Origin of the sequence: Collinsella sp. HCP3S3_D1 (assembly GCF_052064015.1) — a bacterium.
Taxonomy (GTDB): Bacteria; Actinomycetota; Coriobacteriia; order Coriobacteriales; family Coriobacteriaceae; genus Collinsella.
This window is the reverse complement of the sequence record NZ_JBQHWK010000001.1, coordinates 56,479-111,952: the sequence shown is the minus strand read 5'-3', so window position 1 is coordinate 111,952 and position 55,474 is coordinate 56,479. Positions and strand designations below refer to the sequence as shown.

Below are 55,474 nucleotides of genomic sequence, written 5' to 3'. Positions count from 1 at the left end.
ATTCAAGTCAAAAAAAAGGTATATTAGGCGAGTGGTTAGTTTGTGGGCCTCAACGGCGGGCGCTGTAGCTTGCGGGGGCCTTACGAAAGGAGACACAATGGCAGTAAAGGTTGCTATTAACGGCTTCGGTCGCATCGGTCGTCTGGCCTTCCGTCAGATGTTCGGTCATGAGGGCTCCGAGATCGTCGCTATCAACGACCTCACCTCTCCCGATATGCTCGCTTACCTGCTGAAGTACGACTCCACGCAGGGCAACTATGCTCGCGATCACGAGGTCGTCGCTGGCGAGGATTCCATCACCGTTGACGGCAAGGAGATCAAGATCTACAAGGAGGCCGACGCCAACAACCTGCCTTGGGGCGACCTCGACGTCGACGTCGTTCTCGAGTGCACTGGCTTCTACACCAGCAAGGCTAAGGCTCAGGCCCACATCAACGCTGGTGCCAAGAAGGTCGTCATCTCCGCTCCGGCCGGCAGCGATCTGCCCACCATCGTGTACAACGTCAACCATGAGACGCTGACCGCTGAGGACAACATCATCTCCGCTGCTTCCTGCACCACCAACTGCCTCGCCCCGATGGCCAAGGGTCTGAACGACTTCGCTCCCATCGTGTCCGGCATCATGACCACCATTCACGCCTGGACTGGCGACCAGATGCCGCTCGACGGCCCGCAGCGCAAGGGCAACAAGCGTCGTAGCCGCGCCTGCGCCGTCAACATCGTCCCCAACACCACCGGTGCTGCCAAGGCTATCGGCCTGGTTCTCCCCGAGCTCAACGGTAAGCTCATCGGTGCCGCCCAGCGCGTCCCGACGCCGACCGGCTCCCTCACCAACCTCTACGCTGTCGTTGACAAGAAGGTTACCGCCGACGAGGTCAACGCCGCTATGAAGGCCTACGCTGCCACCATCTCCGAGACCTTCGCTTACAACGAGGACGACATCGTCTCCACCGATATCATCGGCGAGACCCATGGCTCCATCTTCGACGCCACTCAGACCATGTGCTCTGACCTCGGCAACGGCCAGACCCTCGTTCAGGTTACCTCTTGGTACGACAACGAGAACTCCTACACCTCTCAGATGGTCCGCACCATCAAGTACTTCGAGAAGTTCGTTGCTTAATTTGGCTTTTAGCGAATAGCTCGTTGAGCGTCTAAAAAAGGGCGCGGCCTTATAGGGCTTACACCCTAAGGTCGCGCCCTTTTTATAAGAAATCGTCTGCCGTAATGGGAGGCAGACACGTACGAAAGGTAGAAGCAAACATGGCCTTTACCAAGAAGACCGTCCGCGACATCGATGTCGACGGCAAGCGCGTTCTCGTCCGCGTTGACTTCAACGTGCCTATCAAGGATGGCGTCGTTGGCGACACCACCCGTATCAAGGCTGCCCTGCCCACCATCAACTATCTCGTTGAGCACAATGCTCGCGTTATCCTCATGAGCCACCTCGGCCGTCCCGAGGGCACCGGCTTCCAGCCCGAGCTTTCCCTCGAGCCCGTCGCCAAGAAGCTCGCTGAGCTCTCTGGTCTCGATGTTGCTTTTGTCGCCGACACTTATGGCGAGAAGGCCGCCGAGGCCGTCGCCGCCGTCGAGCCGGGCAAGGTCCTCGTTCTCGAGAACGTCCGTTTTGACAAGCGTGAGAAGAAGAACGATCCCGAGATCGCCAAGACCCTCGCTTCCTATGGCGACGTCTTCGTTCTCGACGCCTTCGGTACCGCTCACCGCGCCCAGGGTTCCGTCGTGGGTCCCGCCGCTTACCTGCCCGCAGTCGCTGGCTTCCTTCTGGAGAAGGAGGTCGACACGCTGACCGGTATCTTCGCCGAGCCCGAGCGTCCCTTCGTCGCCATCGTCGGCGGTTCCAAGGTTTCCTCCAAGATCGGCGTTCTCGATCACCTTATCGACTCCGCCGACACCCTGATTATCGGTGGCGGCATGGCCTATACCTTCTTCCTGGCTCAGGGCATGACCGTCGGTCAGTCCCTCAAGGAAGAGGACTGGGTCGAGCGCGCTGGCGAGATGCTCAAGAAGGCCGAGGAGAAGGGCGTCAAGATCCTGCTCCCCATCGACAACCGTGTTGCCGACCACTTTGGCGAGGACGCTGTCCCCGAGGTTGTCGCTTCCGACGCTATCCCCGACGACCGTGAGGGCATGGACATCGGCCCCAAGACCGAGGAGCTCTACGCCGAGGCCGTCAAGGGCGCCAAGACCGTATTCTGGAATGGCCCCATGGGCGTCTTTGAGTTCGACAACTTCGCTCACGGCACCCAGGCTATCGCCGAGGCTGTCGCCGAGGCTGATTGCACCTCGATCATCGGTGGTGGCGATTCCGTCGCAGCCGTCAACAAGTTTAACCTGGCCGACAAGATGAGCTGGATCTCCACCGGCGGTGGCGCTTCCATGGAGCTCGTCGAGGGTAAGGCCCTTCCCGGAGTGGAGGCGCTTCTCGATGCCTAATCGCACCCTTCTTATCGCTGGTAACTGGAAGATGAACAACGACGTCGCCGAGGCTGCCAAGCTCGCCGACGAGCTGGCCCAGGCTCTGCCCGAGGTGCCGGCTGGCGTCGAGGTGCTCGTCTGCCCTCCGACCATCGACATTACTACGGTTCATGACCGCATTCAGGCTGCCCCCATCGCCCTCGGTGCACAGAACGTGTACTGGGAGGCCAAGGGTGCCTTCACCGGTGAGTCCTCTTGCGACATGCTCAAGTCCGCTGGCTGCACCTACTGCATCATCGGTCACTCCGAGCGTCGTGACTACTTCCACGAGACCGATGAGGACCAGAACAAGAAGGCTAAGGCTCTCGTTGCCGCCGGTCTTGTTCCCGTCTTCTGCTGCGGTGAGTCCCTTGAGGTTCGCGAGGCCGGCACCTATGTCGAGCATGTCGTGAACCAGGTCAAGGCTGGTCTCGAGGGTCTTGAGATCACCTGCCCCAAGCAGGTCGTCGTCGCCTACGAGCCCATCTGGGCCATCGGCACCGGTAAGACCGCTACCGCCGAGGACGCTCAGGAGGTCTGCGGCGCTATCCGTGAGACCCTCAAGGAGATGTTCGGCGAGGAGCTCGCCAACGGCATCCGCGTTCTTTATGGTGGCTCCGCCAAGCCCGCCAACATCGCTGAGCTTGTTGCCAAGCCCGACGTTGACGGCGCCCTCGTGGGCGGCGCTTCGCTCAAGGCTGCCGACTTCGCCTCTATGGTCGTCAAGGCAGGCGAGTAGGGCATATGGCACAGCGTCATCTTCCTGCACTCCTAATTATCATGGATGGCTGCGGCTTGGCTCCGGCCGACGGCGAGAACGCCGTCGCTGCCGCCAAGACGCCCTTCCTCGATAGCCTGTACGAGAAGTATCCTCACACCACGCTCGGTGCTTCGGGCGAGGACGTGGGCCTTCCCGACGGCCAGATGGGCAACTCCGAGGTGGGTCACCTCAACATCGGTGCCGGCCGCATCGTGTTTCAGGAGCTTTCGCGCATCAACAACGCCATCAAGGACGGCTCCATCGCCAAGAACGAGGTTTTCGTCAAGGCTATGGATGACGTCAAGACCGAGGGCAAGACCCTGCACCTCATGGGCCTTATGAGCCCCGGCGGTGTTCATTCTCACATGAACCATGTCGAGGCCCTGGTCAAGATGGCTGCCCAGTATGGCATTAAGACCGTTCGCGTTCACGCCTTTATGGATGGCCGCGACGTCGATCCGCAGTCCGGTGCCGGCTACATGAGCGAGTTCTGCGCCTTCCTGGCCAAGATCTCCGAGGAGACTGGTTGCGACGCTCGCGTTGCTACCGTCTCGGGCCGTTATTGGGCTATGGACCGCGACAACCGTTGGGAGCGCATCGAGCGCGCCTACGACGTCATGGTCAATGCGTCCGATGCCGATACCGACCCCGTTGCCGGTATCAAGGCCTACTACGAGAAGGATCCGCGCGGCGATGAGTTCGTTGAGCCGTTCGCTGCCCACAACGAGGGCATCCACGAGGGCGACGCGGCCATCTTCTTCAACTTCCGTCCCGACCGCGCTCGTCAGATGACCCGCGTGTTCACGGACAAGGAGTTCGACGGCTTTGAGCGCGAGCAGATCAAGCTCTCGCACTTTGTGACGATGACCGAATACGATCCGACGTTTGACGTCGAGGTCGCCTTCCCCAAGACGTTCCCCGAGAACGTTCTGGCTGACGTTATCGCAGCCAATGGCCTGAAGCAGCTGCACACCGCCGAGACCGAGAAGTACGCCCACGTGACGTTCTTCCTTAACGGCGGCATCGAGGAGCCCAAGGAGGGCGAGGAGCGCGTGCTCGTCGCTTCCCCCAAGGTTGCTACCTATGATTTGCAGCCCGAGATGAGCGCTCCCGAGGTTACCGAGAAGCTCGTCGCTGCCATCAACGAGGACCGCGCTGATTTCTACATCGTGAACTTCGCGAACTGCGACATGGTTGGTCACACCGGTGTCTTCGACGCGGCCGTTAAGGCCGTCGAGGCTGTTGACGATGCCCTGTCCAAGGTTGTCCCGGCGATTCTCGCTAAGGGCGGCTTTGCGCTGATTACCGCCGACCACGGCAACGCCGATCACATGTTTGACGTTGCTTCCGACGGTTCCAAGCATCCGTTTACGGCTCACACCACCAACCGCGTGCCGTTCATCATCGTTGATGAGAAGGCACAGCTCACCGGTATCGAGGACGGTCGACTTTCCGATATCGCTCCGACTATGCTCACTATGGCTGGTCTGGAGCCTTCCGCCGAGATGACGGGCCGCGTGCTCGCGACCGAGGCCTAAGAGAAAACGCCAAGCGTTTCTTTGCAAGGGGGTTGACCATATTCGGGCAACCCCCCCCTTTTTTGGTATTTCTGCCATTTCTACCTCGTCCCCAAATGGCAGGTGGGGAGTGTCGGGGGTTGTGGTACAGTACTGGAGTTTGAATGGTTCTATTAAGGAGCTTCTCTATGGGTCCGTTTCAGATTCTGCTGTTTGTAGTTTGGGCTGTCTCTGCCGTGGCGCTGACGATTCTCGTCCTGATGCATTCCGGTAAGGGCACCGGCGTTTCGGATATGATTGCCAGCTCGCTGTATAACTCCAGCTCTGCCACGGGCGTTATGGAGCAGAACCTTGACCGCCTGACCGTCATCATGGCTGTCGTGTTTGCCGTGTGCGTCGTGCTCTGCATGTTCTTCTTCCCGCAGGGCATCGTGGGCTACTAAGCACGAGTCGCATAAAAAAATTAAAAAGGGTCCCGCATGTACGGGGCCCTTTTTGTTTACAGACTTGTAACAGAGCCAGAATATCACCACATACTGCGCCCAACTAAAGAAATTCTCGACCGTTAACCGGAATTAGCCCCAAACCGTGCATAAAATGCGCTACTGTATTGAAAACGTTGGCCTGTTGTGCATAACCAGCCATAGCAACGGGCGGCGTTTCGATAGTTCGGATCGGATTGTCTCGACATATGTCCGACTGAACGTTTCTTTGTCCTATCTCATAAGGAGGATGGCATGGCTGATTCTATGTTCCACCAGCCCGTTATGGGTCGTCGAGCCTTTGTCGGCGGTACCCTTGCTGCGAGCTCCATGGCTTTTCTTGCCGCATGCGGCAAGAAGGGCGGCGACGCTTCCGGTTCTGAGTCCGGTTCGACGCTGAACTTCTACATCAATAACCCGGTCTGCATCGACCCCTACAATGTCCAGGAGGACCAGGGCACTCAGGTCGAGTACCAGCTCTTTGACGCTCTGACCTCTTATGACGCCGAGAAGGGCGAGATCGTTCCGCTGGCTTGCGAGTCCTTCGAGGCCAACGACGACGCCACCGAGTTTACCTTCAAGATCAAGAAGGCCAAGTTCCACAACGGTGATGACGTTACCTCCAAGTCCTTCAAGCTCGGTTGGGAGCGTCTGGTCAGCACCAAGTCCGCTGTCGCTAAAGAGTATGGTCCTTCCGAGGTCTCCTATCACCTTTCCATGGTCGAGGGCTATGACGATCTGCTTGCCGGTAACACTACTGAGCTCAGCGGTGTTACCTGCCCTGACGATGAGACCCTCGTCGTCAAGCTGACTTCCGCTTACGCCGACTTCCCCTTCGTCGCCTCTCATCCGGCTCTGTCCCCGGTTCCCGAGTGCGCCGAGTCCGATGTCAAGAGCTTCTACCTTGCCCCGATCGGTAACGGCCCGTTCATGATGGACGGCAAGTGGGAGGATGGTCAGGAGATCAACCTCAAGAAGTTCGACGATTACTATGGCGACAAGGCCAAAATCGATGGCATCCACTTCCAGGTCATCAAGGACGTGGAGACCGCTTACAAGGAGTTCCAGGCCGGTAACCTTGACATCTGCGACGTTCCCGTTGCCCAGATCGACGCCGCCAAGAAGGATCGCGGCGAGTCCAAGGACGGCTACACCATGGGCGACGGCGAGCGCATGCTGCTCGGTGCCGAGCCTTCCACCTACTACCTGACCTGCAACACCACGGCCGAGCCGTTCAACAACGCCGATCTGCGTAAGGGTATCTCCCTGGCCATCAACCGTGAGGCCATCTGCAAGACCATCTTCAAGGGTACCCGCACCCCCGCTGACGGCATTGTTCCTCCGGGCATCGATGGCTACAAGGAGGGCGCATGGGAGTTCTGCGCCTACGACGTCGACAAGGCTAACGAGTACCTCGACAAGGTTGCTCCCGCTGACGCCAACGGCGATCGTGGCATTAACGTGACTCTGTCCTACAACCAGGACGGTGGCCACAAGGAGATCATGGAGTCCATCATCGGTGACCTTGCCAAGGTTGGCGTTACCGCCGTCTCCGATACCCCCGAGTGGTCTGCCCTGCTCGAGCAGTACCAGAACCTCAACTATCAGTTCGGTCGTCTGGGCTGGATTGCCGACTACCCGATCATGGATAACTTCCTGTATCCGCTGTTCCACTCCGACTCCCTCGGTGGCGACAACCGTTCTGGTTACAACAACCCCGAGTTCGACGCCAAGGTCGACGAGGCCCGTACCACGATTGACGACGAAGAGCGCGTCGCTAAGATGCAGGAGGCCGACGCAATGGTCGCTGCTGACTGCCCGGTCATCCCGCTGATGTTCTACACGCACACCATCGCCGGCTCCGATCGCATCAAGTACCTCTATGTCGATCCGCAGAAGCACGCCGATCTGGGTACCGCTGAGCTCGCCTAAGAGTTTTGCAGCTTCCGTGAGGGTCAAGTATTTACGTAGACCTCATGGGAAACATACAGTTCTCCCTAACCTGGGGTAAACTGGCTGATGGTAATTTTGGGATGCCGGTCTGGCGATCGGCATCCCATTTAAGTTAATCCCTAGATAGGGGAGTGGTATGGGTAAGTACATCGTTAAACGTGTGCTTCAGTTCATCCCGGTATTTTTGGGCGTTACGCTGATTCTGTTCGCCCTCCAGAATATCGTGCCGGGAGATCCGATCAAGCTGATCGGTGGAGACAAGGCTCTGTCCCCCGAGGTGGAGCTTCAGCTTCGCGTCCGCTATCACCTGGTCCAATCGGACGAGGACGGCAACGCGATCCTTGACGAGAACGGCGACCCCGTTCAAACGTCGCTCGTGGACCGTTACTTGTATTACATGAACGGCCTGCTTCATGGCGATCTGGGTAATTCCTATCAGCGCAAGCTGCCGGTTACGGAAATCTTTGCCCAGAAGTATCCGTATACGGTCAAACTTGCCGCGTGCGCCATCGTACTCGAGGCAATCATGGGTATCGGTGCGGGTATCATTTCGGCGGTAAAGCGTTATTCCTTCTGGGATATTTTGGTAACGCTCACCACGTCGATCCTCGTTGCCGTCCCGGCCTTCTGGCTCGGTATGTTGCTGCAGCTGTTCTTTGGCGTCATTCTCAAGGACGCCACGGGCGGTGCATTCTCCATGCCGATCTCGGGTGCCGGTGGTTCCAGTTCTCAGTATCAGGATTGGATGCACTATGTGCTTCCGACCATTACGCTGGCTTCGGTTTCGACCGCTTATGCCGCCCGCATTATGCGCTCGCAGCTGCTTGACGTCATGAGCCAGGATTACATCCGTACGGCAAAGGCCAAGGGTCTCTCCAATCGCGCGATCATCATCAAGCATGCGCTTAAGAATGCACTCATCCCCGTCGTTACCTATATTGGTGTCGACTTCGGTGCCATGCTTTCGGGCGCCATCCTGACCGAGACGGTTTTTAACTGGCCCGGTATCGGCTATGAGGTCTATCGCGCCATTAGCATGCGTGACTGGCCCATCGTTATGGGCGGCGTTACGCTCATCGTCGTCGTCGTCATGGTGATCAACCTGCTCGTCGACATTAGCTATGCATTCCTCGACCCGCGCATCCGCCTTGGCGGTCCGTCGGATAAGGCCTAAGGGAGGTACGTCTCATGCAGGAAACTGATTCTCAGTCTCAGGAGCAGGCTACCGCCACCATGGCCGCATCTGCTCCCGCCAAGTCTCGCACGCTGTGGGGCGACGCTTTTAAGCGTCTTCGTAAGAACAAGCTCGCCGTTATCGGTGTCTGCTGGATCATTATCGTCGTTGTGGTTGCCTTGACCGCAGATCTGTGGGCTAAGCCCTGGCTCGGTTCGCCGACGGCTTCCGATTCGACCACCATGGCCGAGACGTCGCTGCTGGCTCCGTGTGCAGAGCACCCGTTTGGCACCGACTCCCTTGGCCGTGACATTCTCGTCCGCGTTATCTACGGTGCACGCGTTTCGCTGTCCGTCGGCATTATGGCCACTGCGATTTCCACGGTGATTGGTCTGGTCATGGGCGCTCTGGCCGGTTTCTACGGCGGCATCTGGGATACGATCATCATGCGCTGTGCGGACATCTTCCTTGCGTTCCCGTACGTGCTGTTCGTTGTCGCCATGATCGCCGTTATCGGCCGTGGTCTTCAGAACGTCTTTTTCGCCATCGGTATTCTTGGCTGGCCTTCGATTGCGCGCGTCTTCCGATCCGCGATCTTGACGGTCAAGGAAAACGACTATGTTGACGCTGCGCGCGCGATGGGTGCATCTGATGTTCGTATCATCGTGCGTCACATCTTCCCGAACTCCGTTGCCTCCATCGTGGTCTACGCGACTATGAACATTGGTGGCGCCATTCTGACCGAGTCCGCTCTGTCCTTCCTCGGCATGGGCGTTATTCCGCCTACGCCTTCGTGGGGCTCCATGATTCAGGACGGCCAGCAGTATCTTCTGACTGCTCCCTGGATGATGATCATGCCCGGTCTGGCAATTCTCTCGACGGTGCTCGCCTTCACCCTGCTGGGTGACGGTCTGCGCGACGCCCTCGACGTCAAGATGAAGGACGCATAAGGATGAAGAAGAACAAGAACTATGTGGACCTGAAGGACCAGCCGGTTCCCGAGGGCCAGCATCTGCTCGAGGTTGATGACCTTAAGATGTATTTCCACACCGAGGATGGCGTCGTTCGCGCTGTCGATGGTGTGTCCTACACGCTCGATCGTGGCGAGACCCTGGGTGTCGTCGGTGAGTCCGGCTCCGGTAAGTCCGTGACCGCCATGACCATCATGGGTCTTATCTCGATGCCTCCGGGAAAGATTGAGGGCGGTGACGTTCGCTATCGCGGTCGTTCTATCCTCGAGATGACCGAGGAAGAGATGCAGCACATTCGTGGCAACGATATCGCGATGATCTTCCAGGACCCTATGACCTCCTTGAACCCGGTCTATAAGATCGGCAAGCAGGTGGGTGAGGGCCTTCGTCTGCACCGTGGCTACTCCAAGCAGGAGGCGCTCAAGCGCGCCACCGAGCTTTTGGACCTCGTTGGCATTCCCGAGCCCGAGAAACGCGTCAATGAGTATCCGCACCAGTTTTCTGGTGGTATGCGCCAGCGCGTCATGATTGCCATGGCCCTTGCCTGCGATCCCGATATTCTGATTGCCGACGAGCCCACGACTGCCCTGGACGTTACCATTCAGGCTCAGATTATTGAGCTTATGCAGGAAATGCAGGAGAAGAACGGCAACGCCATCATCATGATTACCCATGACCTGGGTGTTGTCGCCGATATGGCCGACAAGATCATGGTTATGTACGCCGGCCGTCCCGTCGAGTTCGGTACTGCTGAGGAAATCTTCTACGAGAGCCGTCACCCCTATACCTGGGGCCTGATTCGCTCCATACCGGAGCAGGCCATCGATGAGAAGAAGCCGCTTACGCCGATTCACGGCAACCCGCCTTCGCTCATGAACCTGCCCGAGGGTTGTGTGTTCTCGCCTCGTTGCCCCTATGCGACCGATAAGTGCCGCAAGCAGCGCCCCGAGCGTTTTGTTACCGAGTCCGGCCACTATTCTGCGTGCCATTATTCCGGTGACCCCGAGTTCCTCAAGAACGCTCCTGAGACGTCCCGCACGCGTAAGGATTCCAAGAAGGGAGGCGAGGCGTAAATGGCAGACAATAACGAGCGCACTCCGCTACTGAAGGTCGAGCACCTCTCTAAGGAGTTCCCCGCAGAGTCCGGCATGTTCGCCAAGCGTTTTTCCAAGCGCGTCGTCTCTGCTGTAAACGACATCTCTTTTGAGATTTATCCTGGTGAGACCTTTGGTCTGGTTGGTGAGTCTGGTTGCGGTAAGTCCACTACGGGTCGCACCATCATGCGCCTGACCAAGCCGACCGCCGGTAAGGTGTTCTTCCAGGGTAAAGATGTTGCCGAAATGAGCAAGCATGAGATCAAGGATATGCGTCGCGAGATGCAGTTTATCTTCCAGGATCCTTATGCCTCGCTGAATCCTCGCATGACCATCGGCGAGATCGTCTCCGAACCCATGACCATTCACGGCGTGGGAACCAAGGAGGAGCGCATTGAGCGCGTCCGCGAGCTTCTCGACGTTGTCGGACTGAACCCCGAGCACATCAACCGCTATCCTCATGAGTTCTCGGGTGGCCAGCGTCAGCGTGTCGGCATTGCCCGAGCTTTTGCGCTGAAGCCCAAGCTGATTATCTGTGACGAACCGGTATCCGCTCTGGATGTGTCCATTCAGGCCCAGGTTCTGAACCTGCTTAAGGAGCTGCAGGACAAGTTTGGTACGGCGTATCTGTTTATCGCCCACGACCTGTCCGTCGTTCAGCACATCTCCGATCGCGTTGCCGTTATGTATCTGGGTAAGGTGGTCGAGGTTTCTGACTGGAAGACGCTCTATAGCGAGCCTCACCACCCGTATACGCAGTCGCTGCTGTCTGCCGTGCCGGTTCCCGATCCGGATATCCAAAAGTCCCGTAAGCGCATCATCCTCGCCGGCGATCCGCCGTCACCGCTGGATCCGCCGACTGGCTGCCGTTTCCACACGCGCTGCCCGATCGCGCAGGGCATCTGCTCCGAGAAGCTTCCCGAGTTTAGGGAAGTTGCTCCGGGCCACTGCTGCGCCTGCCACTTCGCCGAGCCGTTCCCGATTAAGGAATCGCATATCGACCTGTAGTCGGTTGTTTTCGTCCGGGCCCGTGCTGGACTTAGTTTTCAGAACGTCCTCGACCATGGAAACCCCCTTATCCTGCTCCTTCGGAGCTGCGGATAAGGGGGTTTCCTGGTCTGCGGAATGTTCTGAAAACTAAGTCCAGTACGGGCCCTGTGTTACCACTGCAGGGGGGGGGCGATTCCTTGATCGCTCACTTAACCTAATAAGAAATTGAGCGAGGCCGGAGCTTTAGCTCCGGCCTCCCCATAAAAGGGCTCGGCAAAGCCGAGCTACTAAATTTATATCAGCCCCAGAACATGTTTGAGAACTGTGCCTGAAGTATGTATTTGCAGGCCCCGAATCGGTGTTGCCTCCCGGCGCATTCCGCAGGGGGAGCGATATTTTGCAGCACGAAGTGCGTAGCAAAATATCGCTCGTGCCCGAGGACGCGCCGGGAGGCAACACCGATTCGGGGCCGGACATATAGATTTACCTGCGCATTTTCAAATTCGTAAACTTTTTTGAAAAAAGTGCTTGCACAGTTCTCGAATCATAGGTTATTATCTTCCTCGTTGAAAGCGCGGGTCCAACAAAACGAACTGCGAATCAACAATATAGCATGTCGGAGTGGCGGAATTGGCAGACGCGCTAGCTTGAGGTGCTAGTGACCGCTTTTTGGTCATGCGGGTTCAAGTCCCGCCTCCGACACCATCGCATTTGAGAAGCCTCTTCGGAGGCTTTTTTGTTACCGATAGACGGTGAGGTTCACGATGGAAACGCTTGAGCGCAATGAGTGGGTTGACGTTGCCCAATTGGTCGATATTACGAGCGATGCTGTCATTATCTGCGAGCTCGACGGAACCATTTTGCATGTAAACAATCGCTTGCTCGACTTGATCTGCGAGGAACGTTCCGATGTGATTAACGGGGACGTTAAAGATCTCTTGTACTCGTCAGCATTTGAACGCGCGACAGAACATCGTCTTCCTTTTGAGACCAATGGTACCGAGAGCGAGTTGATGCTTAAGCTAAGTGACGGCTCCTTTATTCCCGTCCTAGTTTGTGCCGGCTCGGTTACGCCGCCTCGTATCTTTGGCCGCCGTGCGCCGCGTGTTCTCGTGGCGCTCCATAGTATCGAAGAGCAGTATTCGCATGACCGTCAGCTCAAGCGTGCGCTTTCGGAGCTCAGAGTGGCGAATAAGCGCCTCTCGGGCACGTTGTCGGTCATTATGAGCACGGTGGGCTCCGATGAGCTGCCTGGTTTGTTGGATACCGTTTTGAACCAGCTTGTAGGAACCCTGGATGCCTCGGGTGCTGCCATCTATTTTTCTGAGAGCGGCGGTTTTAAACTTCGCGGTGTTTCCAAGGAGCTGTATGACAGCTACCTGCCCGAGTTTATGCCGTATGGTGCAGGTATCCCGACGTATGTGCTCCGTGAGTCTCGTGCCTGCCGCCTGTCGATTCAGCAGGACCTCGAGGGCGATAGGGTTGCCTCGGGTATGTTTATGGACCTGGACAATCGTTCTAAGCACCTGCTACGCGTGCAAGATATGCCTCCATACCGCAGCGAGATATGTCTTCCCGTGTTTTATGGCACTCAGGTGCTCGGTGTGTTGGAGGTCGGTTGGAAACGTCCGCAGGCGCCGCTTGCCTATGATGTCAACGTGCTCGAGGTCATTTGCGATTATCTCTCAATCCAACTAGTCGGCATGGCATCGAGTCTGCGTTCACGTCGCACGGCAGAGCTTGGCCGTTCTCTCAACGTGCTGCGCGATGAGTTGTTTGCCTATCTCGATGATCCTATTGCCGCCTCGCGTGCGGTGTCGACCGAAATCTGCGCTGTGCTCAGTTGCCATTTCTGCCCCGTGGAGTATGATGCGGGCCTCGGAACCTATGTCATCGATTTTGAAGGCGGCAGTCGTGTGGCATTGCCGGGCGATCCGGAGTCACTCTTCTTTTCTGTCACGACGCCGGCGGCGCGCCTGGGGGCAATTTCCGATGGATTTGAGACATCGGTGCTGGGTGGGACGAGCGCCGACGACCTCAAGCACGTGCGCCTTACGCGCGTGGACGAATCCACGACTATGGGCGCATGGTTGAGAGCCCACGGCCTGCCGTGTCAGGGACTTTATGTCGACTCCGGTATCGAGGCGGGGCGCTGCCACTCGGAGGCGGATGGTACGCGAAGCAACGATGCAATCGTGCCCGCTGATATCGCCAAGGGACCGACGAGGCGCGTTTTGCTGCTCCGTGATGGCAGCCAGGAGCCAATCGACGACCTTGAATACGACTACATGGTGCATTTGGCACACGACTTTGAGCTGATCTATGAGGGCGAATCTCAAAAGCGTGAAGAGCGTCATATCGCTCAGACGCTTCAGATTGGCATGAGAAATTCGCTCAGCGACGTTCCGGGCATCGCAACCGATTCGGTATACCTGTCGGCAACGAATTCGGCGTTGGTCGGTGGTGACTTCTATACGCTAGTCCGTCTTCCCGACGATTGCGCCGTTATGATATTGGGCGATGTCTCCGGCAAAGGAATTGAGGCGGCGTCGATGTCGGCGCTCGTTAAGACGGCGTTGACGGCTTATGCCTGGGAGGGTGCGGGACCCGCTCGCATGGCCCGCTCGCTCAATAGCATGCTCATGGGCTTTTCGAGGGTCGAGACGTTTGTGACGGCGTTTATCGCCAAGATTGATCTTAAAGCGGGCCGCGCTACCTATTGCTCTGCGGGACATCCTCCCACTATGGTCATTAGGCCGTCGTCGACGCCGCATGGCGGAGGAGAGACCTGCGGGGGAGAAGTGGAGCTCCTTGGGTGCCAATCGGGCGTGATCGGTGCCTTTGAGAGCATGGTGTACGAGACGGGCGTGTTTACGTTCGATCCTGGTGACATGCTGTTTATGTATACCGACGGAACGATCGAAGCACGCGACCGCTCGGGTGCTTTCTTTGGCGAGCAACGCCTGCGCGACCTTCTACTCTCTGTTTCGGGTGAGGGCGTATCGGGCATTTGCGGTAAGGTCTTGGGCGAGCTTGACCGCTTTACCGACTCGGCGCTGGACGATGACATTGCATTGGTGTCCCTTGAGTTTTTACGGGGTCGATCGTAGGTCGCGACGTTGGGCATACAGAATCCTAACGGTTGCAGAAAAGTGTGCATCGAGCGAGCTCTTTTGGGGAACCATGGTCGCATGAATGAGTGGAATGACATAGCGGTTTTGACGCCACCGGGCGATATCGATATCGCCTCGGTGCCCGAGCTGCGCCGACGGTTGGATAATTTAATCGACCGGGGCGTGCGCCGTGTTGTCATCAATTGCCAGACCGTGGCTTTTATCGACTCGACGGGTTTGGCGTTTTTGCTTACGCGTGCCAGAGAGCTTATGAGACGAGAAGGGCTGCTTTCGCTTGTTAACGCCTCCGATGAGGTCGTTCGCTTTTTGGAGATTGCCCGACTTGTCGACATCCTTCATGTTGCGGGTCCGGTGCGGGAGTCGATTCCCGCCATTCCGGTGGGGGAGTTGCCGCGATGGAGCAAGAGCGTCAAGGTGCAGCGAGGCATCGAGAATCTCCCGTATTATCGGCACCGTGTGGCCGAGATTCTCGAATCGCTTCCCCTGAGGTGTGATGAGCGCTATGACGTCGCATTAGCGTTGGGGGAGGCATTGGGTAACGCATATGACCATGCGGGCGGTGTTGGCTGCATCCTGACGATTCAGGCCTATGGGGACCGTGTTGTGCTTGAGGTGCTTGATCGAGGTTCTGGCTATTCTATCGATGGGGCGAGCGAACCGATGGCATCCGAGGAACGCGGACGCGGTATCAAGCTTATGCGCATGCTCGTCGATAATGTGGAGGTTGCCCGTCGCACGGATGGTGTCGGCACACGCGTTCGGATGGTGAAGCTGTTTAGCTCGGCATTGGAATCGTGCGCTTAGCGCCTTGGGTCGACATGATTTCCCTGCGTGAACTTGCTTTGGGCAACTTTTTTGAAAAAAGTACTTGCGTCTTTTGGATAACTCGCGTAAATTAATAATCCGCAAGCGGACATGGCTCAGTTGGTAGAGCACAACCTTGCCAAGGTTGGGGTCGCGGGTTCGAGCCCCGTTGTCCGCTCCATTGCATTTCCGGACCGTTCTTAACGGTCCTTTTTCGGCGAAGTGGCCAAGTGGTAAGGCAGAGGCCTGCAAAGCCTTTACCCCCGGTTCGAATCCGGGCTTCGCCTCCAGGCAACATCCGGGCGCTCCGGCGCCCGTTTTGTTTTACATATGCGGACATGGCTCAGTTGGTAGAGCACAACCTTGCCAAGGTTGGGGTCGCGGGTTCGAGCCCCGTTGTCCGCTCCAACTATCTTACGCGGTTCTAACGAACCGCGTTTTTTGTTGACGCTGCGCGAGCCCCGGGCACCCCATCTTGCCCCTCAATCGTCGGTCGCGTACATAAAGTACGCTTCCCTCCTCTTTCGCGGCAACCTGGGGCACCCGGAGCCCGCTCGCTGTCGTGGCCGGGGGAGTGGGTTTTCCGTTCTTTTCACTAATCGGTCGATTCGTCCCGGGAGGCTCGAACCCGAGAGGGGGCGAGCGTCTTGGGGCGTGGCCGTGGCGTTGTTTGCCGCGAATAACAGCTTTGGGCGTATCATCGTGGGCATTACCCAGCAGATGGACTATCTTGAGCGGCTGGGCATCGAGGCCATCTGGCTGAGCCCGTTTTACCCATCGCCTCTTGTCGATGGTGGCTATGATGTGGCGGACTACTGCGATGTCGACCCACGTCTCGGCTCGCTTGACGACTTCGATGACATGGTCGCTGCGGCTCACGCGTGCGGCATCAAGGTCATCGTCGACATCGTGCCCAATCATTCATCCAACCAGCACCCCTGGTTCAAAGCCGCTCTTGCCGCCGGCCCTGGATCGCCCGAGCGCGCCCGTTATATCTTCCGCGATGGTCGCGGCGAACATGGCGAGCTGCCTCCCACCAATTGGAATGCCAACTTTGGCGGCCCCGCCTGGACGCGTGTTGCGGACGGTCAGTGGTAGCTGCATATGTTTATGCCCGAGCGGCCGGACTTTGTCTGGTCATGCCCCGAGGTTCATGCGTTCTTTTGCGACGTCCTGACGTTTTGGAGCGATCGAGGCGTTGATGGCTTTCGCATTGATGTGGCGCACGGTCTCGCCAAGGACCTCGACCGCGATGACCTTGACCGGTGGCATCTCGCCGAGGGCGATGACATGGTTGACGACGGCACCCATCCGCTGTGGGACCGCAACGAGGTCCACGAGATCTATCGCGCGTGGCGACGCGCTATGCCCTGCCGCAAATCAAGGCGACGCGCTACCACCAGATTGCGCTCGACTGGCTCTTACGCGACGGGTCGTCTTATGACGAGGACCGTGAACTCGGCGAGCGCCGCGCGCGGGCGGCCCTTTTGCTTGAGCTGGCGCTTCCGGGCTCGGCATACGTGTATCAGGGTGAGGAGCTCGGCCTTTTTGAGGTGACTGATGTCTTCGTGAGGTTCGCGAGGGCGTCGCAAAACTTTTCAAAAAAAGTTCTTGCATAGGATGCGGGCATCACGTAAGATTAATCCCCGTAAGCGGACATGGCTCAGTTGGTAGAGCACAACCTTGCCAAGGTTGGGGTCGCGGGTTCGAGCCCCGTTGTCCGCTCCATTTGGGCGTTTAGCTCAGGGGGAGAGCGCTTCCCTGACACGGAAGAGGTCACAAGTTCAAATCTTGTAACGCCCACCAAATGTTCGCAGTCCAGAGGCTTTGCTTCTGGACTGTTTTGTTATAAACACACATAATATGCCGTCAAATTATCGACCTCGGTCGCTTTTCACGTTGCATTTGCTGCCCAGCATAATTTGTCGTTATTGGCCTCTTGGTCTCGTGGGAGATGATTATTTTGATCATAACCGTGCACGTCGCCCGCGTTTCCATGGTTGACCCCCATGCAATCTTTTATGGTGATCGGTTTTGGCGAGATTGCCTTCCAGGGAGGATTCGGAACGATTGAAGGCCGTACGTTCTTCGCGCGCTGGGCGGGCCTTGTCACAAAGGGGTGGGCTTTTGTGGTTATCGCCGGCGTGCTGCTCGATCCCTTTACAGCGGCTCTCGGCCGCATGATAGCTCGCGAAGAGAGGTAATAGCTCCTCGCCTATCGAATGCCGGCGGACGGGGTGCCGGGGCTGTAGTCTTCCGAGCGTTTGCAGCCCCGTCGCTCCGTCCGCCGGCATTCGACCGCAACATGTTGGTCAAGCATAATCTTTTGGATTCTTTTCGCGTGAGCGGCTTGGTTTTGGTAGGATTTGTCGGCGGCTTGACTAGGGGGTTTTATAACTGCCTTGCAGGTAGCCGCGTTGGTAACGTTTTACCGACTTGCCGAGAAACCCTCATAATTAATGTGTCTGTAAAATGACCAATTGCTTTGACCTGCTGAAACACTATATGTTGTGTTTGACCTAAAAAAAGAATACAGGATATAGAGGCGTCTTTGTCGTATGATAGATGGCGGACAGAGAACGAAGACCTTGTTCGTCCCATTTGGACACGCCTTTGAGCCGCTTGATCGGCCGCGAGGATTGTCCGCATGAGGACCTATGGTTTATCGAGAGCACAGATTGCGCGACGGCGCCGCAAGACAGGGACAAGCCCTGCCAGGCATCGTTTGGCTCTGAAGCGCAATGGGATTACGACGCGAAAGAGGCAAGAGGATGAAGATCATCAAGCGCAGCGGCACCGAGGTTGCCTTTGACATCGATAAGATCGTCAATGCGATTCGCGCCGCCAACTTGGAGGTCGAGGAGGGCTCTCGTCTTACCGACCGCCAGGTGATCTACGCGGCGCAAAACGTCGCCGAGGCATGTGAGAAGGCCGGCCATACCGTATCGGTCGAGGAGATCCAGGATCTGGTCGAGGACGAGATCATGCGTCTCGACTGCTACGAGGTCGCTCGCCGCTACATCATCTATCGTTATGTTCAGAGCCTGAAGCGCCAAAAGAACACGACCGACGACAAGATCCTGTCGCTGATCGAGTGCAATAACGAAGAGGTTAAGCAGGAGAACTCCAATAAGAATCCGACCGTCAATTCCGTTCAGCGCGACTATATGGCCGGCGAGATTTCCAAGGACCTGACCCAACGCGTGCTGCTGCCCCAGGAGATCGTGGATGCCCATAATGAGGGCCTGATCCATTTCCACGATTCGGATTACTTTGCCCAGCACATGCACAACTGCGATCTGGTGAACCTGGAGGACATGCTCCAGAACGGCACCGTTATCTCGGGCACGCTGATCGAGAAGCCGCACAGCTTCTCGACCGCCTGCAACATCGCGACGCAGATTATCGCCCAGGTTGCTTCCTCCCAGTACGGCGGTCAGTCTATTTCGCTGACCCATCTCGCCCCGTTCGTTGAGGTGAGCCGTCAAAAGATTCGCGGCGAGGTCACTCGCGAGCTTGAGGAGCTCGGTGTTTCGGCATCTGCCGAGAAGGTTCGCGAGGTCGTTGAGGAACGCCTGCGCGATGAGATTCGTCGCGGCGTCCAGACGATTCAGTATCAGGTCGTGACCCTTATGACCACGAATGGCCAGGCGCCGTTCGTGACGGTCTTTATGTATCTCAATGAGGCCCGTACGCCCCAGGAGAAGCACGACCTTGCCATGATTGTGGAGGAGACGCTTCGTCAACGCTATGAGGGCGTTAAGAACGAAGCCGGCGTGTGGATCACCCCGGCGTTCCCCAAGCTCATCTACGTGCTCGAGGACGATAACATCCGCGAGGATTCGCCGTACTTCTATCTGACCAAGCTCGCCGCCAAGTGCACCGCCAAGCGCATGGTGCCCGACTACATCTCCGAGAAGAAGATGCGCGAGCTCAAGCTGTCTAAGGGCGAGACCGCCGGCAACGGCGATTGCTATACCTGCATGGGTTGCCGCAGTTTCCTGACGCCCGACCGTTCGGGCAACGGCTTTAACAATGTCGCCAACGCTCTGAACTATGACCCGACCAAGCCTAAGTACTATGGTCGCTTTAACCAGGGTGTTGTGACCATCAACCTGCCCGATGTTGCGCTGAGCTCGCATCAGGACATGGACAAGTTCTGGAAGATCTTCGATGAGCGCCTTGAGCTGTGCCACCGCGCCCTGCTGTGCCGTCATGAGCGCCTGATGGGCACGCTTTCGGATGCTGCGCCGATTCTTTGGCAGTACGGTGCCTTGGCGCGCCTTAAGAAGGGTGAGACGATCGACAAGCTGCTCGTGGGCGGCTATTCCACCATTAGCCTGGGTTACGCCGGTCTGTATGAGTGCGTCAAGTACATGACGGGCCACAGCCACACCGAGAAGGAGGGCACGCCGTTTGCCATGGCCGTCATGCAGCACATGAACGACAAGTGCGCCGAGTGGAAGGCCGAAAGCGATATCGACTTCTCGCTGTACGGCACTCCGCTTGAGTCGACGACCTACAAGTTCGCCAAGTGCCTGCAGCGCCGTTTCGGCATTATCCCGGGCGTGACGGACAAGGGCTACATTACTAACAGCTATCACGTCCACGTGTCCGAGGAGATCGATGCCTTCGACAAGCTTAAGTTTGAGGGCATGTTCCAGCAGCTTTCGCCGGGCGGTGCTATCTCCTACGTTGAGGTTCCCAACATGCAGGACAACCTCAAGGCGGTCATTCGCGTAATGCAGTACATCTACGACAACATCATGTACGCCGAGCTCAACACCAAGAGCGATTACTGCCAGGTGTGCGGCTATGACGGCGAGATTCGCATTGTCGAGGACGATGGCAAACTGGTGTGGGAGTGCCCCAATTGCGGCAATCGTGACCAGGAGAAGATGAATGTCGCCCGTCGCACGTGCGGCTACATCGGTACCCAGTTCTGGAACCAGGGTCGAACCGAGGAGATCCGCGACCGCGTGCTGCATCTCTAATAACCATCCCAGGCTGCCCCGTAGCGAGGCCCCGGACCTTTACTCGCCATTTCGGACAGTCCTGGCTCACGACGGAGGCGCCACTGGCGCCTCCTGTTCGTGCGGAACTCATATCGAGCAAAGGTCCGGGGCCTCGCTACGGGGCAGCCAAGTTGATGTAGCTGAGATGCAGCATGCGGTCTGCTCACTCCTCGAAGTTCTTAGCGGAAATAATTCGAGCTGCAGCTGCGATTTACTTGAGATGGCGGTTGAGCCGCAACCCAGTTTTTATTGGACCTCGAACCCTATGCTCGATGTTCGCTTTGTTCACCGAGTGTCGCTCGCGAGGGATCTGGAGCATATCGTCCCGCCCGCAGTTTCGCAGGCCGAAGGCCGAGAATGTTTGAGGACGGGATGATATGCTCCAGACCCCCAGGAAGGTTACCTATGAACTACGCGAACATTAAGTATTTCGACATTGCTGATGGAGAAGGCGTTCGTACATCTCTGTTTGTGAGTGGGTGCCGTCGTGGGTGCAAGAATTGTTTTAACTCCGTCGCGTGGGACTTTGCCGCGGGTGAACCGTTCGATCGTGCCGTCGAGGACAAAATCATCGAGAGTCTTGATCATCCCTTTATTGATGGCCTGACGATTCTGGGCGGGGAGCCTATGGAACCCGAGAACCAGGCGGGGCTCGTTGATTTTATCGAACGCGTGCGTGCGACCTATCCTGTGGAGTCTGGGAAGACCATTTGGTGCTTTACCGGTGACGTGCTCGAGGAACTAATGCCGGGCGGCCGTCACCATACCGACGTGACGGACCGTATCCTTGCTTGCCTCGACATGCTGGTAGACGGTCCGTTCGTTCAAGATCTGTACGATATCTCGTTGCGCTTTAGGGGCTCGAGCAATCAGCGCGTGATCGACATGAACGCCTCGCGCGCTCGTGCTGCGCGCGAGGGCGTTGCGCTTTGCGACGCTGTGGAGCTTTGGCGGGACGATCCGGTCTATTCGACCCATACTATGTAGCTGGAAGAGGTTGCGTGCCGGCGTGGTACCATAGCGCGAACGCGAAATCGAAAAAAGTGAGGCCCAGATGGTCGATCAGGAAAAAGTCGAGACTGCTATTAAGCTGCTGCTTGAAGGTATAGGCGAGGACCCAACTCGTGAGGGCCTGCTGGAGACCCCGGCACGCGTCGCCCGTATGTATGGCGAGATTGCCGGCGGTATGGGCCAGAGTGCCGAGGAGCACCTGTCCAAAACCTTTGCCGTCGCTTCGAACGATTTGGTTATCGAGCGCGACATTACGTTTTACTCGCTGTGCGAGCACCATCTGCTGCCGTTTTATGGCAAGGCTGCGATCGGCTATATCCCTAACGGTCGCGTGGCGGGTCTGTCTAAGCTTGCTCGCACGGTTGAGGTTTATGCCCGTCGTCTGCAGCTGCAGGAGCAGCTGTGCGCGCAGGTTGCCGATGCCCTCATGGAATATCTTGCTCCCCAAGGGGCGATCGTGCTGATGGAAGCCGAGCATATGTGCATGACCATGCGCGGCGTGCAAAAGCCCGGTACCAAGACCGTAACGCTTGCTCGTCGCGGTGTCTTTGAGACCGATCCCGCGCTCGAGGAGCGATTCTTTAGGATGCTGGACCGCTAACCATGAGAGTCGTCAACGACTTTACATCGAAGACCGATGAGGGGACGCCGCGTCGCGGTTTTATGGCTTCGGGCCTGACTCCCTTTGGCGCCATGCCTCGCATTGATTACATTTGTGCCAACGGGCTGTTCCGGCGGCACCTGGGCAACATTGCACAGTTGGAATCGGGGCGCATCTTTTGCCGCCACGGTATTGACCATCTGCTGGATGTCGCGCGCATTATGTGGATTAAGAATCTTGAGGAACAGCTCGAATTTGACCGCGAGGTCATATACGCCACGGCACTTCTTCACGATATCGGCAAAGATGAACAGTATGAATCGGGTATATCCCATGATGTTGCAAGCGAGCGCGTCGCTGATGCGATTCTTGGCGGCATGCCCGATGACGTGGCATTTGATCCGGCCGATGCCGCGGCCATTAAGACGGCCATTTTAGGCCATAGAAAGCTGCGCGTGAACAGCCAACCGCTTGAGCGTCTGCTCTATGCAGCCGACAAAGCATCGCGCGCCTGCTTTGCATGCCCCGCGCGCAATGCCTGCAACTGGAGCGATGATAAAAAGAACCTGTCGATTCGCGTGTAGTTGGTTTGCGCGGTCGGGGTTCTAAACGAAGGAGACGAACGCGATGACCAACAAGAAACTGCCCGAGAATGCAACCAAGACTGAAGGCGCCGAGCTCGCCCGCCGTGGAAGGGGCGAAATATCCACCGCAACGGCGGTGCCCCACGTGAGCTATGACGATCTGCGCCATGCCGATCGCATCACCGTTGAAGGTCTTGAGGTCTTTGCCAACCACGGCGTGTATCCCGAGGAGAACGCCCTGGGCCAGAAGTTCATCGTGTCCTTGGTGCTCTATGCCGACCTGCGTGCAGCAGGGGAGCACGATAACCTGGATGCCTCGATTGACTACGGCTCGGTGTGCCACGATGTCGATGGCTATCTGCGCGAGCATACGTTTAAGCTCATCGAGGCCGCAGCCGAGGGCGTGGCCCAGATGCTGCTACGTCGTTACCCTCTGCTGCTCGGCGTGCGTGTTAAGCTCGATAAGCCTTGGGCGCCCGTCGGTCTTCCCCTGGCAAGCTGCGGTGTCGAGATCGAGCGCGTGCGCTAACCGGTTCTAATACGTCTCTATGGGTGGCTGCTTGAGCCGCTGCGACAGAGCTCTATTGTTGGGGCAGTACGTGTCGAGCAGGGCGTGAAACCGCTGATTGTGGCTTGGCTCGAGCAAGTGGACGAGCTCGTGGGCGACAACCATGTCAAGGCACTCGACGGGGTAGGCGGCAAGCTCGCGTGCGATGCGAATGGCACCGGTTTTGGGCGTACACGAGCCCCAGCGCGTCTTCATGCTGCGCACGGAAACGCGGGAAGCGGCGATACCCATTGCGATTTCGTATGTGCGCACCATATCGCGCAGCGCCGTGGTGACCTCGGATGTATAGAGCTGGTCGATGCGGGCTTGGAGCTCATCGGGCGTTAGGCCGTCGAGGATTGCGTGCCGCTTGGCCTGTGGGTGTTCGTCTGGCTCGTCGGTACCCATAAAACTTGCGAAGGTGGCCTGTTTGGGTCGCGGTGCGGGTGATGCAAAGTTGTGATCGAGCGCATCTTGTACCGTGATGGGCTTGCCCCAAAGCGCAATGATGGACGAGGGGCTGAGCGGCTCTCGCTCCGTCGCCTGACGTTGCTCGCGCTGGGCAAGTCGGCTGATAATCCAGGCGCTGTTGCGCTTCACAAATGCTTCGATACGCTCGCGGGTGGCACCGAGCGGTGCGCTTGCGTGGACCTCACCGCTCGATGTGACGCGTAGGTTGAAGTTCTTGACACGCTTTTTGGTAACGACGACGGGGATGGGCATCCCATCCGGTCGGGATACGGAAATCGTAAACTGCTGCGTCAAAAGCGGTCCTTCAGATTGGGGACGGGCCGGCATGTCGACCGTTCGGCATGCCGGCCCGCTCAAGGGATGTGAAATTAATAACGCTCAAAGAAGGCAAGCGCGTTGTCGCTGCAGAGCTTTTGCATCACGGTCTTGCCAAAATGCTTGGAGAGCATGTTCTGGAACTCGGGCATCTTGCTGGCATCGGAGAGGAAAGCGGGCACCGTGGCGCCGTCCCAGTCGCCGCCGAGCGCGATGACGTCCTCGCCGCCCAGGTCGAGCCAGTGCTCGATATGTGCCGCCAGCTGATCGAAGGTGACGTCTGCGGCGGTCTTGTCGGTTGCATCGTTGGAAAGGAATTCGCTGCAGTAGTTGAGGCCGACGATGCCACCCATGTCGCGAATGGTGCGGAACTGGTCGTCGGTAAGGTTGCGTTTGGCGCCGCAAACCGCACGGGAGTTGGAGTGGCTGGCGACGAAGGGACGCGTGGCGCGGGCGGCGACCTCGTCAAAGCACTCATCGTTGAGATGGGAGACGTCAAGCACCATGCCGGCGTGCTCCATCTGCGTAAGTGCCTCGATGCCGGAGGCGGTGAGGCCGGCGTGGGTATCGTGTCCGCTCGCGAGCGGCCCCTGCGCGTTCCAGCTGAGTGACGACATGAGTACGCCCAAGCTCTTGAGCACCTCGATCAGCGCGGGGTCCTCGGCAAAGAACGTGGCGTTTTCGATGGTGTGGATGCAGGCGACCTTGCCGTCCTTGAGCGCAGGGCGAATGTCAGCGGCGCTGCGCACGTTGACCATGCGATCGTGGTTGAGCATGGCCTGGCCGCTCATATGCGCCATGATCTGCGCCTGGAAGCGCGCGGCGTGGGCGGAGGGAATCTCGTCGGGGACAAACGTGGCGAAGCACTGTGCCCACGGTGTGTTGCCGATCTTTGTGAGCGAGATGGCGCAGGCGTTGCCCTCGATGAGGTCGAAATCTTGCGGATGCGTCTCGTCGCCGGGGAAATAACCGTCGGTTCCGGCGGTAAAGCGCAGGTCGAGATCGAGCGTGGCCCAGCCGATGCGGTCGGCGGTGTCGCAGTGCAAGTCAAATACGGGATATGCCATGGTTCCTCCGGTTGCAGCGTTTCTTTGCAAACTGTCTTCGAATTGTATGACTAGGGTATAGTTAGCGCCATACGTTCATGGCGGCCCGCGTTGTGTGCCGCCCTTATCACGGAGGTTTCCATGTCCAACCAGGGCAAGAAGGTCAAGACTCATTATCGCGGCACGCTCGACGACGGCACGCAGTTCGATAGCTCCTACGATCGCGGCGAGCCGCTGGAGTTCACCTGCGGTGCCGGTCAGATGATCAAGGGCTTCGATGCCGCCGTTGTCGACATGCAGGTGGGCGAGAAGAAGACCGTGCACATTCCTGCTGCCGATGCCTACGGCGAGCACAATCCCGAGATGGTTATCACCTTCCCGGCCGAGCAGGTTCCCAACATCGAGCAGATCGAGAAGGGCATGAAGCTCTTCCTGTCCACGCCGAGCGGCATGCCTGTCCCTGCCGTTGTCATCGATGTGACGCCCGAGGCCGTGACGCTCGATGCTAACCACGAGCTGGCCGGCAAGGATCTCAACTTTGATATCGAGCTCGTCGAGGTCGAGGATTAGAGTATGCCTGAACGCTTGGTTTCGACGACATGCTTGGGAAATCTCAACGATCCGTCCTATGAACTCCTGCTTCGTCGGGAGCTGGGTGGCATCTTTGAAGTTGACGAGCTGCTGCTCGATTGGGACCAGGCTGACGTATGCGCGTTTGCGGGCGTGACGGAGCTGGGGCGCACGGTCGATGTTCGGCTAGATGCTGCCGACGGCAGTCGTCTTGCCGACGGCGACGTGCTCGCCATCGACCGTTCGGGCATGGTGCCCGTGGCGGTTGTCGTGCGCCTGCGCAGCGCCGAGGTCTATTTGGTCGAAGTCGACCGCATGGATCCGATTGCGCTCGCGCATGCGTGCTGGGAGATCGGCAACATGCATGCGCCGCTTTTCCGAGGCGATTCGGACGAGCATACCGTGCGCATGTATACGCCGGTGCAGCCTGTTTTGGGCCGCATGCTCCGGGGCGTCGAGGGCGTTATGCTCTCGGTGGTTAGCCGTGAACTCGATACGGACCGGCGTTTTGCGTCGAGTGCGGCGTATGCCGTTGTGAGCATGGCTCCCGACTTTACGATCGTAAAAAAGGCGCGCGGTTAACGTGCGTATGAGCAAGACGGACTTTGAGAGGCAGCTATTCAAAGTCCGTCTTGCTGTTGATGAGGTGCTGTGGGGGAAAGCATATGGGTCTTGAGGGAATCAAGCTGATTGCATGCGATTTGGACGGCACGTTGCTGCATCCGGGGGAGTGCGAGCCGCGTTCCGAGGCCTTTGAGCTCATCGATGAGCTGCATCGTCGTGGCATCGTGTTTATGCCGGCGAGCGGCCGTCAATATGCGAGCTTGCGCTATCTGTTTGCCCCGGTGGCCGATGAGCTCGCCTATGTATGCGAAAACGGAGCCCTCGTGATGAGCGAGGGGCGTGCCGTTGTCAAACGTTCCATGGAGCGTAACCTTGCTATGGATATCGCGAATGCCGTGGTTGCGTATCCCCATGCCGACGTGACCCTTTCCTGCGAGGGACACCTCTACACCATAAGCGGCAACGATGCATTCGTCGACCATTTGCGCTACGAGGTCCATTGCGATGTTGCGGTGGTCGACCGCCCCGAGGACATCGACGAGGACGTCATTAAGATCGCGTTTCAAACGCCCGAGACAGAGCAGCCGGCGGCGCTGGAGTATTTCGTCCGTCGCTTTGGCGACCGGGTCGATGTGATGACGTCGGGAACCGAATGGACCGACTTTATCGGCTTTGATTCGGGCAAGGGGTCCGCGCTTGCCGATTATGGTCGTGCGCTGGGGATCTCACCTAACGAAATGATGGCGTTTGGCGATAATGAAAACGACCGCGACATGCTCAACGTGGTGGGCCATCCCTATCTGATGGAGAGCTGCAATCCCAGCATGCGCGGTATCAACGACCGCGTCCGTTACGTGCGCACGGTCGAAGAAGAGCTGCGTCGCCTACTTGCTGAGTAGACATTTGGGACATGCCTGGAAATCTTCCTTTTGCCGCAATCGGTGAAAAGTTGCTTTTAAGGCATGTCCCAAAATCTACCTACAGTTGGGGCAGAGGCCTTCGAAGATGGTGTAGTGCGAGCTGACGCTCCATCCGATTTGTTCGGATGCCCTGGCGTCGAGCTGGGTATTGAAGGGGAGCGGCACATCGATGACGCGGCCACACGAGGTGCAGATGATATGCGCATGCGGCTCGATGGCACGATCGAAGCGGCTGCCGCCCGGCGTTTTAATCGAGAGAATCTCCCCGGCATCGGCCAAGAGATTGAGGTTGCGGTAGACCGTACCGCGGCTGATTTTGTCATCCTGCGCGCGCACAGCGTTGTAGATCTCTTCGGCGGTGGGATGGTTGTAGCTTTGGCGCACGGCATCAAGAACTAGCTTTCGCTGCCTGGTATTCCTTCTTTGCACCGCCATGCGCCTCGCCTCTTTTCTATTAACGGTCGTAGGTAAATGATACCGTATTTAGCACACAATACTAATAATGAGGAGTGAAACCGCCTTCATTGGCAAGTGGGGCTCGGACCTGGGCGTCTACGAGGCGAAAACGCGTTCCCATGCGCTCGTAGGAGGCATGAAGCGCCTCGAGATGAGATAGGATGTTTGCTGGAGCTCCCTGTATCTCCATCTCGACTGAGCCGTCTTCCATGTTACGCACCCAGCCGGTGAGTGCGCGTGCCTGCGCGAGGTTGGTGTTGGTAAAGCGAAAACCAACGCCTTGGACCTGTCCCTCCCAGCGCAGGAAATAGCGCAGGGGAGTGTCTTGAGTGGCCTCGTCGTTTGCGAGCACAGTAAGCCTGCGGCGCAGCTCGAGCTCGACGCCAGAGGGCTTTTGGGGCTCGCGGCTGCCGCCGGCGACGCCCGAGAAAAGCTTGTCGAAAATACCCATCGCTAGGCCTGCTTGACAGAATCGGCGGGGAAGGTAATGCCGGTCTGTTGGCGCACGGCATCCATGATGCGCAGCGAGACAAGCGTGACATCGCGATAGTGGCCAAGCTCGTGACGTCCCGCCGGGGTCTCCCAAATCTCTTCCTTGACGTTATCGATGCCGCCGATGGCGGTGATAAAGTCTGCGAGTTCGTATTCCATGGTGTTGCTCGATTTGGGAAGGTCGAGCACGCGGCCGTTGTCGCTCTGTTCGCGCGGCGCCTCGGTCGCCGAGCCGCGTACGACATCGCCGCGATAGTCGATGCGGACGTTGCGGGGCGTGGACAGATGGTCAATCTGGATAGTGCCACGCTCGCCTTCGATCTGCGAGGGCAGTAGGTCATTCGTAATTTTGGAGTGCGCGAGCTCGACGGAGATACGGCCACCGCCGTAGCTGGCGAGGATGGAACCGCAGCCATCGATGGGGCCATGGGTGAGCTCTTGCGTGGTGGGGTCGAGCAGAGTAGCCATGCTCGTAAGGCCGGAGGGCATGCCGAAGATCTCGACCATGGGCTCGACGGTGTAGACGCCAATATCCATGAGGGAGCCCGAGGCCATGTGGCAGTCGAAGATGTTGGTGGCGCGTCCCGCGAGAACCTCGTTGTAGCGTGAAGAATACTTGCCAAAGCGCAGTGAGGCGCGACGAATGGGCGCAATCTCGCCCAGGGCGTCCTCGATGGCGTGGAAAGCGGGGTCATGGAGCGGGCGCATGGCCTCGAGGGCTACGACGCCCGCCGCCTCGGCGGCGCGGAAGACTTCCAGCGCCTGCGCCTCGGTGGCGCAGAAGGGCTTCTCGACGATGACGTGCTTGCCGCTGGCGATGCAGGCAAGGGCCTGCTCGTAGTGAAGTGCGTTTGGGCTGCCGATATAGACGGCGTCGACGTCGGCGGCTGCTGCAAGCTCATCAAGTGAAGTAAAGTTTCGCTCGCCGCCGTGCTCGGCAGTAAAGGCGGCGCCGCGCTCGGCGTTGCGCGAGAGCGTGCCTACGAATACAGCCTGGTCGTTGGCATTGACGACCTGGATAAAGTCGTCGGTGATCATGGATGTGCCGATGGTCGCGATGCGCAGCATACGTCCCCCTTGCGTTGTTTTGGTCTACAGGATGAGTGTAGCGCGTGGGGATATAAAGCTGCGCGAAAACGCTATTACAGGTCGCTCTCGTTAAAGCCGGTGTCGATATCGAGGTTGACTCCATCGGCCGCAGTGGTGGCGAGCTCGTCGCAGCGCTCGTTGAGCTCGTGGCCGGCATGCCCCTTAACCCAGATGAACTCCACCTTATGCTTGCTCTTTGCGGCAAGCAGGCGCTCCCACAGGTCGCGGTTCTTAACGGGCTGCTTGTTGGCAGTTTTCCACCCGCGCTTTTTCCAACCGTCGATCCAGTGCTTGTTAAAGGCGTTGACGACGTACTGCGAGTCGGAGTGGACCTCGACCTCGCAGGGACGGTTGAGTGCCTCGAGCGCCACGATGACCGCCATGAGCTCCATGCGGTTGTTGGTGGTCTTGGCGTAGCCACGCGAAAGCTCGGAGGTGAAGGTCTTGCCGGCGGGGTTGGTGTATTTGAGCACGGCGCCGTAGCCACCGCGTCCCGGATTGGATCGAGCCGAGCCGTCGGTATAGATGATGACCTTCACAGACTTCCTTTCGTCGAGTTCCTCTCTTGCGGCTGTCTATTGTATCGCCGGTCCATCCTGTTTTATGCGAGGCGCGCCGCTCCACAAGGATGGTGGAGACGTTGTCGCCAAGAAAGATGGGCGACCTGAATTGTCAAGAGCTAGAGGGCTTTTAAATCTGCCATTTCTATCCCGTCCCCAAATGGTTGGTTTTCGTGGATGATGCGATCGAGTTCGTCGAGGTATTGCCGCAGCAGGGGAGAGGGCTTGCGCTCATCGTGCATGATGTAGCCCACGCGCATCGTTGGAGCGTCTGCCAACGGGATCGATGCCATGCCCCATTGCATTTCATTGGAGAGGACACCGGTCGACAACGTGTAACCGTTCGACGTGATGAGCAGATTGGTGAGCGTGCCACGGTCGGAAACGCGGATGTTGCGGTCGCAGGGGATATAGCTAAACGGCTCCTCGGCGTAATAGAAGGAGTTTGAGGTCCCCTGCTCAAAGCTGTAGCGCGTATAGGGCGTAAGGTCGGCAAGCGATAGCTGGGGGCGGCGTGCGAGCGGATGGCGCTCGCTAACGAAGACGTGGACCGTTGCATCGAAGAGGGGATGGAAGCTTGCGCGGGCGTCGGCGAAGGCCTTCTGCAGGACGCGGGCGTTAAAGTCATCCAGATACAGAATGCCGATATCGCTGCGAAATGCGCGGACGTCGTCGATGATCTGTGACGTGGTGGTCTCGCGCATGATGAACTCAAACTTACTGTCGCGGCAGCGCTCGACGACGTTGACAAAGGCTTCGACCGAAAAAGCGTAGTGCTGGGCCGAGACGGCAAGGCGTGCCTGGGGTGTGCCGCCGTCCTCGTAGCGGGCCTCGAGCATATCGGCCTGCTCTACGACCTGGCGCGCATAGCCTAAAAGCTCGGTGCCGTCGTTGGTGAGTGTGACGCCGCGGCTGGAGCGCGTAAAGATTTCCAGACGGAGCTCCTGCTCTAGGCTTTTGACGGCGTTGGAGATATTGGATTGCGCGGTATAGAGGCGCTGAGCTGCGGCGTTAATTGAGCCGGATTCTGCCACGGCGATAAGAAAACGAAGCTGCTGGAGGGTCATCGGCACCCGTCCTTTCGATAGCTATCTAAAAAACCGATAACAGGTTAGCGCTTTTAAGTGATTGACCGCGCGAAACAATGCTCGTACTATTCAAAACACACAAAGGCGGTAGGTAATTAAGCCGACCACGAGAACGGGATGTCAAAAGGAGGACCGCATATGAACTGCTTACTAAGACGAATGCCGGGCTCCTGCTTGCGCCCGTCGGCGTGATCAGGAGACGGCGACTTACTTCTCTTACTCATATTACTTTTGTTCGATCAAGGAGATCATCATGAGCCAGTTTATCAACAACCCCGAGCACACCTTTGGTTTCGACACCCTGCAGCTGCACGTTGGCCAGGAGAGCGCCGACCCCGCATCCGATTCCCGCGCCGTGCCTATCTACCAGACCACGAGCTATGTGTTCCGCAACTCCCAGCACGCCGCTGACCGCTTTGGCCTTGCCGACGCCGGTAATATCTACGGTCGTCTGACCAACTCCACCCAGGGCGTCTTTGAGGACCGCATTGCCGCGCTCGAGGGCGGCGTTGCAGGTCTTGCCGTCGCCTCTGGCGCCGCCGCCATCACCTATACCCTGCAGGCCCTCGCTCAGGCCGGCGACCATGTGGTGGCCCAAAAGACCATCTACGGTGGTTCCTACAACCTGCTGGAGCACACGCTCTCCCAGTTTGGTGTCGAGACCACCTTCGTCGATGCCCACAACCTGGACGAGGTCGAGGGCGCCATCAGGGACAACACCACGGTCATTTACCTCGAGACGCTCGGCAACCCCAACTCCGATATCCCCAACATCGACGCTATCTCCGAGGTCGCTAAGAAGCATGGTCTTCCGGTTGTTGTCGATAACACCTTCGGCACCCCGTATCTGTTCCGTCCGCTGGAGCACGGCGCCAACATCGTCGTTCACTCTGCAACTAAGTTTATTGGCGGCCACGGCACCTCGTTGGGCGGCGTGATTATCGATGGCGGCAACTTTGACTGGAAGGCGAGCGGCAAGTATGCGCAGATCGCCGAGCCCAATCCCTCCTACCATGGCGTCTCGTTTACCGAGGCCGCCGGCCCCGCTGCCTTCGCGACCTATGTCCGTGCTATCTTGCTGCGTGACGAGGGCGCCTGCATTAGCCCGTTTAACGCCTGGGTCCTGCTCCAGGGCACCGAGACCCTGTCGCTGCGCGTTGACCGCCATGTCGAGAACACCAAGAAGGTCGTTGAGTTCCTGATCGGTGACGGCCATGTTGCCAAGGTGAACCACCCGAGCCTGCCCGAGCACCCCGACCATGAGCTGTACCAGAAGTATTTCCCCCGTGGCGGCGCCTCGATCTTCACCTTCGAGATCAAGGGCGGCCAGGAGGCTGCTTGGAAGTTCATCGACCACCTGCAGGTGTTCTCGCTGCTCGCCAACGTAGCCGACGTCAAGTCGCTCGTCGTGCACCCGGCTACCACCACGCACTCCCAGCTCTCTTCCGAGGAGCTTGCCGAGCAGAACATTACGCCCTCTACAATCCGTCTTTCCATTGGTACCGAGAACGCCGAGGACATCATTTGGGATCTGAAGCAGGCCTTTGCTGCGCTGGACGAGTAAGGCGACTTGTGCAAGGGCCCCTTGCGACTCGATAGGTATAACTGCATAAAACCCCTGCTCAAGGCGCCTGCGCGAACAATGGTTGCGCAGGCGCCTTTTTTGCATAGGAAGGGCGATATTACAGGGTTTTTGGCATGCTTTATGCATGCGAGTTGTGGAAAACTCCTGTTGAGAGGATGTGAGTTTTACGCAAATGACGTGCACCTTTTGAGAAAAACCGCAGGTCGCGATTTACTCGGGGTACTATGCAGCGCGATCGAATCACACGCAGCTTAAACGCAGCAAAAACTCACTACGGAGGTTTCCAGCTACATGAGGATCGATTCACGAAAACCGAAGGCCGCCGCCCTTTCTGCCACGCTTGCCGTGGCGCTTTTAGTGGGTGCCGGCGTAACCGATGCCCACGCGGCAACACTGTCCGACGCGGTCGGATCAACGCCGTCCGAGGCGACCCTGATGCAGCCCGTCGACTATCGTGGCGACGGCTTTGGCTCCATGCAGGAGTGGAACGCCTCGATGGGGGCCAAGCGCGATTCCCTAGAGGTCCGCGCGCAGATCATCATGAACATGTACGGTGACTATGCCACCGATGACGAGCGCGCTGTACTGCAGGGTTGTATCGACGGTGCGGGCAGTCTTTTGACGATGGAGGAGGTCGACGCGAAGTCGGCCGAGCTCGACGAGCTTCGCTCCACGCTCGAGGATGCTAAGCGCGAGGCGCTCGAGGCTGCGGCCGTCGAGGCAGAAGCTGCCGAGGCCGTTCAGGCTTCGTATTACAACGCCGGCTCCGGCTCGTCTTACGCGTCTGCTGCGTATTACGCGAACGGCTCGGGCCTGACGCGCTCGAGCGGCGTCAATAACTACAACGGTCGTCGCGAGACCTATTACAGCAGCAACGTGCTGTATCACCACCGCACGGGTGAGTGGACGCTGGATTCCGAGGGCTTTTGGCGTGATTCCGACGGCTACTACGTGGTGGCTGCGAGCGATAAGTCCCAGGGCTCGACCTTTACGGGCTCTAAGGGCGAGTGCAAGGTTTACGATTCGGGTTGCGCAGCCGGAACTACCGATTACTACACCGGTTGGTAATCTGTCGGCACCGATTGCACATGATGGACGGGCGTCTTTACTGAGCTTTCGGGCAATGTAGGGGCGCCTGTTTTTATATGCATTTGGGTTAACAGAGCCCTTACCGTGGCACTACGTTGGGCATATGGGCGCGGGGCACACTAAGTCATGAGAAACAAGGTCTTTCTCGTGGAGGAAGTGATCCCATGAACGCTCGAGATGTCGCTATTGCCGTCGTTGCCCTTTTGATCGGATGTCTTGGTCCGACGGCGGCGTTAGTTGCCGGCTTGCAGTCCACTACGGGTGCTGCTCCTGTGGTTGTGAGCGCCTTGATTGCAGCGGCGCTGTTGGGAAGCGCCGGCGTGGTGCTTTGCCGCGATGACGAGGACGAGGTCCCGGAGTCGCAAAACGAGCCTCAGTTTTAGCCTCGGCCTAAATGCGACAGGCCTTCGCGAGCGATGGGATCCTCGCGAAGGCCTGTCTGCTTACATTGCGCGCGTCGCCGTGCGGGCGAGGCTACCAGCTGCTTTCTATTTCGCGAATCCTCTGGTAGAGCCAATCGTTTTGCGGCACTTGGATATCGTGTTTGGCGGCCAGGCGGCAGATGGTGCCCGCGAACTCCTCGACTTCGGTTTTACGTTGTGCGATGCGGTCCTGCGCCATCGAGGGCATGCCGGCGGGATCGATTCCCTCGATGAGGTGCACCATCTGCGTCAGGTCTGCCTCGGTCAGCTCAACGCCCTCGGCGTTGGCGACCGCAAGTGTCTCGCGCATGGCGGAAACAAAGCAGCGACGCTGCTCGGAGTCCTGTTCCGTGGCGCTCCCGTACGTGCCGCCGTAGGCCATGCAGGTCTGGTTGATGCCATCGTTGAGCATGAGTTTGGCCCACATGCGGTGCGCAATGTCGCTCTCGACGGTATGGGCGATGCCGCAGCGCGTGTAGAGCTCATCGATGGCGGTGACGGTTGCGGGCTCGGTGCCTGCTGCCGCGCCAAAGCGAATCTCGCCCGCATTGGTAAAGGTGAGCGCGCCGTTAAGGAATACGGCGTCCATGCCCTGGCAGATGCCCAGGACGGTGTGCTTCCAGCCAAAGCGCTCGGCTATTTTTTGCTCGCTCGTAATGCCGTTGCACAGCGAGGCGATGAGCGTGTTGGGTCCCACGACGCGCTCCATAGTCTTGAGTGCTTGGTCGAGCCCTGTCGTCTTGACCGTGAGAATGACCAGATCGGCGGGCGTTGCCTCGCTGGCGCGGACGGACTTGAGCGCGCAGGGCTTTCCGTTGACGGTGAGCGCATCGCCCACGTGGCGCTCGAAACGCGCGTCATCCATGACGTATTCGACGGCATCGTTGCCGAGGGTCTTGGCAATCATGCTGCCGTAGAGCAGGCCGACGCCACCCTTGCCGATAAAGGCGACCTTGTTGATCTGCATGTGAATCATCTCCCCATATAAAAGGCGCCCGCATATGGGGCGCCTGATGGATTGTATGCCGCTGGGGCATGTGGCGTACACCGGAGGCTGAATTTAGAAGAACAAATGCATGGGAACTTATGCCGCGGGGCAGATGGCAAAAACGCGTGCGGGATATCCAACGCCATCGCGCACCTTGGGGAAGGTGCAGAAGATGACGGCGCCTGTGGCGGGAAGCTCGTCCAGATGGTCCATGACCTCAATCTGATAGCGGTCAACCGAGAGGATGTACTGCTCGCCGGGGTAGGGGTAGGCGTCCTCGCGTGTGGTCACGGATGCGGGGTCGGTGTCTGCCGGCTCGTGGCCGATGGCGCCGATGTTGCGCTCTTCTACAAGCCATTTGATGGCGTCGAGGTCCCAGCCGGGGTAGTGGGGCTGGCCGTCCTCGTCCTTGTTTTCGAGGTCGGCGAGCTTGGACCAGTCGGAGCGGAAGGCGACGAAAGCGTCCTCGGGAATGCGACCGTGCTCGTCCTCCCAAGCTTTGAGGTCATCGATAGTCAGGATAAAGTCGGGGTTTGCGGCGCACTCCTCGTGCTTATCGATCACGCAGAGCGGATGCATAAACTCGACGGGCTCGATCTCGCCGAGGGAGCGGCCGTCAACATGAAAGTGGCGCGGCGCATCGACGTGGGTGCCGTACTGCGAGGCGACCGAATACTGGAAGCAACGCATGGGCGCGAGCATATCCTCGGGCGTGCCGGGCAGGTAGTCGAAGAGCTTGGTGGACTCAAATGGCTTAAAGCCAAACCAGTGCGGGGTGTCGCACGAGAGCGTGTGGGTGAGGTCGATCCAGCGATAATCGGTGCTTTTGAGCTGGGATGCGAGGTTCCAAAGGTCGAGCGCGGGCATAGGCGACTCCTTTCATCGGGCTTTTTGCTGATGTTAAAGCGGTGCCGTGACAGCTCGATTTCTGCTGCGTTACGATACGTTCTCGATTGCGATTCCAATGTGTTTCGATGGCGTGGCCGTTGTGTTTCGCCTCATTAGGGCTTCGAGGGGAGAGGAGGGGCAGTGCAATATCGCGTTGACCCCAAAAGCGGTAACCGTATCTCGGCGTTGGGGCTGGGGTGCATGAGGTTTCCCGGTGCGCCGGGACGCCCCGATGCGAAGACAGCCGATGCTATCGTTTCCCGCGCCGTGGAGCAGGGGATAAATTACCTGGATACGGCTTATCTTTATCCCGGCAACGAGGCTTGCGTAGGCGCTTCGCTTGAGCGCTTGGGCCTGCGCGACCAGGTTTTGCTCGCGACCAAGCTGCCGCACGCCTCGTGCAAGTGCGCGGAGGATTTCGACCGTTTCTTTGATGAGCAGCTGCGCCGCCTGCGGACTGACCATATCGACTACTACCTCATGCACAACATCACCTCGCCCGCCCAGTGGGAACGCGTGGTGGCGTTGGGTATCGAGGATTGGATTGTGCGCCAAAAGGCTGCGGGGCGTATTCGCCAGATCGGTTTTTCGTACCACGGCAGTGCGGCGGACTTCCTCACGATGCTCGATGCTTATGAGTGGGACTTTTGCCAGATCCAGTACAACTACGCTGGAGAGCACTATCAGGCGGGGACGGCGGGGCTCATGGCCGCCGCCGAGCGAGGCCTCGCGGTGTTTGTGATGGAACCGCTTTTGGGCGGACGTCTAGCAGGCAAGCTGCCCCCGCGGGCCCGCGCTGTGCTCGATAGCGCCTGTGACCCGCATTTGCGCACCCCTGCCGCTTGGGGGCTTTCGTGGGTGTGGAATCATCCTCAGGTGACGATGCTGCTTTCGGGTATGACCGATACCGCGCAGGTGGATGAGAACGCGGCGTTGGCCGATCGGGCCCTGCCGGATTCGATGACAGCTACTCAGCTCGATGCCATCGCGCACGTGCTGACGGAGTTTGAAAAATCGAATCGCGTGCCCTGCACGGGATGCGGCTATTGCATGCCGTGTCCTAAAGGCATCAATATTCCTGGGTGTTTTGCCGCCTACAACGCAAGCTATGCGCACAGCTGGTTTACGGGTCTATCGCAGTATTTTACGGCGAGCGCGGTGCGCACAAGCGAGCCCAAGTTGGTGAGCAATTGCGTCAAATGCGGCAAATGCGCGCGGCACTGCCCGCAGCATATCGATATTCCCGAGCGTCTCGACGACGTACGCCGCCGTTTTCAGCCTGGACCCGTGACGGCGGTGCTTAAGGCCTTCGGCAAAACGCGCTCCTCATGACCCTTTTATAACTTGCGGTGGAATAGTTCCTGTTTGCGGCAGAATAAGGCATCAACAGGAACTATTCCACCGCAACTGATGGGGGTTATCTTGGTCGATCGAGGTTTACGTGATGATTCGCGTGATGTTCGCTGGGGCGTTTTGGGCGCGGGGCGCATTTCGCATCGATTTGCATCGTCGCTCAAGGAGGTTGATGGGGCACGGCTGGTGGCTGCGGCCGGCCGCACTCCTGCGCATGTCGAGGAATTTTGCCGAGCGTTTTCGATCGATGCCGCCCATGGCTATGCCCTGGCTGACGATAACGGCGATACGGCTTATGACGCGTTGATCGCCGATCCCGATGTCGACGCAATCTACTTGGCTCTTCCGCATGGTATGCATGCGCACTGGGCCTGTCGCGCCCTGCGTGCCGGAAAGGCCGTGCTGTGCGAAAAGCCGGCCGTTCTGAGTGAGGAAGAGGCCCTCTCGATTGCCTCCACCTCTCGCGAGTGCGGCGTACTGTTTATGGAGGCGATGAAGAATCGGTTTTGTCCGATACGCACTCGCGTGAAGGGCCTGCTTGCGTCGGGAGAGCTTGGCCGCATTGTCTCGATTGAGAGTGTGCAAAAGCTCGATTACGGCGAGACTCCTTCGGGTTATCTGCTCGACCCTTTGCAAGGCGGCTGCCTATATGACATGGGCTGCTATGCAGTCGGTTGGTTTGAGGCTTTGCTCGCGGGCGCGTGCGATGTTTTGTCTCGTGAAGTTCGCTGGCGTGACGTATCGGGCGGCCGCGTGGATTGGGCCGATGAGATCCATATGAGCGTCGGCGGCGTACCCATTCATATGGCGTGCGACGGCAAAGCAGCATATGAAAGCCGCTTAACGATTGCCTGCGAGCGGGGCTCGTTGGAAATCGAGCGCCTCCATCGCCCCGAGCTCGCCCATGTGAAGTACTCCGACGGACGAATGCTCGAAATAAATGCCCCGTTTGAGGTCGATGATTTCTACGGCGAAATCCAGCATGCGACCCAGCTCATCCGGGCGGGAAAACTCGAGAGTCCCGTCATGCCCCTTGCCGCCACGCAGCGTTGTGCGCGTATTATCGATGCAATCCGTCTGACCTTCTAGAACTTGACGCTGGCGCGTAGGGGATCATGACGCCGGCGCCCGCAGTGCTTGGCGTCACGCATCTCTGATGACCCTTTTATAACTTGCGGTGGAATAGTTCCTGTTTGCGGCAGAATAAGGCATCAACAGGAACTATTTCACCGTAACTGATGAGGGGGAGCTGGGGATGCTGACGATTGGGTGTCACCTATCCACGACGAAGGGCTATCGGGCGATGGGGGAGACGGCGCTATCCATTGGCGCCAATACCTTTGCATTCTTTACGCGCAATCCGCGCGGCGGCAAGGCGAAAGACCTTGACATGGATGACGTGGCGGCCCTGCGCGAGCTTATGGAACAAAACGATTTTGGTCCCCTCGTGGCCCATGCTCCGTATACCTATAACCCCTGCTCGGCCAAAGAGCGGGCGCGCGAGTTTGCCCTGGAGGCCATGGCTGAGGATCTGCAGCGTCTGGAAGCGCTGCCCGGTAACTACTACAATTTCCATCCCGGTGCGCATGTGGGACAGGGCTCCGACGCCGGCATTCAGATGATCGTCGACACCCTGTGCCAGGTGATGTTTGAGGGCCAGCAGACGACGGTGCTGCTCGAGACCATGGCTGGCAAGGGCACCGAGGTGGGCCGCAGCTTTGAGGAACTGGCGATCATCATCGAGGGCGTTGCTGACAGGCGCCCCGAGCTGTCGGCCAAGCTGGGCGTTTGCCTGGACACCTGCCATGTAAATGACGCCGGCTATGATATCGTCCAAGATCTTGACGGTGTGCTCGACGAGTTCGATCGTGTGGTGGGTATCGAGCGCCTGCGCGCTGTGCATATCAATGATTCCAAGAATCCCCGCGGTGCCCATAAGGACCGGCATGAGTGCATCGGCAAGGGTTACCTCAGCAGCGAGGAACTTGGCGGTGGAATGCAAGTTATGCAGAATATTGTATCGAATAGCCGCCTGCGATCACTGCCATTCATTTTGGAAACGCCGAACGAACTTGCAGGTTATGCGGCTGAAATTAAACTATTAAGGTCATTGCAGCAGTAATGACTGTCATAAAGTGGAGTGTTCCATTCACGTTATGGGTTTGTTTCAATCAGTTTTCTAATTGCAGATTCTCTCACGCGGGTGCATAATAGCCCTCAGTTTTTGCAGGCCCCTGAATCACATGGGGCCATTGGAAGGAGACTGATTATGAAGCTGAAGAAGCTTGGCGCATTTGCCGCCACGGGCGCCATGGCGCTCGCCCTCGCACTGACGGGCTGCGGCTCGTCCAACGCCACCTCTGGTTCTGATGCCGGTTCCAGCAGCTCTGACGACGCTAAGGTCGAGAAGGTCGACGGCTCCAAGGAGTACGCGCTCGTCAAGGATGGTACGCTGACCGTCGGCACCTCTGCCGAGTACGCTCCGTTTGAGTACAAGGATGACAACGGCGATTATCAGGGCTTTGACCTTGAGCTCATCAAGGCTATCGGCGACAAGCTGGGCCTGGATGTCGAGTACGTCAACAACGACTTCGACACGCTGGTTCCGGGCGTCGCTTCGGGCGCCAAGTATGACGTCTCCATTGCGGCTATCACCGACACGCCCGAGCGTGAGAAGGAAGTCGCTTTCTCCGATTCCTACTACATGGACGATCAGGCTATCGTGACCAAGGTCGATAACACCGACATCACGGCCGACAATTACAGCGAGAAGCTCAACAATGCCGACGCTACCATTATCGTCCAATCTGGCTCGACCGCCGAGGCCTTTGCCCAGGAGAACTTCCCCAAGGCCAAGATCGTCCCCTACAAGGACGCTACCGAGTGCTTCAGCGCCCTGCAGTCCGACAAGGGTGACGCCGTGGTCACCAACCGCTCCGTTGCCAGCCAGCTGACCGCCGAGCAGTTCAACACCTGCCATACGGTTAAGCAGATCAGCACCGGCGAGGAGTATGCCATCGCCATCAACCAGGGCAATACCAAGCTCAAGGACGACATCAACCAGGCCATCAAGGACCTGACCGACGACGGTACCGTTGACGCCCTCATGGCTAAGTACAACATCAAGTAAACAGATACTTGATTGCGTGTGGGCCCTTTCCGTTTAGCGGAGAGGGCCTTTGCGCCTCTCTCGACGGAGAGTGTTTCCGTCTCTTTTTGCCGGCAACTTCTACGATAGGAGCCACCTTGTCTCGACTGAACAAAGGGGCCGCGGAGCAGCGTTCTTCACTACCCGCCTTGCTCCAAAAGCTAGCCTGTGTCATGGCCGTGGCGCTCGCGCTGGTGTGTGTGGGGGCATCTGCGCCCTCGACTGCCCAAGCGCTTGAGACCGCAAAGATTACCGCCCGACCCAACACCGGTTCGGGCAGCGATGTGGTCGGCGGCACCGAGACACGCATTACCTGGGAAGTTCAGGCCGATGCCGACGAGGAGCTGAGCGGTCTTTCGCTGACGTTTGTCGACGGCACGACGTTTGGTACCGATGACACGCGATTGACGATGCTCTCGGGCGAGGACCTCATGGATCGCACACCCATGAAGCCCACGTGCACGGCTGATGGCCAGACGCTCAAGATCGACTTTGGCGAGACGGCGCCTGCCGGCGGCTTTTTCCGTGTCGAGGTGTACGGCGTGACCTTCCCCGTCGAAGGCGGCGACGAGGCCTTTAGCGGCACCTATACGCTCGCCGACGGTTCGACCAAGAAGATTTCCAAGATTCCTTCCGTCGAGATTAAGGGCGTGACGGCCTTCGATAACTTCCAGGCCGATCTTAAGGAACAGCCGTGGGTCGAGGCTTGGAATTCCAATATGTTCCTGCGCCTGTTCTTGAACCCGGTCATTTTGGTCCAGAGCCTGCCGGTCGTATTTAAGGGCTTCCTTATGTCGCTCTCGATCGTGCTTGTGGCGTTTCCGCTGGCAATCCCCTTTGGCTTTGCCTTGTCGCTCATGCGCATCTCCAAGTCGCGCATCCTGCGCTGTCTTGCCGGCATTTACGTGAATATCATCCGTGGTACGCCGGCGTTCCTGCAGATCTATATCGCGTTCTTTGGCCTGCCACTTGCCGGCGTCAAGGTGGACGACTACGTCTTGGGCGTTATCGTCATGGCCATGAACTCGTCTGCGTACCTGTGCGAGATCTTCCGTGCCGGTATTCAGTCGATTCCCAAGGGCCAAAACGAGGCTGCCCGCTCGCTGGGCATGAATGCTTTCCAGACGTTGCTCTACGTTATGATTCCGCAGACGTTCCGCAATGTCCTGCCTACGCTGACCAGCGAGTTTATCCTGCTTTACAAGGATACGTCGCTGCTCGCCGCCGTGGGCGTGGTCGAGATCGTCATGAACGCCCGCACCATCGTGGCGACGACGGGCTCCATCACGCCGTATGTGGTTGCCGCTCTGTTCTATCTGGTCATTACCCTGCCGCTTGCGCGCTTGGTGAGCGGTCTTGAGGCGAGGCTTCTGGGGACGGCCGAAACCAAAAAGAAGCGTCCCACCAAGAGCGCCGGACAGGTTGTCGCGACACCCGCCGATCATATTGCAGGCCTGTAAGGAGGTTCTATTATGAGCGAAACCAATAACTCGAACGAGGTCGTCGTCAGCATCAAGAATCTCCAGAAGGCCTTTGGCGATAACGTGGTCCTGCGCGACATCGATCTGGATGTGCACAAGGGTGAGGTCGTCGTGGTCCTGGGCCCCTCGGGCTCGGGCAAGTCGACGATGCTTCGCTGCATTAACCGTCTTGAGGAGCCCACGAGCGGCTCGATTGTCGTTGAGGGCGTGGATGTGTGCGCCAAGGGCGTCGACCTCAATAAGGTGCGTACGCACTTGGGCATGGTGTTTCAGCAGTTCAATCTGTTTCCGCACCTGTCGGTCAAAAAGAACGTCATGCTTGCGCAACAAAAGGTGCTCAAGCGCAGCAAGGAAGAGGCCGAGAAGATTGCCGTCGAGGAGCTGACCAAGGTCGGTCTGGCCGAGCGCATCGATTTTATGCCGAGCCAGCTTTCGGGCGGCCAGCAGCAGCGCGTGGCCATCGCCCGCGCCCTGTCGATGAATCCGCACGTGATGCTCTTTGACGAGGCTACGTCGGCGCTTGATCCCGAGCTCGTCCGCGACGTCCTTGGCGTCATGCGCGATCTTGCGCGTGACGGCATGACGATGATCGTGGTGACGCACGAGATGGGCTTTGCCCGCGACGTCGCTGACCGCGTCGTCTTTATGGACGGCGGCGTTATCGTGGAGGAGGGCACGCCGAGCGAGGTCTTCGACCATCCCAAGAGCGAGCGCACCAAGGCGTTTTTGGGCAACATCTCGTAGCTGCTTTATGTGGCTGACATAGCAGAAAACTGCAAACATCATTGTGCTTGCCGTAATTGCCGCCGGCTTATTTTTTGGATTCCGGCGTATTGTCGCATCGACGCATGGCACATGCTGTTGCGGCGATGGGGCGGGCAGAAAGAAGATCAAGAGGGTCGCGGTCGCGGACACCGATGTGTCTCACTATCCCTATAGCGATGAACTGCTTATTGGCGGTATGAGCTGCCGCGGCTGCGCGCAAAATGTGACGAACGCCCTCAACGCTCTCGATGACATTTGGGCCACGGTGACGTATACAGACCACACGGCGTGCATCCGTTCTAAAAACCCGATCGATCGTGAGGTGCTTGAGGCTGCCGTGAGGGATGCGGGCTATTACGTCATAAAGCCGTAGGGCCGGGCGTACGCTTGCGCTTAGGCTCGGCCGCGAAGCTCGATGTCTTGGATATCGTCGAAGCCGATGGCGATGTCTCGGAGTTTGAGCAGCTTGAACGCGGGGAGCACTTCGTCGAGAATGCCGGTGCGGCTGCGATAGCCGTATGTATCGTAATAAGTGACGCGCACCAAGTCGCCGCGTTTGAGGCCCTCGAGCTTTTTTGAAAGTTCGAGGGCTTTTTCTTCCGTGAGTTCGCATTTGGGCTCAACAGAGATCTCTTGTTTGCGCACGAGCTCATAGTATCCTGTGAGGGCGGCAAAGGGCATAAACTGCGCGGCGCGGTTGGCGCGAACGGCACCGTTGGCGGTGAGCCTGGGGTCGGCGGCGCGACGCCTTCCATCGGGGTCCGCCAGGCGTTCAAAAGGTGTCGGCGGCCGCATCGGCTGTTGTTGGGCCTTAGGCACGGTGTCCTCCTACCTGATCGTTGCGTTCGCGTGCGGTGGCGCCGGCGGTAAAGCTTAATCCCTTGACTAGGGCGTTCTTGCCGTACTTGCCCTTCACGGCCAGAACGGCGCGGGCCAGGTCGCGCTCGCGTTCATCGGCCTTAACATCGCTAAACAGATCGATGGTGGCAAATTCCTCGGGCATGAGGTTGCCAAAGCCCAAATTGATGCGCTTGACCGGCCGTTTGGGATCGACGGTCTGCGCCCAGAGCTCATCGAAATAGCCCATGATCTTCTTAAACGAATTGGTGCGCTCGGGCAGCTTGCGCGAAGCGTTAGAGTGCGCAAAGAGCGCGGCATAGCCGCCACGCGGTTTGCCGCCATGCTCTCCCACAAAGATGCCGTCGATTGCCTGTGCCTCGCGCACCAGACGGCGTCGTTCGTCATCGCGCTGGACGGGCTTGGGTGCACGGGGTGCGAGCTCGGGGCCGGCGGTTGCGGCGGGTTCGATGCTCGACGTGCTCGAACGCAAATGTCCGCATCCGTCTACATATTGCGCTGTGCCGCTGGCGTCGAGGCGGCGTATGTCGGCGCGCTCGCTCGCGTAGCCCACAAAGAGCGAGATGCTGTCGCAGACCACGTGCTTATCGACCAAGTCCAGTACGGCGGCATCGACCATCTCGCGCAAGACGGTGTAGGCCTGCTCGTAGGCATAACCCTTCGAGAGCACTTGTCCTGTGGTGGTTGAAGTTGCCTGCGGGCGATAGGCCTGAATATCGGCGATAGTTGTCGGCTCGCGCCCAAAGGCGTGGTCGATGAGATACTCGGCATTGACGCCGAGTTCGTCGTAAAGCAGGTTTTCGTCGAGCGCGGCGACACCCATCAGATCGTATACCCCGTACTTTTCGAGGCGGGCTGCCACGCCGGGGCCGATACCCCAGATATCGGTGATGGGGCGATGGGGCCAGATCTCCTTGCGAAAGGTCTCGTCGTCGAGTATGCCGATGCGGCTGGGTACGTGCTTAGCGGTAATGTCGAGCGCGACCTTGGCCTGGAATAGGTTGGGGCCGATACCGACTGTCGCCGTGATGCCGGTGCGCGCGAGGACCTCATCGCGCAGCATGCAGGCAAAGCTTTTGGCATTGGTATGGTAGAGCTCTAGATAGGGTGTCACGTCGATAAAGCACTCGTCAATTGAGTAGACGTGAACGTCTTGCGGACTCACGTATTCAAGGTAGATACCGTAGATCTGCGCCGACACCTCCATGTAGTGCTGCATGCGCGGTACGGCCTTGATGTAGTCGATGCCGTCGGGAATCTCAAACAGACGGCAGCGGTTGTGTATCCCGAGGTCTTTCATGGCCTGGGTAATGGCGAGGCAGATGGTCGTACGCCCGCGTGATTCGTCGGCAACGACCAGGTGGGTGGTGAGCGGATCGAGCCCGCGGTCGACGCACTCGACGCTGGCGTAAAACGTCTTGAGGTCGATGCAGATATAGGTGTGACGCCCGTGCCCCACGCGTTCTCCCATCAAACACATGTTCTTATCGAATACATGTTCGATAATACCCGCTCGTCCGGACATCGTCAAAACCTGCCAAAAAGGGACAGGTTTATTTTGGTAGGTAAAACGCTTGACCGACCAAAACAAACCTGTCCCTTTTTGGCAGGTATGGTCGGGCGGTTGCATCGGGTTTTAACGCAGCGCTAAAGAGCGCGAAACAGCCCGGAAAACCTCGCTTCGTAGCATGAGCCTAACGATCGATACCACCATAAAGCACGGAAGGGTTGTGGGGATAATGGTCAACTATGGGTTTGGTATGCCGACGCGCCTTGTTGCGGATGGAGACGTGGCTCGCTGGTGTGGACGATTGGTCGCTCACTACGGCGGCACCAAGGCGCTGGTGGTGCTGGGTGGCGACAAACATACGCGCGATGAGCTTGTCTCGGCGGCGCTCGGCTCGCTTGACCGAGCTCTGCTCGAGCGCGTGCTTTTTCGTTGCGGCTCGGTTGAGGGCGACGGGGGAGACGAGCTGATCGACGAGGCCGTGGCCCTGGCGACCGACGAAGGCGCGGACTTTGTCCTGGCGATCGGCGATGCCGATACTGCTGGCTTTGCGCGCGAACTCGCGCGTCGCATGGCGGCGCTCGATGCCGGCGAAGACGGTTTTGTCCCTTATGGATGCATTGTCTCGGAGGGCAAAGTGCCTGCTGTCGTGGGGGCCGGTGAGGTTCCCGTTTTTGCCATTATCGCTCCCGAACTGCTTGAGGGCATTGGGTCTCCTCTGCGCGAGTTGCTCGGCAGCGTGTGCGCCGCGGCCTAATGTCTGCCATAAAGAGATGGGCTATTTTTGGTAGGTAAAGCGTTTGACCTGCCAAAATAAACCTGTCCCTTTTTGGTCGGTCGCCGTTTGGGGGCGGATTGGCAACGCTCGCTGATTACGGTCTTGACCTGCGCTAGAATAGGGGCATCTGATTATCCGGGCGCATGGAGGTTTGCGCCCGTATGTTGAGGAGGACTTTATGGCAACTGTTGCCGCACCTATCGACGCTACGTCGACCGCCGCTTGGAAGGCGCTCGAGGCTCATCAGGAGAAGCTCGAGGCCGAAGGTATCGACCTCAAGGCCTGGTTCGCTGCCGATGCAGAGCGCGTGAACAAGCTGAGCTTTGACGCCGGTGACCTGCACTTCGACCTGTCCAAGAACCTGGTGACCGATGAGACCGTCAAGCTGCTGTGCGATCTTGCCCGCGAGGTGAAGCTCGAGGAGCGCCGCGACGCCATGTTCTCCGGCGAGCACATCAACACCACCGAGGACCGTGCCGTCCTGCACACCGCGCTGCGCCGCCCGGCAACCGAGAAGGGCCAGCTCATCGTCGACGGCCAGGACGTCGTCGCCGACGTGCACGAGGTCCTCGACCGCATGTACGCCTTTGCCGAGCGCGTGCGCTCCGGTGAGTGGAAGGGCGTTACCGGCAAGAAGATCGAGCATCTGGTGTCCATCGGCATCGGCGGCTCCGACCTGGGCCCGGTCATGGCTTACGAGGCCCTGCGTCCCTACGCCGACGCCGGTATCGACTGCCGCTATATCTCCAACATCGACCCCAACGACCAAGCCGAGAAGCTCAAGGGCCTGGATCCCGAGACCACGCTCGTGATTATCGTCTCCAAGACCTTCACCACGCTCGAGACCCTCACCAACGCTCGCGAGGTCAAGACCTGGATGCTCGAGCAGCTCAAGGCTCAGGGTGCCATCGACGGCTCCGATGAGCAGAACGCCGAGGCCGTGGCCAAGCACTTCGTTGCCGTTTCCACCGCACTCGACAAGGTCGAGGCCTTCGGCATCGACCCCGCTAACGCCTTTGGTTTCTGGAACTGGGTCGGTGGCCGCTATTCCGTTGACTCCGCCGTGGGTCTGTCGCTGATCGTCGTGCTCGGCCCCGAGCGCTTCCAGCAGTTCCTCGAGGGTTTCCACGCCATCGACGAGTACTTCTGCAATACCCCGCTCGAGAACAACGCCGTCGCGCTGATGGGCCTGCTCAACGTCTGGTACGTCAACTTCTTCGGTTCCAAGAGCCACGCCGTGCTGCCGTACTGCCAGTACTTGCACCGCTTCCCGGCCTATCTGCAGCAGCTCACCATGGAGTCCAACGGCAAGCACGTCCGCTGGGACGGCAGCGCCGTGACCTCCGACACCGGTGAGATCTTCTGGGGCGAGCCCGGCACCAACGGTCAGCACGCCTTCTACCAGCTGCTGCACCAGGGCACCGTGGTGGTCCCGGCCGATTTCATCGCCTTCGCCAATACCGCCAACCCTGCGACCGATAGCGGCCAGGACGTGCATGAGCTGTTCCTGGGCAACTTCCTGGCCCAGACCAAGGCACTCGCCTTTGGTAAGACGGCCGACGAGGTCCGTGCCGAGGGCACGCCCGAGCAGATCGTCCCGGCCCGCTGCTTTGAGGGCAACCGTCCGACGACCTCGATCTTCGGCGACACGCTGACCCCGTTCGCACTCGGCGAGCTCATCGCCCTGTACGAGCACATCACGTTTGTCGAGGGCACGGTCTGGGGCATCGACTCCTACGACCAGTGGGGCGTCGAGCTGGGCAAGCAGCTTGCCAAGCAGATTACCCCGGCCTTCCACGACGACGCCGCCAAGGCCGAGCAGGACGCTTCGACCCAGGCGCTCATCGAGTTCTATCGCGCGCATCGTAAGTAGTCGCTGCTGTTAACGCATCGCGCCTTATAGTCAGGGGCCCGTATCCTATCGGATGCGGGCCCCTTTGCTTTGCCGTAGTCCCGGGGCGCACGGCCTTTGTGGAACATCGCCGGGGCGCCGCGCGCCGCGAGAACCCTGCGCCTAGATCTCGGCCTCCGCATGGTCTCGCTGCGCCTCGGGCAGCTCCCCGTAGAGCGGATGGTCTTCGAGCCTAAAGCGCTCGACCTGTTCGGGAGTGTGGCCGCGCACAAAGAGCCACGAGCGATCGATCGGCGTCGCCATGAGCGTGCTGGGCAGCGCGTCGGCGCGTTCGGAAAACACCCGGGCACTCTCGGGATCCTGGAACGCCAGCACCAGATGCGTGTCGCAGTTGCCCATGATGGAGTGTGCGCGTGCCTCGCCATAGAGCGCATCGAGCTGGTTGGTCGACTGCAGCAGCAGCGTTGCCCAGATGTTGCGGCTTCGGATAATCGAGAGCACGTTGTCGATCTGGGGGATCTGCAGATTTGCGAAGTCATCGAGCATAAAGCGCACGGGCACGGGCAGGCTGCCGTCGGGCTGCCTATCGGCCTCACGAATGAGGCCCATAAACGCCTGCGAAATAAAGAGGCCGGTCAGCGGATCGAGATTGCGGTCAATATCGCTCACGGTTACAAATAGGGCGCAGGGGGTGTGTCCCATGGAAGCGAAGTCCACCTGATGGCACTCACGATAGAGCTGTGCCGCACCGTCGAATCCCAGACACATGACCTTTTCGGCAAGGATGCCGACGATGCTCGCGTGCATGCGCTCGGCATTTTGCGTAATGGCGTAGCGCCGCCATATCGAGAGGGCATAGCTTTGGGGGTCGATCGTGATCAGGTCGTCAAACAATCGACCCGTGGCACCGTCCTGCAGGTGCTCGATCAGCTTGATGACCGAGCTGATCGTCTGCTCGTCGGCGGGTAGCTGTTCGGTGACGTAGGCGATAAGACACGACAGCAGGTTTGCCGCCGCATGATCCCAAAAAGGCTGGTTGTTGTCCTCGATGGGGCAGATGGCCTTTGCCACCGAGAGGATGTCCTGCTGGTTGGGCCTGCCGTCCGCCTTGCGGCGAATGTGCCTCAGGGGGTTGTAGCCGCAGCGCTCGATGCCGGGCGCAAGGGCCGGGACGGTGTTGAGGTCGGCGAAGTTGAGACATTGCACGCGGTAGCCGTGGGCTGCCAGCACGGGTCCCACTTCGCGACAGAGCGTGCCTTTGGTGTCGAGCACGATGTAGCTTGCGTTCATTTGCAGCAGGTTGGGCTTGAGGACGTTTCGGGTCTTGCCGGCTCCCGAGGGGCCGATCACAAGTGCGTTGTTGTTGAGTCCCGTTTGGCGGGTGTCGCAGGAAAGCATTCGATCCTTGGCGAGGATGGTGGACGATGCGGACTCAGATGCGGCGAGGCGGCTGGTGAGGTTAGACATGGGCGACCTCCTTGGTGGTCGAGAGGATTTCGTGGGCAAAGCCGAGCTCGACGGCGCGCTCGGCCGAAAGGTAGGTGTCTTTTGCGGTGAGGGACTGGATGCGCTTGGGCGTGAGGCCGCTGCGGTCCGAGAGGATTTGCGTGAGGGTCTTGCGGGTCTGCATGAGACGCCGGCTGGTTTCCTGCAGCGCAAGTGCCGAGCCGCCTGCCCCCTGGGGGATCAGCGGGTCGTGAATCATGAGCTCTGCATGGGGCGCCATACGGCGATCGTCGCCGCCCATAAAGATCACGGCGCCCATGGACGCGGCGAATTCCAGGCAGACGGTGCGGATGGGGCACGATGCGAGGCGCATGGCGTCATAGATCGCAAGACCCGATCGCACGCTTCCGCCGGCGCTGGCGACAAATATGGTGATGGGGCGGCTGGGGTCGGCGGCATCGAGCAGGCGGATCTGCTGGCATAGGTCGTGGGCCATCGGGGTTTCGATGTTTCCCATGACGGAGAGCTCGCGACGGGCGAGCATCTCATCGTAAATGCTGGTGAGCGTGATACCTCGGGCGGATTCACGCATGGTGAGGGGGCTGATGATGGGGGAATGATTGGTGTCCATGAGGACTCCTTTCTGTTGGTTGTGTTGTGGAATAGGATTGTTGCCCGCGGAGGGGCTGGCGGGCTACAGGGTTCGTCCGAGCCTGAGATCGAGCTCGGTTGTGGGGCAGGCTGCCTGTTCGTACGGCTCGCAAGCGCCAAGGGCTCCAAAGCGATGGAGCGTTGCGACGGGCGTGGTGTAGGCGAGCCGCAGCTGATGCTCGACAGGGGCACATCCGTCATTTTTGTAATGAGCCGCGTAGTACTGCGCGATGCTGGCGTTCATCTCGCTGCCATTGCGATGGCGCTCAAACTGGCGTCTGCAGGTCTCGATGATCTTTGCTACCGACTTGGGTGCCGTCGCGGGAACAAGGGCGAGATAGCCCTCAAATAGCTCGTTGATGCTCAGGAGGCACAGCAGGTCGATCAGCGTCCTTATGGCTGCTCCCTCGGCGGAAAAGTGCGCGGTCATGCGGTTATATCGGTTGCGGTCGACGATGGCCGCATGGGGTCTTGGAGTTTTCTGCCCCGTGGTCCCGGGCTTTTGCCGCGCCTGTGTATTGAGCTCGACGTTGCAGCGCTTGAGGCCGTCCAACGGAAGGAACAGTGCGGTGCGCAGGGTGTTCCGCTTGCTTTCGAGTTCATGACGCTCGTCGGGTTCCCATTCGAGCTTGAGTTTCGTGTCGAGCGCCGTAAGCATATGGGCTAGGCAGCCTACGGCAAGAACGTACGAATCGTTGCCGCGTTTTGGGGCATAGGGGTCTGTCAGCTTGCGAATGTCGGGGTCGCCCATGATCTTTGTGCAGCGCTTCAGCAGTTGAGGGTGGTCGGCCAAGATCGTCGCGAGCGGTAGCGACGCGTAGTTCTTGATGGTCGCGGCGGCAAAGGCGGCGTCATATTCGTTTGCATATGCTCGCTCAATGCGGGCATCCAGAATGCTTTTCTTATCGCCGTCTTCAGCGTGGTGGTTTGTCATAGCTTCTCCAATCGGTTGATGTTCGTGCTGTTTGTTGATGTGTTGGTTGTCGTGAGTGATGTGCTTGCCGTGGGTGATGTGCTGACGTTGGGGTGCTATGCGGTTTTCAATGAGCCCGTGAGACAGTTGCTGCAGGGGCGGGATGGAACGGCCCATGCAAGGCGGAAGGCATCGTGCTCAAAATCGAGACAGCAATGCCCTAGGTGCCTCACATGTGGCAGTTACCTCATTAAGTTGTCATTACGTTTGGGGTTGTACTTTGCCGATCTTCCTTCTCTTACACGCTAAAACTCAAACTTCATATGCTCGATCTACTTAAAACCGCAACGGCGGTCTTTTATCAACTTATATGTCGGAACGCGTCTTTGCAAGTACTTTTTTGCCTTTGTTTCAAATGGGGTGGTTTTGCAACCGTCATACGTGCGCTGTGCGAACGTGCCCCGGCTCGGATAAGATAGTGCGCGATAAAAACGATGCAAGGAGGCGCATATGGCAATCAAAGCCATCGCAATGGATATCGACGGTACGCTCACCAACGACCAAAAGGTCATCAGCCCGCGTACGCGCGAGAAGCTGCTCGCGGCGCAGGAGTCGGGCATTAAGCTCATTTTGGCTTCGGGCCGTCCCGCATGGGGGCTGCACGCCTTGGCGCAGGAGCTCGACCTTCAAAACCATGACGGTCTGCTGGTGGCCTTTAATGGCGCTCACGTCGTCGATGCCCAGACCGACGAGGTGCTGTTCGATCAGGCTATGCCTACCGATGAATTGCATCGCCTGATTGATCATCTGCGCAATTTCGACGTGATCCCTATGATTTCACTCGGTCGCGATCTGCATGTCGAGGATTCGTACCGCTGCATGATTACGCTGCCGGATGGCTCGCAGAAGAATATCGTCAAGTATGAACGCGACGCGTGCGATCTTAAGATTCGCGAGGTGGAGAGCCTGCATGAGGTCGTGGACACTTATCCCGTGGACAAGCTGCTCACTGCGGGCGACCCGGCCTATCTGCAAGCGCATCACGAGGAGATGTATGCGCCCTTTACTCAGACGCTTTCGGGTATGTTTACGGCCGACTGGTACTTTGAGTTTACGGCGCCCGGTATCGACAAGGCCCGCGCGCTCGAGGGTGCCCTGCCCAAGCTCGGCATCGATGCCAGCGAGGTCGTCTCTTTTGGCGACGGCCAGAACGACAAGTCCATGATTGAGTGGGCCGGCACCGGTGTTGCCATGGGCAACGCGGTTGACGAGGTTAAGGCCGTGGCCCAGATGGTGACTGCCAATAACAACGAAGACGGCATTGCGGTGGCGCTGGATAAGCTGCTGGGTTAGAATCGCCGATTAATGCATGGTTCGGGCGCCTGCTTACAGGCGCCCTTTTGTTAGGGAGGGTGCCGTGTCCGCATTTCCGTTCGACGCCGTTATCTTTGACATGGACGGCGTCATTGTCGATACCGAGTATTACTACCTGGGCGAGACTGCCGCGTTTGCCAAGGAGCTTGGGCTTAACCTGACTCAAGAGGAGTTGAACGGGCAGGTCGGTACCTCACATCAGTTCTTCCTGCATATGCTGGTCGATTGGTTTGAGCGCGCCGGTAAGGGGCATTTATCTGGCGAGGAAGCGTTGGCCCGTTGGGACGAGTGGGCGCATAAGCGTCCGCGCGACTATCAGGCTTTGATTAACCCAGGCGCCGTGGATACGATTCGAGAGCTGCCGCGCCGCGGCGTTCGCGTGGCGCTTGCCAGCTCGTCTCCCATGGATAGCATCGAGGAAGTGCTCAATGCGTGCGGGCTGTCGGATGCCTTTGAGTATGTGGTGAGCGGCGAGCAGTTTAAGGAGAGCAAGCCCGAGCCCGACATCTACCTGCATGCGCTGGACCTGCTGGGACTGCCCGCGAATCGCTGCTGCTGCGTTGAGGATTCGGTGCCTGGTATCACTGCCGGCAAGCGAGCCGGCCTGACGGTCATTGCCAAGCGCGAGGAACGCTTCGGCTTTAGCCAAGATGCCGCGGACAAGATTATCGACCAGCTGCCGGAGTTGCTGGAGCTTGCGTAGGACTTGGACGGCACGTCTACCGTCATAATGGTATCGTTGTCGTCTTTTTGCATACAGGGGCTAGCGAAGGCCAAAAATAGAGTGCGCATTTGCTAAAACTGCCGATTCGATGCGCTTTGCGTCACAGTTTTTGAGTGAGGCAATGCGCATCGAGGTCCTTGTGAGCGATTTGATGAGCGACTGCGCGCTTGTTTCTGTGTTTGCCTCCGCTGGTGCATCGGTCTCGAGCAGTAAGCGGTCGAGCGGAATCTGTCGTGCGTATTCGCGACCGCGCTTGGTGGCGAGCATACGATCGTTCACGGAAAAATAGCAGCCCACATTACGCGCGCGGACGAGTTCGTCCGAAGTGCCGCTAAACCAGTGGAAGATGATAGCGGGGGAGTCGGGGCTTGGGATGAGTAGACCATGCGATTCGAGGACGTCCAGTACGGCTCCTGCCGAACGAACGGCGTGAATCGATATTACGCGCCCGGCAAGAGGACACTGCACGAGCGCATCGCAGAGCCGGTCAAGTGCCTGTATTTGCAGCGGTTCGCTTCCGGCAAAGCGCGCGGAAAAGTCGAGTCCGACTTCGCCGATGTAGCGCTCTTGGGCAGCAACTTTGCAAAGCAGATTGACTTCGGCAGGACCGCAGCGGCCGTCGGCGAGCCACCAGGGATGGAGGCCAACGCCCGCGATAATGTTTGGGTAACGGCTGGCCCGCTTTTTTGCTGCCGCGAAGTCGCGCGGGTCGACCCCGCAATCAAAGACCCCCAGCCCTATAGCCGCAGTTTCGTCGGCAACAGCATTCGGGTAAGCCATCAAATCAAGATGGCAGTGTGCATCAATTAACCGGGGCTCCATCTCGGCGCGCTCCGCTAGTCCAGGCGCTGGCCATCGGCGCGCACGTGCTCGGTGCCGCGCCCACTGATCTGGCGGATAACCTCGCCGGCAATCATCTGACCCATGATGGGCGGCATAAAGCTGGCGGTTCCTAGCTCGGTACGCTCGTGGATGTTGGAAGGGTCGCGGGGCTGTGTCTTAACCGATTCCTCGCAGCTAAACAATACATGTAGGCTCTTGATTCCGCGCTTCTTACATTCTTTGCGCATAATGCGGCTCATGGGGTCACGTACCGTATCGAAGATGTCGGCAAAGCGGAGGCACTCGGGATGGAGCTTGTTAGCCCCGCCCATGGAACTAACCAAACGAATGTCGTGGTCCTGAGCATATTTGGCAATAGTGAGCTTGGCCGAGATGGTGTCGATGGCGTCGACGACGTAATCGAGCTTGCCGTCCGTCTGCTCAAAAACGCTCGCAAAGAATTCGTCGATGTTATCGCTCAACAGGTATTCGGTACGCTTGATAACGGTGGCGGCGGGATTGATATCGCGAATCATGGCTTCCATCACGTCCACCTTGCGCTTGCCGACGGTGCTGTGGAAGGCGATGGCCTGGCGATTGATATTGCTGGGCGCGATGATGTCCTTGTCCAGAATGACGAAATGACCGATGCCGCCGCGGGCGAGTGCCTCGCAGCAATTGGAGCCCACACCTCCGCAGCCGAGCACCAGCACCGTAGCATCGGCGAGCTTATCGAGTGCCTCGCGGCCCATGATGATCTCGAGCTTGGTGTCGCGTGTCTCGATGGCGGCTGCGGCAGCGGTTTCGGTCATAAATATCCTCCGATGGGGAAGCAGGTCGTGTTTTAGCTATCGCCATTATAGGTATTATCACGATTCCATTTGAACCCTTGGGGTTTGTTGAAATGGGATCGGGATTCGCATAAGATTGAAGCAGATGGCGCCCGTTGCCGCGGGTTAGCCAACTCCGAAACACGTTTATGGCGTGAGAAGTGGCCGTCTTCGCATTACGCGGGGGCGGCTATTTTTTTGAGTATAAGATTAGATAATTAGACAAACATTTAAATATCGAGTATAGTGTGCGCGTCGAACGAAATGATGAGAGGAGGTCCTATGCCGGGAGAGGGTTTTAAAGCGCTGGCCGATCCTACGCGGCGGCGCATTTTGGAACTACTACGCGAGGGCGACCGCACGGCTGGGGAGCTTGCCGAGCATTTTGACATCAGCAAGCCGTCGTTGAGCCATCATTTGGCGACGCTCAAAAACGCCGGGTTGGTGACCGATGAACGTCATGGCCAAAACATCGTTTACAGCTTAAACACCACCGTCATGCAGGACTTGATCGGTTGGTTTATGGGCTTTACAAACACTGAAGGTGGTAAGGATGAATAACGAAAACAAGGGCATTCACGCCACGGGGGTATCGCCACGCGTGTGGATCGCGCTGGTCGCTCTATGCGTCGCCAATATCGTAGCGCACCTTATGGTGATGCCGAGCTTGCCTGCGCAGATTCCCACGCACTGGGGCGCGAACGGCGTTGACGGTTGGGGTCCCAGCTGGAAGGCCTCCGCGCTTGGCGTGCTGCCCCTGGTGCTTCTCGCAATGTTCTACGTGGTGCCGCGCATCGATCCCAAAGGTGAGGCATATCGAACCTCGGGCAAGTTCTATCAGGGCTTCGTAATCGCCTTCACCCTGTTCATTTGTGGTATAAGCTGGCTGGGAGAGCTTACGGTCTGGGGCGTGGTGCCGGCGGTCGGTTCGGTCAACGTGCTGATTTCCGGTGCTGTCGGTTTGCTGTTCATTGGCGTAGGCAACTACTTGCCGCGTGTGAAGCAGAACTATACGCTTGGTATCAAGACGCCCTGGGCGCTTGCCGATCCCGAGAACTGGCGCCGTACGCACCGTTTTGGCGGTGCCTGCTTTATGGTGCTGGGTGTTGGTCTGATTGTGATGGGCGTTGCGGGTAGCGTGCTTTCAAGTGAAGTTGTCGCCGCGGTGATTGCGGTTCTGGCGTTTGGTTCGGTCGGAGTCGTCTACGTCTACTCGTATCTGCTGTGGCGCAAATCGCAGCGAGCTGCTCGTTAAGGTTGCGGAAAACTAGCGTACGCAGTTCATAGTATGTTCCGGGGGACTTTTCCCAGGTAGTA

The 55,474-nt window shown here is 58.5% G+C and carries 54 protein-coding genes, 6 tRNA genes and 1 pseudogene; 45 read left to right on the top strand and 16 right to left on the bottom strand.

All coding sequences use genetic code 11. The annotated features are described in order from the left end of the window. The first annotated feature begins 97 nt into the window (after positions 1–97). The 26 genes and pseudogenes from gap (at position 98) to folB (ending at position 23,094) form a co-directional block, all read left to right on the top strand. The gene (gene gap / locus ACTNDJ_RS00560) at positions 98–1,123 is read left to right on the top strand and encodes a type I glyceraldehyde-3-phosphate dehydrogenase (RefSeq protein ID WP_154517458.1); all 1,026 of its coding nucleotides are present in this window, start codon (positions 98–100) and stop codon (positions 1,121–1,123) included. 140 nt (positions 1,124–1,263) lie between these two features. Then, complete coding sequence (locus ACTNDJ_RS00555; protein WP_304212190.1) at positions 1,264–2,454, top strand: phosphoglycerate kinase; 1,191 nt, start codon at positions 1,264–1,266, stop codon at positions 2,452–2,454. After that, positions 2,447–3,214: a triose-phosphate isomerase gene (tpiA, locus tag ACTNDJ_RS00550; protein WP_154517452.1), complete on the top strand. Its 768-nt coding sequence runs from the start codon at positions 2,447–2,449 to the stop codon at positions 3,212–3,214. Before ACTNDJ_RS00555 ends, tpiA begins: the two co-directional genes overlap by 8 nt. Positions 3,215–3,219: 5 nt before the next feature. Further along, the gene (gene gpmI / locus ACTNDJ_RS00545) at positions 3,220–4,773 is read left to right on the top strand and encodes a 2,3-bisphosphoglycerate-independent phosphoglycerate mutase (RefSeq protein WP_441083173.1); all 1,554 of its coding nucleotides are present in this window, start codon (positions 3,220–3,222) and stop codon (positions 4,771–4,773) included. Positions 4,774–4,940: 167 nt separating this feature from the next. Next, the gene (secG, locus tag ACTNDJ_RS00540; protein ID WP_006236144.1) at positions 4,941–5,195 is read left to right on the top strand and encodes a preprotein translocase subunit SecG; all 255 of its coding nucleotides are present in this window, start codon (positions 4,941–4,943) and stop codon (positions 5,193–5,195) included. A gap of 294 nt (positions 5,196–5,489) precedes the next feature. Beyond that, positions 5,490–7,166: a peptide ABC transporter substrate-binding protein gene (locus tag ACTNDJ_RS00535; protein WP_441083172.1), complete on the top strand. Its 1,677-nt coding sequence runs from the start codon at positions 5,490–5,492 to the stop codon at positions 7,164–7,166. 157 nt (positions 7,167–7,323) lie between these two features. Further along, complete coding sequence (locus ACTNDJ_RS00530) at positions 7,324–8,361, top strand: ABC transporter permease (protein ID WP_304212150.1); 1,038 nt, start codon at positions 7,324–7,326, stop codon at positions 8,359–8,361. 59 nt (positions 8,362–8,420) lie between these two features. Beyond that, complete coding sequence (locus ACTNDJ_RS00525) at positions 8,421–9,311, top strand: ABC transporter permease (RefSeq protein ID WP_441083178.1); 891 nt, start codon at positions 8,421–8,423, stop codon at positions 9,309–9,311. A gap of 2 nt (positions 9,312–9,313) precedes the next feature. After that, positions 9,314–10,405, top strand: a complete 1,092-nt coding sequence (locus tag ACTNDJ_RS00520; RefSeq protein WP_154517437.1) for an ABC transporter ATP-binding protein — start codon at positions 9,314–9,316, stop codon at positions 10,403–10,405. Then, complete coding sequence (locus ACTNDJ_RS00515) at positions 10,406–11,434, top strand: ABC transporter ATP-binding protein (RefSeq protein ID WP_154517434.1); 1,029 nt, start codon at positions 10,406–10,408, stop codon at positions 11,432–11,434. 597 nt (positions 11,435–12,031) lie between these two features. Continuing rightward, a tRNA-Leu gene (locus ACTNDJ_RS00510) sits at positions 12,032–12,121 on the top strand. A gap of 59 nt (positions 12,122–12,180) precedes the next feature. After that, the gene (locus ACTNDJ_RS00505; protein ID WP_441083171.1) at positions 12,181–14,526 is read left to right on the top strand and encodes a GAF domain-containing SpoIIE family protein phosphatase; all 2,346 of its coding nucleotides are present in this window, start codon (positions 12,181–12,183) and stop codon (positions 14,524–14,526) included. An 81-nt stretch (positions 14,527–14,607) separates the two neighbouring features. Then, complete coding sequence (locus ACTNDJ_RS00500; protein ID WP_441083170.1) at positions 14,608–15,354, top strand: anti-sigma factor antagonist; 747 nt, start codon at positions 14,608–14,610, stop codon at positions 15,352–15,354. 105 nt (positions 15,355–15,459) lie between these two features. Next, a tRNA-Gly gene (locus ACTNDJ_RS00495) sits at positions 15,460–15,535 on the top strand. Between the two features lie 35 nt (positions 15,536–15,570). Then, positions 15,571–15,644, top strand: a tRNA-Cys gene (locus ACTNDJ_RS00490). Positions 15,645–15,686: 42 nt separating this feature from the next. Next, positions 15,687–15,762, top strand: a tRNA-Gly gene (locus ACTNDJ_RS00485). Between the two features lie 312 nt (positions 15,763–16,074). After that, a pseudogene (locus ACTNDJ_RS00480) lies at positions 16,075–16,674 on the top strand (alpha-amylase family glycosyl hydrolase); the annotation flags it as partial. Positions 16,675–16,706: 32 nt separating this feature from the next. After that, positions 16,707–16,973: a hypothetical protein gene (locus ACTNDJ_RS00475; RefSeq protein ID WP_441056995.1), complete on the top strand. Its 267-nt coding sequence runs from the start codon at positions 16,707–16,709 to the stop codon at positions 16,971–16,973. 33 nt (positions 16,974–17,006) lie between these two features. Then, positions 17,007–17,082 (top strand) — tRNA-Gly (locus tag ACTNDJ_RS00470). Positions 17,083–17,085: 3 nt separating this feature from the next. After that, positions 17,086–17,160, top strand: a tRNA-Val gene (locus tag ACTNDJ_RS00465). Between the two features lie 203 nt (positions 17,161–17,363). Continuing rightward, a complete protein-coding gene (locus tag ACTNDJ_RS00460; RefSeq protein WP_427794838.1) occupies positions 17,364–17,558 on the top strand; it encodes a hypothetical protein in 195 nt (64 codons plus the stop codon). A 567-nt stretch (positions 17,559–18,125) separates the two neighbouring features. Then, positions 18,126–20,348: an anaerobic ribonucleoside-triphosphate reductase gene (nrdD, locus tag ACTNDJ_RS00455; protein ID WP_441063738.1), complete on the top strand. Its 2,223-nt coding sequence runs from the start codon at positions 18,126–18,128 to the stop codon at positions 20,346–20,348. Between the two features lie 426 nt (positions 20,349–20,774). Continuing rightward, positions 20,775–21,356: an anaerobic ribonucleoside-triphosphate reductase activating protein gene (gene nrdG, locus ACTNDJ_RS00450; RefSeq protein ID WP_441015851.1), complete on the top strand. Its 582-nt coding sequence runs from the start codon at positions 20,775–20,777 to the stop codon at positions 21,354–21,356. 67 nt (positions 21,357–21,423) lie between these two features. Beyond that, positions 21,424–21,981: a GTP cyclohydrolase I FolE gene (folE, locus tag ACTNDJ_RS00445; protein WP_427795955.1), complete on the top strand. Its 558-nt coding sequence runs from the start codon at positions 21,424–21,426 to the stop codon at positions 21,979–21,981. Between the two features lie 2 nt (positions 21,982–21,983). Beyond that, a complete protein-coding gene (locus ACTNDJ_RS00440) occupies positions 21,984–22,565 on the top strand; it encodes an HD domain-containing protein (RefSeq protein WP_195838586.1) in 582 nt (193 codons plus the stop codon). A 43-nt stretch (positions 22,566–22,608) separates the two neighbouring features. Continuing rightward, positions 22,609–23,094: a dihydroneopterin aldolase gene (gene folB / locus ACTNDJ_RS00435; RefSeq protein ID WP_427718610.1), complete on the top strand. Its 486-nt coding sequence runs from the start codon at positions 22,609–22,611 to the stop codon at positions 23,092–23,094. Positions 23,095–23,100: 6 nt separating this feature from the next. On the opposite strand, the gene ACTNDJ_RS00430 is transcribed toward folB, so the two are convergent. Beyond that, positions 23,101–23,877 carry a M48 family metallopeptidase gene (locus ACTNDJ_RS00430; RefSeq protein ID WP_441063739.1) on the bottom strand — a complete coding sequence of 259 codons (777 nt, stop codon included), beginning with the start codon at positions 23,875–23,877 and terminating at the stop codon, positions 23,101–23,103. A gap of 74 nt (positions 23,878–23,951) precedes the next feature. Beyond that, positions 23,952–24,965, bottom strand: coding sequence for a dipeptidase (locus ACTNDJ_RS00425; RefSeq protein ID WP_441063741.1), 1,014 nt, complete (start codon positions 24,963–24,965; stop codon positions 23,952–23,954). 120 nt (positions 24,966–25,085) lie between these two features. Between ACTNDJ_RS00425 and ACTNDJ_RS00420 the strand changes: the two genes are divergently transcribed. The 3 genes from ACTNDJ_RS00420 to ACTNDJ_RS00410 all read left to right on the top strand — a co-directional run bounded on the left by ACTNDJ_RS00420 (position 25,086) and on the right by ACTNDJ_RS00410 (position 26,977). Further along, the gene (locus tag ACTNDJ_RS00420; RefSeq protein ID WP_117640821.1) at positions 25,086–25,514 is read left to right on the top strand and encodes an FKBP-type peptidyl-prolyl cis-trans isomerase; all 429 of its coding nucleotides are present in this window, start codon (positions 25,086–25,088) and stop codon (positions 25,512–25,514) included. A gap of 3 nt (positions 25,515–25,517) precedes the next feature. Then, the gene (locus ACTNDJ_RS00415; RefSeq protein WP_441048578.1) at positions 25,518–26,096 is read left to right on the top strand and encodes an urease accessory protein UreE; all 579 of its coding nucleotides are present in this window, start codon (positions 25,518–25,520) and stop codon (positions 26,094–26,096) included. Positions 26,097–26,179: 83 nt separating this feature from the next. Beyond that, positions 26,180–26,977 carry an HAD-IIB family hydrolase gene (locus ACTNDJ_RS00410; RefSeq protein ID WP_427718600.1) on the top strand — a complete coding sequence of 266 codons (798 nt, stop codon included), beginning with the start codon at positions 26,180–26,182 and terminating at the stop codon, positions 26,975–26,977. A 75-nt stretch (positions 26,978–27,052) separates the two neighbouring features. Here the strand turns inward: ACTNDJ_RS00410 and ACTNDJ_RS00405 are convergent, their stop codons facing one another. The 5 genes from ACTNDJ_RS00405 to ACTNDJ_RS00385 all read right to left on the bottom strand — a co-directional run bounded on the left by ACTNDJ_RS00405 (position 27,053) and on the right by ACTNDJ_RS00385 (position 30,662). Continuing rightward, the gene (locus tag ACTNDJ_RS00405; protein ID WP_154517406.1) at positions 27,053–27,433 is read right to left on the bottom strand and encodes a Fur family transcriptional regulator; all 381 of its coding nucleotides are present in this window, start codon (positions 27,431–27,433) and stop codon (positions 27,053–27,055) included. Between the two features lie 61 nt (positions 27,434–27,494). Continuing rightward, positions 27,495–27,905: an acylphosphatase gene (locus ACTNDJ_RS00400; protein ID WP_441063743.1), complete on the bottom strand. Its 411-nt coding sequence runs from the start codon at positions 27,903–27,905 to the stop codon at positions 27,495–27,497. 2 nt (positions 27,906–27,907) lie between these two features. Next, complete coding sequence (locus ACTNDJ_RS00395) at positions 27,908–29,014, bottom strand: Gfo/Idh/MocA family protein (RefSeq protein ID WP_427795949.1); 1,107 nt, start codon at positions 29,012–29,014, stop codon at positions 27,908–27,910. A gap of 74 nt (positions 29,015–29,088) precedes the next feature. After that, complete coding sequence (gene rnhA, locus ACTNDJ_RS00390; protein ID WP_427727777.1) at positions 29,089–29,574, bottom strand: ribonuclease HI; 486 nt, start codon at positions 29,572–29,574, stop codon at positions 29,089–29,091. Between the two features lie 140 nt (positions 29,575–29,714). Then, on the bottom strand, positions 29,715–30,662 hold the full coding sequence (locus ACTNDJ_RS00385) for a LysR family transcriptional regulator (protein ID WP_427747969.1): 948 nt from the start codon (positions 30,660–30,662) through the stop codon (positions 29,715–29,717). Positions 30,663–30,936: 274 nt separating this feature from the next. Between ACTNDJ_RS00385 and ACTNDJ_RS00380 the strand changes: the two genes are divergently transcribed. From ACTNDJ_RS00380 to ACTNDJ_RS00370, 3 genes are all read left to right on the top strand, one after another. Next, positions 30,937–32,247, top strand: coding sequence for an O-acetylhomoserine aminocarboxypropyltransferase/cysteine synthase family protein (locus tag ACTNDJ_RS00380; RefSeq protein ID WP_441056953.1), 1,311 nt, complete (start codon positions 30,937–30,939; stop codon positions 32,245–32,247). 312 nt (positions 32,248–32,559) lie between these two features. Then, positions 32,560–33,336, top strand: a complete 777-nt coding sequence (locus ACTNDJ_RS00375; protein ID WP_427747967.1) for a hypothetical protein — start codon at positions 32,560–32,562, stop codon at positions 33,334–33,336. A 185-nt stretch (positions 33,337–33,521) separates the two neighbouring features. Further along, a complete protein-coding gene (locus ACTNDJ_RS00370) occupies positions 33,522–33,740 on the top strand; it encodes a hypothetical protein (protein WP_154517389.1) in 219 nt (72 codons plus the stop codon). A gap of 91 nt (positions 33,741–33,831) precedes the next feature. Here ACTNDJ_RS00370 and ACTNDJ_RS00365 read toward each other — a convergent pair whose 3' ends face one another. Both ACTNDJ_RS00365 and ACTNDJ_RS00360 read right to left on the bottom strand, forming a co-directional pair. Next, positions 33,832–34,746, bottom strand: a complete 915-nt coding sequence (locus tag ACTNDJ_RS00365) for a ketopantoate reductase family protein (protein ID WP_441063744.1) — start codon at positions 34,744–34,746, stop codon at positions 33,832–33,834. Positions 34,747–34,863: 117 nt separating this feature from the next. Then, entirely contained in the window at positions 34,864–35,634 is a 771-nt protein-coding gene (locus ACTNDJ_RS00360) for a cyclase family protein (RefSeq protein ID WP_441063745.1), read from the bottom strand. Positions 35,635–35,796: 162 nt separating this feature from the next. Here ACTNDJ_RS00360 and ACTNDJ_RS00355 point away from each other — a divergent pair, with 162 nt between their 5' ends. The 7 genes from ACTNDJ_RS00355 (at position 35,797) to ACTNDJ_RS00325 (ending at position 42,775) form a co-directional block, all read left to right on the top strand. Further along, positions 35,797–36,987 carry an aldo/keto reductase gene (locus ACTNDJ_RS00355; RefSeq protein ID WP_441063747.1) on the top strand — a complete coding sequence of 397 codons (1,191 nt, stop codon included), beginning with the start codon at positions 35,797–35,799 and terminating at the stop codon, positions 36,985–36,987. A gap of 90 nt (positions 36,988–37,077) precedes the next feature. Continuing rightward, entirely contained in the window at positions 37,078–38,097 is a 1,020-nt protein-coding gene (locus ACTNDJ_RS00350; RefSeq protein ID WP_441063748.1) for a Gfo/Idh/MocA family protein, read from the top strand. A 166-nt stretch (positions 38,098–38,263) separates the two neighbouring features. Next, positions 38,264–39,130 carry a deoxyribonuclease IV gene (locus ACTNDJ_RS00345; protein ID WP_441063749.1) on the top strand — a complete coding sequence of 289 codons (867 nt, stop codon included), beginning with the start codon at positions 38,264–38,266 and terminating at the stop codon, positions 39,128–39,130. A 147-nt stretch (positions 39,131–39,277) separates the two neighbouring features. Then, positions 39,278–40,138: an ABC transporter substrate-binding protein gene (locus ACTNDJ_RS00340; RefSeq protein ID WP_441063751.1), complete on the top strand. Its 861-nt coding sequence runs from the start codon at positions 39,278–39,280 to the stop codon at positions 40,136–40,138. Between the two features lie 116 nt (positions 40,139–40,254). After that, a complete protein-coding gene (locus tag ACTNDJ_RS00335) occupies positions 40,255–41,616 on the top strand; it encodes an ABC transporter permease subunit (protein ID WP_233540353.1) in 1,362 nt (453 codons plus the stop codon). A gap of 12 nt (positions 41,617–41,628) precedes the next feature. Then, the gene (locus tag ACTNDJ_RS00330; RefSeq protein WP_022094423.1) at positions 41,629–42,381 is read left to right on the top strand and encodes an amino acid ABC transporter ATP-binding protein; all 753 of its coding nucleotides are present in this window, start codon (positions 41,629–41,631) and stop codon (positions 42,379–42,381) included. Between the two features lie 175 nt (positions 42,382–42,556). Next, positions 42,557–42,775, top strand: a complete 219-nt coding sequence (locus ACTNDJ_RS00325) for a heavy-metal-associated domain-containing protein (protein ID WP_441063753.1) — start codon at positions 42,557–42,559, stop codon at positions 42,773–42,775. Between the two features lie 20 nt (positions 42,776–42,795). Here ACTNDJ_RS00325 and ACTNDJ_RS00320 read toward each other — a convergent pair whose 3' ends face one another. Together ACTNDJ_RS00320 and ACTNDJ_RS00315 are read right to left on the bottom strand one after the other, a co-directional pair. After that, positions 42,796–43,221, bottom strand: coding sequence for a hypothetical protein (locus ACTNDJ_RS00320; RefSeq protein ID WP_441048588.1), 426 nt, complete (start codon positions 43,219–43,221; stop codon positions 42,796–42,798). Then, positions 43,214–44,785 (bottom strand): Y-family DNA polymerase, encoded by a 1,572-nt coding sequence (locus ACTNDJ_RS00315; protein ID WP_441083169.1) that lies wholly within the window; start codon positions 44,783–44,785, stop codon positions 43,214–43,216. The genes ACTNDJ_RS00320 and ACTNDJ_RS00315 overlap by 8 nt, the downstream gene beginning before the upstream one ends. Positions 44,786–45,020: 235 nt before the next feature. On the opposite strand from ACTNDJ_RS00315, the gene ACTNDJ_RS00310 reads away from it, so the two are divergent. Both ACTNDJ_RS00310 and pgi read left to right on the top strand, forming a co-directional pair. Continuing rightward, on the top strand, positions 45,021–45,524 hold the full coding sequence (locus ACTNDJ_RS00310) for an iron-containing alcohol dehydrogenase (RefSeq protein ID WP_441063755.1): 504 nt from the start codon (positions 45,021–45,023) through the stop codon (positions 45,522–45,524). 199 nt (positions 45,525–45,723) lie between these two features. Continuing rightward, the gene (gene pgi / locus ACTNDJ_RS00305; RefSeq protein WP_118345572.1) at positions 45,724–47,418 is read left to right on the top strand and encodes a glucose-6-phosphate isomerase; all 1,695 of its coding nucleotides are present in this window, start codon (positions 45,724–45,726) and stop codon (positions 47,416–47,418) included. 141 nt (positions 47,419–47,559) lie between these two features. Here pgi and ACTNDJ_RS00300 read toward each other — a convergent pair whose 3' ends face one another. The 3 genes from ACTNDJ_RS00300 to ACTNDJ_RS00290 all read right to left on the bottom strand — a co-directional run bounded on the left by ACTNDJ_RS00300 (position 47,560) and on the right by ACTNDJ_RS00290 (position 50,428). After that, positions 47,560–48,864: a VirD4-like conjugal transfer protein, CD1115 family gene (locus ACTNDJ_RS00300; RefSeq protein WP_441063757.1), complete on the bottom strand. Its 1,305-nt coding sequence runs from the start codon at positions 48,862–48,864 to the stop codon at positions 47,560–47,562. Beyond that, entirely contained in the window at positions 48,857–49,474 is a 618-nt protein-coding gene (locus ACTNDJ_RS00295) for an ATP-dependent Clp protease proteolytic subunit (protein WP_427718549.1), read from the bottom strand. Before ACTNDJ_RS00295 ends, ACTNDJ_RS00300 begins: the two co-directional genes overlap by 8 nt. Before the next feature lie 63 nt (positions 49,475–49,537). Beyond that, positions 49,538–50,428 (bottom strand): hypothetical protein, encoded by an 891-nt coding sequence (locus ACTNDJ_RS00290; RefSeq protein WP_427718547.1) that lies wholly within the window; start codon positions 50,426–50,428, stop codon positions 49,538–49,540. A gap of 489 nt (positions 50,429–50,917) precedes the next feature. Here ACTNDJ_RS00290 and ACTNDJ_RS00285 point away from each other — a divergent pair, with 489 nt between their 5' ends. Beyond that, on the top strand, positions 50,918–51,760 hold the full coding sequence (locus ACTNDJ_RS00285) for a Cof-type HAD-IIB family hydrolase (protein ID WP_427795939.1): 843 nt from the start codon (positions 50,918–50,920) through the stop codon (positions 51,758–51,760). 64 nt (positions 51,761–51,824) lie between these two features. Beyond that, entirely contained in the window at positions 51,825–52,484 is a 660-nt protein-coding gene (locus tag ACTNDJ_RS00280) for an HAD family hydrolase (RefSeq protein ID WP_427794852.1), read from the top strand. Between the two features lie 60 nt (positions 52,485–52,544). Here the strand turns inward: ACTNDJ_RS00280 and ACTNDJ_RS00275 are convergent, their stop codons facing one another. Next, the gene (locus tag ACTNDJ_RS00275) at positions 52,545–53,327 is read right to left on the bottom strand and encodes a TatD family hydrolase (protein ID WP_441063760.1); all 783 of its coding nucleotides are present in this window, start codon (positions 53,325–53,327) and stop codon (positions 52,545–52,547) included. 14 nt (positions 53,328–53,341) lie between these two features. Continuing rightward, on the bottom strand, positions 53,342–54,139 hold the full coding sequence (locus ACTNDJ_RS00270) for a tRNA threonylcarbamoyladenosine dehydratase (protein ID WP_441063761.1): 798 nt from the start codon (positions 54,137–54,139) through the stop codon (positions 53,342–53,344). A gap of 300 nt (positions 54,140–54,439) precedes the next feature. Between ACTNDJ_RS00270 and ACTNDJ_RS00265 the strand changes: the two genes are divergently transcribed. Beyond that, on the top strand, positions 54,440–54,718 hold the full coding sequence (locus tag ACTNDJ_RS00265) for an autorepressor SdpR family transcription factor (protein ID WP_441063763.1): 279 nt from the start codon (positions 54,440–54,442) through the stop codon (positions 54,716–54,718). Continuing rightward, a complete protein-coding gene (locus ACTNDJ_RS00260) occupies positions 54,711–55,412 on the top strand; it encodes an SdpI family protein (RefSeq protein ID WP_441063764.1) in 702 nt (233 codons plus the stop codon). The genes ACTNDJ_RS00265 and ACTNDJ_RS00260 overlap by 8 nt, the downstream gene beginning before the upstream one ends. Positions 55,413–55,474: the final 62 nt, after the last annotated feature.

Excerpts from the sequence above, each read along its gene's own strand:
- gap (WP_154517458.1), top strand. The coding sequence starts at position 98 with ATGGCAGTAAAGGTTGCTATTAACGGCTTCGGTCGCATCGGTCGTCTG.
- ACTNDJ_RS00555 (WP_304212190.1), top strand. The coding sequence starts at position 1,264 with ATGGCCTTTACCAAGAAGACCGTCCGCGACATCGATGTCGACGGCAAG.
- tpiA (WP_154517452.1), top strand. The coding sequence starts at position 2,447 with ATGCCTAATCGCACCCTTCTTATCGCTGGTAACTGGAAGATGAACAAC.
- gpmI (WP_441083173.1), top strand. The coding sequence starts at position 3,220 with ATGGCACAGCGTCATCTTCCTGCACTCCTAATTATCATGGATGGCTGC.
- secG (WP_006236144.1), top strand. The coding sequence starts at position 4,941 with ATGGGTCCGTTTCAGATTCTGCTGTTTGTAGTTTGGGCTGTCTCTGCC.
- ACTNDJ_RS00535 (WP_441083172.1), top strand. The coding sequence starts at position 5,490 with ATGGCTGATTCTATGTTCCACCAGCCCGTTATGGGTCGTCGAGCCTTT.
- ACTNDJ_RS00530 (WP_304212150.1), top strand. The coding sequence starts at position 7,324 with ATGGGTAAGTACATCGTTAAACGTGTGCTTCAGTTCATCCCGGTATTT.
- ACTNDJ_RS00525 (WP_441083178.1), top strand. The coding sequence starts at position 8,421 with ATGGCCGCATCTGCTCCCGCCAAGTCTCGCACGCTGTGGGGCGACGCT.
- ACTNDJ_RS00520 (WP_154517437.1), top strand. The coding sequence starts at position 9,314 with ATGAAGAAGAACAAGAACTATGTGGACCTGAAGGACCAGCCGGTTCCC.
- ACTNDJ_RS00515 (WP_154517434.1), top strand. The coding sequence starts at position 10,406 with ATGGCAGACAATAACGAGCGCACTCCGCTACTGAAGGTCGAGCACCTC.
- ACTNDJ_RS00505 (WP_441083171.1), top strand. The coding sequence starts at position 12,181 with ATGGAAACGCTTGAGCGCAATGAGTGGGTTGACGTTGCCCAATTGGTC.
- ACTNDJ_RS00500 (WP_441083170.1), top strand. The coding sequence starts at position 14,608 with ATGAATGAGTGGAATGACATAGCGGTTTTGACGCCACCGGGCGATATC.
- ACTNDJ_RS00460 (WP_427794838.1), top strand. The coding sequence starts at position 17,364 with ATGCAATCTTTTATGGTGATCGGTTTTGGCGAGATTGCCTTCCAGGGA.
- nrdD (WP_441063738.1), top strand. The coding sequence starts at position 18,126 with ATGAAGATCATCAAGCGCAGCGGCACCGAGGTTGCCTTTGACATCGAT.
- nrdG (WP_441015851.1), top strand. The coding sequence starts at position 20,775 with ATGAACTACGCGAACATTAAGTATTTCGACATTGCTGATGGAGAAGGC.
- folE (WP_427795955.1), top strand. The coding sequence starts at position 21,424 with ATGGTCGATCAGGAAAAAGTCGAGACTGCTATTAAGCTGCTGCTTGAA.
- ACTNDJ_RS00440 (WP_195838586.1), top strand. The coding sequence starts at position 21,984 with ATGAGAGTCGTCAACGACTTTACATCGAAGACCGATGAGGGGACGCCG.
- folB (WP_427718610.1), top strand. The coding sequence starts at position 22,609 with ATGACCAACAAGAAACTGCCCGAGAATGCAACCAAGACTGAAGGCGCC.
- ACTNDJ_RS00425 (WP_441063741.1), bottom strand. The coding sequence starts at position 24,965 with ATGGCATATCCCGTATTTGACTTGCACTGCGACACCGCCGACCGCATC.
- ACTNDJ_RS00420 (WP_117640821.1), top strand. The coding sequence starts at position 25,086 with ATGTCCAACCAGGGCAAGAAGGTCAAGACTCATTATCGCGGCACGCTC.
- ACTNDJ_RS00415 (WP_441048578.1), top strand. The coding sequence starts at position 25,518 with ATGCCTGAACGCTTGGTTTCGACGACATGCTTGGGAAATCTCAACGAT.
- ACTNDJ_RS00410 (WP_427718600.1), top strand. The coding sequence starts at position 26,180 with ATGGGTCTTGAGGGAATCAAGCTGATTGCATGCGATTTGGACGGCACG.
- ACTNDJ_RS00405 (WP_154517406.1), bottom strand. The coding sequence starts at position 27,433 with ATGGCGGTGCAAAGAAGGAATACCAGGCAGCGAAAGCTAGTTCTTGAT.
- ACTNDJ_RS00400 (WP_441063743.1), bottom strand. The coding sequence starts at position 27,905 with ATGGGTATTTTCGACAAGCTTTTCTCGGGCGTCGCCGGCGGCAGCCGC.
- ACTNDJ_RS00395 (WP_427795949.1), bottom strand. The coding sequence starts at position 29,014 with ATGCTGCGCATCGCGACCATCGGCACATCCATGATCACCGACGACTTT.
- ACTNDJ_RS00385 (WP_427747969.1), bottom strand. The coding sequence starts at position 30,662 with ATGACCCTCCAGCAGCTTCGTTTTCTTATCGCCGTGGCAGAATCCGGC.
- ACTNDJ_RS00380 (WP_441056953.1), top strand. The coding sequence starts at position 30,937 with ATGAGCCAGTTTATCAACAACCCCGAGCACACCTTTGGTTTCGACACC.
- ACTNDJ_RS00375 (WP_427747967.1), top strand. The coding sequence starts at position 32,560 with ATGAGGATCGATTCACGAAAACCGAAGGCCGCCGCCCTTTCTGCCACG.
- ACTNDJ_RS00370 (WP_154517389.1), top strand. The coding sequence starts at position 33,522 with ATGAACGCTCGAGATGTCGCTATTGCCGTCGTTGCCCTTTTGATCGGA.
- ACTNDJ_RS00365 (WP_441063744.1), bottom strand. The coding sequence starts at position 34,746 with ATGCAGATCAACAAGGTCGCCTTTATCGGCAAGGGTGGCGTCGGCCTG.
- ACTNDJ_RS00360 (WP_441063745.1), bottom strand. The coding sequence starts at position 35,634 with ATGCCCGCGCTCGACCTTTGGAACCTCGCATCCCAGCTCAAAAGCACC.
- ACTNDJ_RS00345 (WP_441063749.1), top strand. The coding sequence starts at position 38,264 with ATGCTGACGATTGGGTGTCACCTATCCACGACGAAGGGCTATCGGGCG.
- ACTNDJ_RS00340 (WP_441063751.1), top strand. The coding sequence starts at position 39,278 with ATGAAGCTGAAGAAGCTTGGCGCATTTGCCGCCACGGGCGCCATGGCG.
- ACTNDJ_RS00330 (WP_022094423.1), top strand. The coding sequence starts at position 41,629 with ATGAGCGAAACCAATAACTCGAACGAGGTCGTCGTCAGCATCAAGAAT.
- ACTNDJ_RS00315 (WP_441083169.1), bottom strand. The coding sequence starts at position 44,785 with ATGTCCGGACGAGCGGGTATTATCGAACATGTATTCGATAAGAACATG.
- ACTNDJ_RS00310 (WP_441063755.1), top strand. The coding sequence starts at position 45,021 with ATGCCGACGCGCCTTGTTGCGGATGGAGACGTGGCTCGCTGGTGTGGA.
- pgi (WP_118345572.1), top strand. The coding sequence starts at position 45,724 with ATGGCAACTGTTGCCGCACCTATCGACGCTACGTCGACCGCCGCTTGG.
- ACTNDJ_RS00300 (WP_441063757.1), bottom strand. The coding sequence starts at position 48,864 with ATGTCTAACCTCACCAGCCGCCTCGCCGCATCTGAGTCCGCATCGTCC.
- ACTNDJ_RS00295 (WP_427718549.1), bottom strand. The coding sequence starts at position 49,474 with ATGGACACCAATCATTCCCCCATCATCAGCCCCCTCACCATGCGTGAA.
- ACTNDJ_RS00290 (WP_427718547.1), bottom strand. The coding sequence starts at position 50,428 with ATGACAAACCACCACGCTGAAGACGGCGATAAGAAAAGCATTCTGGAT.
- ACTNDJ_RS00285 (WP_427795939.1), top strand. The coding sequence starts at position 50,918 with ATGGCAATCAAAGCCATCGCAATGGATATCGACGGTACGCTCACCAAC.
- ACTNDJ_RS00275 (WP_441063760.1), bottom strand. The coding sequence starts at position 53,327 with ATGGAGCCCCGGTTAATTGATGCACACTGCCATCTTGATTTGATGGCT.
- ACTNDJ_RS00270 (WP_441063761.1), bottom strand. The coding sequence starts at position 54,139 with ATGACCGAAACCGCTGCCGCAGCCGCCATCGAGACACGCGACACCAAG.
- ACTNDJ_RS00265 (WP_441063763.1), top strand. The coding sequence starts at position 54,440 with ATGCCGGGAGAGGGTTTTAAAGCGCTGGCCGATCCTACGCGGCGGCGC.
- ACTNDJ_RS00260 (WP_441063764.1), top strand. The coding sequence starts at position 54,711 with ATGAATAACGAAAACAAGGGCATTCACGCCACGGGGGTATCGCCACGC.